Origin of the sequence: uncultured Massilia sp. (assembly GCF_913773735.1) — a bacterium.
Lineage (GTDB): Bacteria > Pseudomonadota > Gammaproteobacteria > Burkholderiales > Burkholderiaceae_D > Telluria.
Genome location: NZ_CAJYEB010000003.1, coordinates 167,040 through 216,357 on the forward strand (window position 1 = coordinate 167,040; position 49,318 = coordinate 216,357).

The following is a 49,318-nucleotide window of genomic DNA, read 5'->3' on the forward strand; positions in this document are numbered from 1 at the left end:
CGGTGCCGGCGGCGTACACGCGGCTGCAGGACGGCCAGCGGGTGCGCATTGGCGCCACCGCGTGGCGGGTGATCACCGGCTTCGGGCATTCGCCGGAGCACGTCTCCTTATATAGCGAGGAGTGGAAGGTGTTGCTTTCGGGCGACATGGTGTTGCCGCGCATCTCGACCAACGTCTCGGTCTTCGCCGTCGAGCCGGAAGGCGATCCGCTGCGCCTGTACCTGGATTCGCTCGGCAGGTTCGCCGACCTGCCCGAGGACACGCTGGTGCTGCCGGCCCACGGCAAGCCGTTCCGCGGCCTGCAAGTGCGCATCGCCCAGCTGCGCGCGCACCACGCCGCCCGCCTGGACGAGGTGCGCGCCGCCTGCGCCGTGCCGCGCTCGGCGGTTGACATTGTTCCCCTGATGTTCCGACGCCAGCTGGACGCCCACCAGCTCAGCTTCGCGATCGGCGAGGCGCTGGCCCACCTGCATTACCTCTGGCATGACGGTAGTTTGCAACGTGTAACTGGTGCCGACGGCATCGTGCGCTTTCAGTTGTAGGGAAGCAACATCATATAAAGTGCGTGGCAGTCATAGAATTAGCGACAAAAATTTCCTATAATCAATATATTGCACCGATAAATGGTATATTACGCCACCGCTTGTTGAATCGCGCCATGCAGACATGTCATTATTTCTGTAACGCAATGAAACAGCAGTGCGCGCTATCGTGCTTTTTCCTGTAGGATATTTTTCACACTTATGTTATCGAAGGCCGAAGAGGTAGGGAATTGCTGGACAGCATGTGAGAATCGATCAATACTCACATATTTGTTACTTAACGCGTTCCCAGCCGTCACATACGGTCTGATCAATGGAGCAACCGATGACGGCCATGCATGAACCCTTAGTGCCCCCAATGAATTCGACCAACGAACGGGAAAGCTTCAGCGAACGCCTGCAGCAAGCCCTGAGAAACGCCCACTATTCGCCGGACAGCCCGACCAGGCTGGCGCGCGAATTTAACATTCGTTTCGAGGGCCGTCCGATCACGGTCCACGCCGCGCGCAAATGGCTGGTCGGCGAAGCGATCCCGACGCAGGAAAAGCTGCGCATGATCGCCCAGTGGCTCGGCGTGCCGGCGGACTGGCTGCGTTTCGGCGGTTCGGAAAACGCCGGCGCTAACGGCGACCATGCCGACGGCACGGCGCGCTTCGAATCGGCCGACGTCAAGCTGATCGCCGACCTGCAGCGCCTGGACGAGCATCACAAGCAACTGGCACGCGAGTTTATCCGCATGCTGGTGCGCATGAATCACCAGCAAAAATAAGCGCGCCTGCCGGGCTGGATCGCACAGCCCGCCACGATGGCCAGCAACCCGGCGGCTTCGCCCGGGCGGCTGGCCATTTCATTTTCTGCCGCAGAGCAATTTTTTATCCAAACGAACGGCACAAACGGCCGAGTCTCGCGCATAATCGGGAACGGCAGCGGGAATGTTGCCGTGCAGCGCGCCGTACTTTTCCGCCAGCCCCCAGCCAGTGTTATCGGTCAATAAGGATGCAGTCGCCTCATGATTAATAACTACAGCAACACCGCGCAGTTGAAGGACCTCATGACCGTGCCACCGATGACGGCGGCGCAGCACGCAGAAATCATGCGCAAGCGAAACGAGCAGCGCAGGAAGATCGAAGACGCACGCGAACAACGCCAGGCTGAACGGGATCCCTACCGGGAACGCGGCTAGGCCGGCCGCAGCAGCAGCAGCGGCCATCGCGCCGCCTCCCCGGCACAGGTCGGGGATGCCTCGTCGGGCGGCGCGACGCTCACGCTTCCTTCATGCCGCCCCAGCGCGGGGCGAGCGCATTCTCCACACCCAGCAGGTCCATGACGCGCGCGACCGTGTGGTCGACCATCTCGTCGATGGTGGCGGGACGGTGGTAGAAGCTGGGCAGCGGGGGAAAGACGATGCCGCCCATCTCGGTGACGGCGGTCATGTTGCGCAGGTGCGCCAGGTTGAACGGCGTCTCGCGCACCATCAGCACGAGGCGGCGCCTCTCCTTCAGCACCACGTCGGCGGCGCGCGTGACGAGGTTGTCCGACAGGCCGTGCGCGACGGCGCCCAGGGTCTTCATCGAGCAGGGCGCGATGACCATGCCGGCGGTGGGGAACGAACCGCTGGCGATCGATGCGCCGATGTCGCGGTTGCGGTGCACCACGTGGGCGAGCGCCTCGACGTCGCGCCGTTGCAGGCCGGTTTCCTGGTGCAGGGTGAGGGTGGCGGCGTCGGACACCACGAGGTGGGTCTCGACGCCGGGACTGGCGCCCAGCCTCTGCAGCAGCCGCACGCCGTAGACCGCGCCGGTCGCGCCGGTGATGGCGACGACGATCCGGCGTGGCGCAGACTCAGTCATTCTTCTTGAACATCGCTTGCAGCTCGCCCGACTCGTACATCTCGGTCATGATGTCCGAGCCGCCGACGAACTCGCCGTTCACGTACAGCTGCGGGATGGTCGGCCAGTTCGAGTATTCCTTGATGCCCTGGCGTACTTCCGCATCGTCCAGCACGTTGACGGTGGCGATGTTGTCGACACCGCAGGCCTTCAGGATTTGGATCGCGCGACCCGAAAAGCCGCATTGCGGGAACTGGGCGGTGCCCTTCATGAACAGCACGACGGGCGTGTTGGTCACGGTTTCTTTGATCCAGGTTTGTACGTCGCTCATGGTGTGTCGCCTCAGGGGAAAAGTCGTCGATGGCGGCATTTTATAAGAAAACCGCACGGCGGGTGCGTGGCCATGCCGGCCGCCGTCGCCGGAAAAAGGCAATATGTCAAGGCTGGCAACGGTGCGCGATGCGGTATGATCGCGCGGACCGTCACTCACCTGGATATCGTCATGCAACAGCGCCCGCCCGGCACGCCTTCGCCCGGTTTCAACTTCGCCATTGCCGCCGTGCTCGGCCTGACCGGCACCGCCGACCTGGCCTACGGCATCATGCACATGGCGTTCGGCCACCTGCTGACCGGCCTGGGCGCCACCGCCTACGCGGTCCTGCTGGTGCGCGAAGGCCTGCACATCCGCCGCACCGGCCAGCGCGCGCTGGCGCCCAGGCGCATGGCGCAGGCGGGGTTCGCGTGCCTGGCCGTGTTCCTGCTGGGGATCCTCCTCAAGGGATGGGGTTGAACGCAAGTCCGGCGCCCGCCGGACATGCGACGGCGGCATGGCGCGGGCGTCACCCCACCCGCTTGCCCAGGCAGATCGATACCTCGCGCCCCGCATACCTGCCGTAGGCATCGATCGGCGCGTAGCCATGGCGCAGGTAGAAGCCGACCGCGCGCGCGTTGACCCTGCGCGTGGACAGCCGGATCTCGCGATAGCCCAGCGTCACCGCCTGCGCTTCCAGCGCCGCCAGCAGCGCGCGACCGGCGCCGCTGCCCGGGCGCGCGTACATGCGCTTGAGTTCCGCCACGCCCGGCGCCAGCGGCCGCAGCGCGCCGCAGCCGCATGGCTGGCCGTCCGCTGCGCGCGCCACCAGGAAGGCGGCGCCGGCGCCGCGCACGTCGGCCGCGTCGAACGACGAGGCCCCGCTGTCGCCCGTGATCGCCGCCAGCGCCGCGTCGAGTTCGGCGACCAGCGCGCGCGCTTCCAGGCCGCCCGGATCGGCGGCGGCGCAGGCGATCATGCGCTCACTTCTTCAGCTTGGCGAATGCCGCCGCCATCGCGCCGCCGGCCGGGGCCGCCGCGCGGTCCTGGCGCTGCTGGTGCTGGCCCAGGCGCTTGCGGTCGTCGCGATCGCCGCGCTGCTGCGGCTGCGCGCCGCCCTGGGCGCCGCCCGGCCGGGCCGCGCTGTCCGACAGGCGCATCGTCAGGGCGATGCGCTTGCGCTTGGCGTCCACTTCCAGCACCTTCACCTTCACGACCTGGCCGGCCTTGACCACGGTGTGCGGATCCTTGACGAAGGTGTTCGACAGCGCCGAGATGTGCACCAGGCCGTCCTGGTGCACGCCGATGTCCACGAAGGCGCCGAAGGCCGCCACATTGGTCACCACGCCTTCCAGGATCATGTCCGGGCGCAGGTCCGAGATGGCTTCCACGCCCTCCTTGAAGGTGGCCGTGGTGAATTCCGGACGCGGGTCGCGGCCCGGCTTTTCCAGTTCCTTCAGGATGTCCGACACGGTCGGCACGCCGAACTTCTCGTCCGCGTACCGGGCCGGGTCCAGGCGCTTGACCAGCGCGCCGTCGCCGATCACGCCCTTGATGTCGCGCCCGAGGTCGGCCAGGATCTTTTCCACGACCGGGTACGACTCCGGGTGCACGGCCGAGGCGTCCAGCGGATTGTCGCCGTTCATCACGCGCAGGAAGCCGGCCGCCTGCTCGAAGGTCTTCTCGCCCAGGCGCGGCACCTTCTTCAGGGCCGCGCGCGAGGCGAACGCGCCCTGCTGGTCGCGGTAGCTGACGATGCTCTGCGCCACGCCGGCGGACAGGCCCGAGACGCGCGCCAGCAGCGGCGCCGAGGCCGTGTTGACGTCGACGCCGACCGCGTTCACGCAATCCTCGACCACGGCGTCGAGCTGGCGCGCGAGCTGGGTCTGCGACACGTCGTGCTGGTACTGGCCGACGCCGATCGACTTCGGGTCGATCTTCACCAGCTCCGCCAGCGGGTCCTGCAGGCGCCGCGCGATCGACACCGCGCCGCGCAGCGACACGTCCAGCTCCGGCAGCTCGCGCGAGGCGAATTCCGATGCCGAATACACCGAGGCGCCGGCTTCCGACACGACGATCTTCTGGAGCTTGAGCTCGGGATGCTGCCTGATCAGGTCCTGCGCCAGCTTGTCGGTCTCGCGCGAGGCGGTGCCGTTGCCGATCGAGACCAGCGACACGCCGTGCTGCGCCGCCAGCCGGCCCAGCACGTGCAGGGAACCGTCCCAGTCGTTGCGCGGCGCATGCGGGTAGATGGTGGCGGTGTCGACCACCTTGCCGGTGGCGTCCACCACCGCCACCTTGACGCCGGTGCGCAGGCCCGGGTCCAGGCCCATGGTGGCGCGCGGGCCGGCCGGCGCGGCCAGCAGCAGGTCCTTCAGGTTGCGCGCGAACACCTGGATCGCGTCGCCCTCGGCCTTGTCGCGCAGGGCGCCCATCAGTTCCGTCTCGATGTACATCGCGCTCTTCACGCGCCAGGTCCAGCGCGCGGTGTCGAGCAGCCACTTGTCGGCCGGGCGGCCCGCGCCCTTGATGCCGAAGCGCGCGGCGATGCGGCTCTCGCACGGATTGTGCGGCGCGTCCCACTTCGGCTTTTCCGGTTCGGTGTCGAGGCGCAGCGTCACGTCCAGCACGCCTTCGCGACGGCCGCGCAGCAGCGCCAGCGCGCGGTGCGAGGGCACGTTGGCCAGCGGTTCCGCGTAATCGAAGTAGTCGGCGAACTTCTCTCCCTCGTCCTGCTTGCCGTCGACGACCTTCGACTCGACCACGCCGTGGTCCTGCACGTATTCGCGCAGCGACTGCAGCAGCTCGGCATCCTCGGCGAAGCGTTCCATCAGGATCTGGCGCGCGCCGTCCAGCGCCGCCTTGGTATCGGGCACGCCCGGGTTGTTGACGCCGTCCGCGTTGGCGAAGGCCTCGCGCAGGTACTGCGTCGCCTCCCGTTCCGGATCGCGGGTCGGATCGGCCAGCAGGCCGTCGGCCAGCGGCGCCAGGCCCGCCTCGATCGCGATCTGGGCCTTGGTGCGGCGCTTCTGCTTGTACGGCAGGTACAGGTCTTCCAGGCGCGTCTTGTCCTCGGCCAGGGCGAGCGCCTGGCGCAGTTCCGGCGTCATCTTGCCCTGTTCGGTGATCGAGGCGATCACCGCGGCGCGCCGGTCTTCCAGCTCGCGCAGGTAGCGCAGGCGTTCTTCCAGCAGGCGCAGCTGGGTGTCGTCCAGCCCGCCCGTCGCTTCCTTGCGGTAGCGGGCGATGAAGGGTACCGTCGCGCCTTCGTCGAGCAGGGCGATGGCGGCGGCCACCTGGGCCGGTCTGGCGGACAGTTCTTGGGCGAGGCGTTGTTCGATCGAAGGCAGCATTGCGTTTTCGTGGATCGTGAGTCGAGCGGCAATGATACGCAAACGCGCGCATTGCGCCAGTCTTGACAGCGATCCCGCGTCCTGCCCCGCGACGGCCTCACTCCACGGCGCGCCACCAGGCCGTGCCCGGCTGCGGCCGGCGCAGGTCGAGCGGCTCGCCCATCTCCGGCGTCGCCATCGCCACGCCGCGCGCCTGCGCCAGCGCCGCGATGCGCTCGAACGGTTCCTGCCAGCGGTGCATGCCCAGGTCGAAGGTGCCGTTATGGATCGGCACCAGGTGCTTGCCGCCCAGGTCGAGGAAGGCCTGCAGCGTCTGTTCCGGCTGCATGTGCACGTCCGGCCACAGCTTGTCGTAGGCGCCCGTCTCCAGCAGCGCCACGTCGAACGGGCCGTACTTGGCGCCGATCTCGCCAAAGCCCTTGAAATAACCGGTGTCGCCGCTGAAGAACAGGCGCAGGCCGTCGTGCAGCACGACCCAGGACGCCCACAGCGTCGCGTTGCCATCCAGCGGCGTGCGGCCCGAGAAGTGCTGGGCCGGCGTGGCCACGAAGCGCACGCCGTCGATCGTCGTGCCCTCCCACCAGTCGAATTCCTGCACCCTGGCCGCGTCGACGCCCCAGTCCACCAGGCGCCTGCCCACGCCCAGCGGCGCCAGGAAGTGCGCGGTCTTGCCGGCCAGCGCCAGGATCGCCGCATGGTCGAGGTGGTCGTAATGGTCGTGCGACAGGATCACCGCCTTGATCGGCGGCAGTTCCTCGATGCCGATCGGCGGCGCATGGAAACGCGCCGGCCCGGCCCACTGCACGGGCGAGGCGCGCCGCGAGAACACCGGATCGGTGAGGTAGAACTCGCCGCCCAGCTTGAGCAGCATGGTCGAGTGGCCGAGGCGGTACAGGGTCTGGTCCGGCGCCGCCAGCAGCGCCGCGCGGCTCAAGGGCCGCACCGGGATGGCGGCGGACGGTACCGTGCCGGCCGGCTTGTCGAACATGGCCTTCCACCACAGGCGCGCCATGTCGCCCAGGCCGAGCTTGCTCATGGGGACCGGATTGCGGAACTTCCCGTCGTGGAACTGGGAAGACGTGTCGAACGAGGAGGGCGGCGTCGACGCCAGCGTGCGGAAAGTCATGATGAGCAGGGTCCCGAAAAGGATGGCAATGAGCAAGATGCGCATAAAACATGGAAATACGATAAATGTACACTGCACAGTGTAGTTTTTCCCCATGAAGAAGTAAACCGGTGAGTGTAAAATTATCGGATGAACGCACCAGCCCGCCTTACGGACCGCAAGCGCGTGGCCATCCTCGCCGCCGCGGCCGACCAGTTCCGCGCGCACGGCTACGAAGCGAGCAGCGTGGACAGCATCGCCGCCGCCGCCGGGGTGTCCAAGCGCACCGTCTACAACCATTTCCCGAGCAAGGAAGACCTGTTCGCGGAAACCATCGTCCAGCTGTTCCAGAGCAGCACGGATACGCTCGACTACGCCTACCGCCGCGACGTCGGCCTGCGCGAGCAACTCGCCGAGCTGCTGGCGCTGAAGCTGCGCACGCTGGCCGACCCGGATTTCATCGGGCTGGCGCGGGTGGCGGTTTCCGAGGCCATCCACGCCCCCGAGCGCGCGCGGCCGGTGTTCGCGCGCCTGGGCGAGCGCGAGGAGGGCGTGACGGCCTGGGTGCGCGCGGCCCAGGCCGACGGCCGCCTCAAGCCCGGCGATCCGGCGTTCGCCGCCACGCTGCTGCAGGGGCAGTTGAAGACCTTCGCGTTCTGGCCCCAGGTGACGATGGGCGCGCCCGCGCCCACCGAGGCCGAGCGGGCGCGGATCGTCGATGCGGCGGTGGCCATGTTCCTGGCGTATTTCGCCGTTACGCCCTGACGCAGCTCGCCGCGCCGTCGTCCCGGGGCCGGACCGTCCGGCAGCGCCGCGGCGCCTGGACGGCGGACCCCGTCCTTGGTGCCGGCGCCGCGCGGCTCATCCGAGCTCCAGCAGCACGATCTCCGTATCCTCCAGCGCGGCGATGGCCAGCACGGCTTCGCCGGCGATGCCGGCCCCGTCGCGCGGCGCCAGTGCGACGCCGTTGACGGTGGCGCGTCCGGCCGTCGAGACCAGGTAGGCGCGCAGGCCCGGCGCCAGGCGGTGTGCGATGGTCTGGCCGGCGCGCAGGGTGGCGCCGAGCAGGCGCGCGTCGGCGTCGATCGCCAGCGCGCCCCGTTCGACGTCGCGGGCATCGCCGCTGGCCAGTACCGTCAGCCGGCCGGCGCGCTGGTGGCGCGGGAAGCGCCGGGTGCGCCAGGACGGGGCGCCGCCCGTCGCGCGCGGCCGTAGCCAGATCTGGTACAGCGCGGTGTCCACGTCTTCGGCATTGAATTCGGCGTGGCGGATGCCGCTGCCGGCGCTCATCGCCTGGACGTCGCCGGCGGCCACCGTGGCGCGGTTGCCGAGGCTGTCCTCGTGGGTGATGGCGCCGCGGCGCACGTAGGTCAGGATCTCGACGTCCTGGTGGCGGTGCATCGGAAAGCCGGAGCGCGGCGCGAATTCGTCGTCGTTCCAGGCGCGCAGCGGGCCGATGGCGCCGTGCGCGGGGTGGCCCAGGCCGTGGATGGCGACGTGCAGGCGCGCCTTCAGCCAGCCGAGGTCGTTGCCGCCGAGGGCGGCGTAGGGGCGGTGGTCGATCATGGTGGTCTCCCGGCCGCGTCCGCGCGATGGGACGCGGCGTGTCGTGGGTCAGATCTGGGCCTGGCCGCCGTCGACGAACAGTTCGATGCCGTTGACGAAGCTGGCGTCATCGGAAGCCAGGAACACCGCCGCCTTGGCGATCTCGTCCGGGTCGCCGACGCGGCCCAGCGGGATCTGCGCCGCCAGGTAGTCGACCAGGCCCTGCTGGGCGGCGGCGTCGTTGCCGGCCAGTTCCACCAGGCCCGGCGTGCGGGTGGCGCCCGGGGCGATGGTGTTGACGCGGATGCCGCGGTCCTTCAGGTCGAGGATCCAGTTGCGGGCGAAGGCGCGCACGGCGGCCTTGCTGGCGGCGTAGACGCTGAAGGCCGGGGTGCCGCTGCTGGCGGCGGTCGAGCCGGTCAGGATCACCGAGGCGCCGTTGGCCAGCAGCGGCAGCGCCTTCTGCACGGTGAACAGCGTGCCCTTCACGTTGCGCTCGAAGGTGTCGTCGAACTGTTCCTCGGTGATCTCGCCCAGCGGCAGCATCGAGCCGCCGCCGGCATTCACGTAGACGACGTCGAGGCGGCCGAAGCGCTCGCGGATCTGGGCGTACAGGCCGTCCAGGGCGGACAGGTCGGCGGAATCGACGCGCAGGCCGAGCGCGTCGTGGCCGATGGCCTGCACGGCGGCGTCCAGTTCGGCCTGGCGGCGGCCGGTGACGATCACCTGCGCGCCTTCGAGGGCGAAGCGCTTGGCGGCGGCCAGGCCGATGCCGCTGGTGGCGCCGGTGATGAGGGCGATCTTGTTGTCGAGTTTGCGGGTCATGATGGGCTCCTTGGTAAGTGGTCGGTGCGGTTGGCGGGGCGTTGTGCAGTCCCGATGTGAAGCATCGTACCGAGGAAGCCGTCGCATTAAAATAGCATTGATCGCAAACTATCTTTGCAAATTTGTAGGGTATGCGCCATCGCCCCGGCCATCGGCCCGGTATCGTGAAACGTGCGGATGGCTTACCATGTCGGGTCCTGCCGTTCATGCATGACAAGACAAAGGGAGACATGTCGACACTGCCCGACTTCGAAGGACTGGCGATGTTCGCCAAGGTGGCCGAGGAGCGTTCGTTCGCGGCGGCCGCGCGCGCGCTCGGCGTGTCGGTGGCGACGGTGTCGCGCGCCGTCGCCCGGCTCGAGGAGCGCCTCGGCGCGCGCATGCTCAACCGCACATCGCGCCAGCTGGCGCTGACGGAGTTCGGCCGCACCGTCGCCGACAGCGCGCTGCGCGTGCTGCACGAAGCCGAGCAGGTCGAGGGCGCCGCGCGCGAACTGTCGGCGCGCCCGCGCGGCCTGGTGCGCCTGGCCGTGCCGATGTCCTTCGGGATGCGCTGGGTGGCGCCGCTGCTGCCGGCGTTCTTCCGGGAGTACCCGGACGTGTCGGTCGACCTGTACCTGAGCGACGCCACGGTCGACCTGGTCGGCCAGGGCTTCGACGCCGCGCTGCGCATCGCCGTGCTGCCCGACTCCTCGCTGGTGGCGAAAAAGCTGTGCCCGGTCGCCCAGGTCCTCGTGGCGGCGCCCGCCTACCTGGAGCGCTTCGGCACGCCACGCCATCCTGCCGACCTGGACGACCATGCCTGCCTGGGCTATTGCCATCGCTCCCGCATCGATACCTGGCGCTTCACGCGCGCGGGCGAGACGATCGACGTCAAGCCGTCCGGGCCGCTGCGCGTGACGAATGCCGACGCGCTGCTGCCGACCGTGCTGGCGGGCATGGCGATCGCCGAGTTCCCGGAATTCATCGCCGCCGAGTACGTGCGCGACGGTCGCCTGGCGACGATCCTGGACGACTGGGCGATGGCGCGCGGCGGCCTGTACTTCGTCACGCCGTCGGCGCGCACGCGGCCGGCCAAGGTCGAGGCGCTGGCCGAATTCTTCGCGCGCCACCTGGCCGCGCCGGACTGGCGCCTGGTGACGCGGTGAGGCGGGCACCCGGCAAAGCGTCTTTCCCGAGGGGGGCGATGCGAAAAATGCCGCGCCGGGGGCTGGCAAAGACGCCCGCTAGCGTGTAACTTCTACTCCTTTCGGCCCGTAAAGTTTTCACTGCTACGTGCGATTCCGAACAAAACAGTAGGGGTCGCATGGCGGATAATAGGAATTGTTGTTTTTTCAAATTCGGACTCGTGAGACCCATGCACACAGTTGATTTTCACCGCGACGACACCAGCGACGCACCTCCGGCCCGGACGTCCGCCCCGGCCCGTGCCCCGGCCCTGCCCGCACCGGTGTTGAGCTGGCTGCAAAGGGTCGAAGCGGCAGCGCATCCGCAACCCAAGCTGACCGCCGAACTCGCCGACCCCAAGGCGGTCCAGTACAAATTCGTTTATGTCATGGCCCCCACCAGCGGCGGCCGCCACGTCGCGATCTGCCTGTGCAAGGCTCGCCTGCGTCCGAACGGCGACGTCGCCGCGGCCAGCCCGGTCGGCGAGGTGTTCTCGCTGCTGTCGGCGCCGCCCAGCTACCTCGAAGGCGACGACGAGGACCTGGTGCGCTTCTTCATCGCGATGCGCAGCGGCTCGAACCAGAGCACCAGCGCGACCGAGCCCAAGGGCAAGGTCGGCGCGATCCTGCTGCAGATGCTGCTCGCGCAGGGCAAGCTGCTGTGGGCGAACTCCTGGTCCGACATGGGCAACGGCCTGCTGTACCCGCTGCAGGCCGGTCCGGTGCGCGAAGCCAACCTCACGTGGCGCGACGAAGGCCGCAGCGCCAAGCTGGGCTGGTCGGTGGAGCCGGCCAAGGGCGCCACGCACCCGGGCGCCGACCTGGTCGACTACATGCTGCCGACCGATCCGCCGTGGTACATCGACAACCTGTCCTGCGGTCCGCTGTCCCTGAACCGCGGCGGCATCGACATCTCGCTGGCCGACCTGCAGGCGCTGGTGTCGCAGGCGCCGCTGCTCACCGGCACCGACAAGAAGCGCGTGTCGCAACTGCTGCTGGCGCACGGCCTGCAGCAACTGATGCCGCTGCCGCAGCCGCTCACGCAGCGCATCCGCACCGACGTGAAGCCGCAGCCACACCTGTTGCTGGATGCGCTGCAGGTGGCCGACGGCACGACCCAGCGCTGGCAGGATTTCGCCGTGCTGTCGTTCGACTACGACGGCCAGCGCATTTCGTTCGACCCGGCCCAGCGCGTGGTGCGCCAGATCGGCGAGGTCACCGAAGTCATCCAGCGCAACGAAGCCTTCGAAGCCGCCGCGCTCGACATGCTGCAAGAGATCGGTTTCCACAAACCCGTCACGGCACCGCTGTCGGCATTGGCTGGCGCGCAATTGCTGGATAGCCAGGCGCACTGGCTGCGCTTTGCCGAAAACGAGCTCGACGCGCTGTCCGACCTCGGCTGGCACGTGCAGAAGTCGCCCAAGTACCGCTACGACGTGGTGCCGGTCGAAGACTGGTATGCCGAGATCGACGAGCCGCCCGAGGCCGGCAATGCCTGGTTCGAGCTGGAGCTGGGCATCGTGGTGGCCAGGAAGCGCGTGCCGCTGCTGCCGGTGCTGGTGCAGCTGATCCGCAGCGCGCCGCTCGACTTCAATCCGGACGTGCTGGCGGTGCACCAGGAAGCCGACCAGATGCTGGCCACGCTGCCCGACGGCCTGCGCGTGGCGCTGCCCTGGGGGCGCGTCAAGCCGATCCTGTCGACGCTGGGCGAGCTGTACTTCAACGACAAGATCAAGGACCGGGTGCGCCTGTCGACGCTGGACGCGGCGCGCCTCGAGGAACTGGCGCGCGGCGCCGCGTTCACCTGGACCGGCGGCGAGCGCCTGCGCGAGACCGGCCGCAAGCTGAGCCAGTTCGGCAAGGTCAAGAAGGTGGAGGCGCCCAAGGGCCTGCAGGCCAGCTTGCGCGACTACCAGCTCGACGGCCTGGCCTGGATGCAGTTCCTGCGCGAATACGATCTGGGCGGCATCCTGGCCGACGACATGGGCCTGGGCAAGACGGTGCAGACCATCGCCCACATCCTGACCGAGAAGGAAGCGGGCCGCCTCACCAATCCCGCGCTGGTGATCGCCCCGACCAGCCTGATGGCCAACTGGATGGAAGAAGCCGCGCGCTTCGCCCCCAGCCTGAAGGTGCTGCTGTTGCAGGGCAAGGAGCGCATGGACCTGTTCGACGAGATCGACAAGGCCGACATCGTGCTGACCACCTACGCGCTGCTGCCGCGCGACGAGGAAAAGCTGCGCGAGCACGAGTACCACCTGGTCATCCTGGACGAATCGCACTACATCAAGAACACCCGCTCCAAGGCGGCCCAGACGGCCGGCTCGCTGAACGCGCGCCACCGCCTGTGCCTGTCCGGCACGCCGCTGGAAAACCACCTGGGCGAGCTGTGGTCGCAGTTCCACTTCCTGCTGCCGGGCCTGCTGGGCGACGAAAAGACCTTCAATACCCAGTTCCGCCACCCGATCGAGCGCCAGGACGACCCGGTGCGCCGCACGCTGCTGAACCGCCGCATCAAGCCCTTCCTGCTGCGCCGCACGAAGGACAACGTGGCGAAGGAACTGCCGCAAAAGACCGAGATGATCCGCCGCATCGAGATCAGCGGCCCGCAGCGCGACCTGTACGAGACCGTGCGCCTGGCGATGGACAAGAAGGTGCGCGAGGAAATCGACCGCAAGGGCGTGGCGCGCAGCCAGATCGTGATCCTGGAGGCGCTCCTGAAGCTGCGCCAGGTCTGCTGCGACCCGCGCCTGGTGAAGGCGATGCCGGCCAAGAAGAACACGGCAGCCGTCTCGGCCAAGCTGACCGACCTGATGCAGATGGTCGACGACCTGCTGGGCGAAGGCCGCAAGATCCTGGTGTTCTCGCAGTTCACCAGCATGCTCGGCCTGATCGAGGAAGAGCTGGAGGCGCGCAAGATCCCCTACGCGATCCTGACCGGCGAGACGCGCGACCGCTCGGCCCAGGTGGCCGCGTTCCAGCAGGGCGCCGTGCCGATCTTCCTGATCAGCCTGAAGGCCGGCGGCGTCGGCCTGAACCTGACGGCGGCCGACACCGTGATCCACTACGACCCGTGGTGGAACCCGGCGGCCGAGAACCAGGCCACCGACCGCGCCTGGCGCATCGGCCAGGACAAGCCGGTGTTCGTGTACAAGCTGATCGCCAAGGGCACGCTGGAAGAAAAGATCCAGCTGCTGCAGCAGAAGAAGTCGGAACTAGCGCAGTCGATCCTGGCCGAAGGCGAATCGCAGAAGATGGCGCTGACGCAGGAAGACCTGCAGGCGATCTTCGCGCCGCTGGACGACGCTTGACCCGTGCCGCTTCCGGTAGCGCCATCGCCTCCGCCCGCGCGGGGGCTTTTTTTTTGATGCTGCCGTGATCCGTATGCAGGGCGCGTGATCCACGCAACGTATAGAGGACGTCGTCTATACAAAATGGATGAGCGGGCACTATACTTGCGGCAGCACATTGTCCGTAATCAATCCACATCGGAAAGCCCATGAACCGCAGTGCATCCCTTCTGCCGTCCAGCCAGGAAGGACCCGCGAGCGCCGACGCTTTCCGCACCATCGCCGAGCTGGGCGGCGACCTCGCCTTCCTGGTCGACTGCGCCACCCGCCTGCCCGCCTACGTCAGCCCCGGCATCGACGCCATGCTCGGCTACAGCGCCGACGACGTGCGCGCGCAGTTCGCCGATGACCCCGAAGGACCGCTGCGCCCCTTGTGCGCCGGCCTGGATGAGCGGCTGCGCCGCTTCGCCGCCGGCGACGGCTCGCGCCTGCGCGTGGTGCGCGAGTTCGTGCTGCGCCGTCCGGACGGGCGCGAGGTGCCCATCGAGGTGATCTCGACGCTGCTGCTGGACGAGGCGGGCCAGGTGCGCGCGCTGGCCGGCATCGTGCGCGACCAGTCGGAGCGCCGCGCGCGCGCGCTGGAGCGCAAGCACTTCGCCAGCATGCTGAACCATGAATTCCGCACGCCGCTGTCGACCATCGACGGCGCCATCCAGCGCCTGGAAGCGACCGGCGCGAAGGCCGACGAGGCGACGCGCGCGCGCTACCGCAAGATCGCCGTGGCGACCGACCGCCTGATCGCGATGCTGGACGAGTACCTGTCGCCGGACCGCATGCTCGAGGCGGGCGGGCAGCGCCGCGCCGATCGCGTGGCGCCGCGCCTGCTGCTGGAAGAGCTGGTGGCGCAGGCGCGCGTGGCCGGCCGCCCGGTCGCGTTCGATGCCGGTGCGCTGCCGGCGCAGCTGCGCGCCGACCCGGCCGGGCTGCGCCTGGTCCTGAAGGTCCTGCTCGACAATGCCCTGCGCTACAGCCCGCCCGGCACGCCGCTGCGCATCGGGGGGGGCCTGGCCGAGCACGGCGTCGAGCTGGTCGTGGCCGATGCCGGCCCGGGCGTGCCGGAACAGGACGCCGCGCGCATCTTCGACAAGGGCTACCGTGGCGCGAACGCGGCCGGCCTCCCGGGCAGCGGACTGGGACTGTACATGGCGCGCGCCGTCGTCGAGGTGCATGGCGGCGCGCTCACGCATGCGGCCGCGCAGGACGGGCCGGGCGCCGTCTTTCGCCTGTGGCTTCCCATGCCGCGTGATACGGAAAGGTTTCCGGAGACGCTTGCTTCCGGACAGGGCTGACATGATAATCAAAGCGCGACGGGTAGCCGCCCGACAATATCGTGAGCCGTGCGCTCCAGCGGGAACAACGTAATAAGAGAAACATGGCCAACCCATGACGCAAATACTGATTGTTGAAGACAATGGCGAATACGCCGGCGACATGGCCGAGTTCCTCAAGGAGCTCGGCCACGACGTCACGATCGCGACCACCGCCAGCGAAATGTGGGCGGCGCTGACGCGCACCCCGGCCGCCGTCGTGGTGCTCGACCTCGGGCTGCCGGACGAGGACGGGTTCAACGTCATCCCGCGCATGCGCCAGCTGTATCCCGAGATCGGGCTGCTGGTGCTGACCGGCCGGGTCGCGTTCGACAGCCGCATCCTCGGCTTGCGCCTGGGTGCCGACCACTATCTCACCAAGCCGATCAAGTTCCCCGAACTGGCCGCCCACATCGAGGCGCTCGACCGCCGCGTGCGCCCGGCCGAGCCGGCCCCGGCGCCCATCAAGTGGACGCTGCGCGTCTCGGCGCGCCAGCTCGAGTTGATGGGCAAGGTGATCGACCTGACCGAAAAGGAGTGCAACTTCCTGCACCTCCTGACCATCAATACCCGCCCGGTGCCGCGCCAGGTGATCGTGGCCGGCATGGGCGGCGACGATCCGGATGCGAGCCGCCGCGTCGACATGCTGGTCTACCGGCTGCGCAAGAAGGCCAAGACGGGCCTGGGCCAGGACCTGCCGCTGCGCAGCGCCTACGGCGAAGGCTACAGCCTGTCGGCCGGATTCACGCTGTCCTGAAGCGGCGCCATAATCGGGGACAGGGTCGGCCGCCTGCGCTAGAATCCCGGGTTTCGACCCGGATTTCCCCGCCATGGCCCGCCAGTCCCGCCTGATCCTGCCGCAGCAGCCGCACTACGTCGTCCAGCGCGGCAACGACAACCAGCCCATCTTCCGCGACGACGAGGACCGCACCCGTTTCCTCGGCTGGCTGAAAGAGGCCGCCAAGGCGTACCGGGTCGCCGTCCATGCCTGGGTACTGATGCCGAACCACCTGCACCTGCTGGCCACGCCCTTCGACGAGGAGGGGCTGGCGGCGATGATGCAGAAGGTCGGGCGCCTGTACGTCCCCTGGTTCAACACCAAGTACGGCCGCTCGGGCACGCTGTTCGGCGGGCGCTTCCGCACCGCGCCGCTCGACCCCGAGCAGTACCTGCTGCCCTGCATGTGCTACCTCGAACTGCATCCGGTGCGCAGCCAGGCGGTGTCGGCGCCGCTGGAGCATCCGTGGTCCAGCCACGCCCACCATGCCGGCGTGCGGCCGGATTCCCTGGTCACCGACCATGCGCGCTACTGGGCCCTGGGGAATACCCCGTTCCAGCGCGAGGCCGCCTACCTGGCGCTGGTGCAGCAGGGCCTGTCCATGGACGAGCTGGCGGCCATCGACGCGGCGGTCGGCAAGGGCGGGGTGCTCGGCTCGCAGGCATTCATGCTCGACCTGGAACGCAAGACCAGGCGCCAGGTGCTGCCGGCCAAGCGCGGCCGGCCGTTCAAGGCCAAGCCGGAAGCCGCCTGACGCGGTACGTCGCCGCGGGCTGCGCCGGGGCGACGGTCCCGCCATTCGTCGCGCCTGCCGTCGATCCATCGCGCGCGGCTACTGCGCGGCCCGGCTTCCGCGACGCTGCGGGCGTCTTCAGGCAACCACAAGAACGCAGCATGCGCGCACTGTTGCGCAATCCAGCTACCAGATTCCATGACCAGTCCCGACATGGCGATCGAGGCGATCCCCATCGTGACGGTGGCGGCCGGATCCCTTCCGGCCGGCCGCCGAGGTGCTCTTTTACTCTGTCCCCGATTAATTTTTGCCGATCATAAATCGAATTTAATTCGACTCCGACCCTATTTATTGTTGTTGAAGTTTACCGAGGTCTGCTCTATTCTCGACTTTCAATATTCCTAAAATGCTGCGGAGCCCCCATGATTGCCCAAGGTTTGTACGATCCAGCCAATGAACACGACGCGTGCGGCGTCGGCTTCATCGCCCACATCAAGGGCAACAAGAGCCATTCCATCATCGAGCAGGGTCTCCTGATCCTGAAGAACCTCGACCACCGGGGCGCCGTCGGCGCCGATGCGCTGATGGGCGATGGGGCGGGCATCCTGATCCAGATCCCGGACCAGTACTTCCGCGACGAGATGGGCAAGCAGGGCGTCGAGCTGCCGCCGCCGGGGGAGTACGGCGTCGGCATGATCTTCCTGCCGAAGGAAAACGCCTCGCGCATCGCCTGCGAACAGGAAATCGAGCGCGCCGTGCGCGCCGAAGGCCAGGTCGTGCTGGGCTGGCGCAACGTACCGGTCGACGAGACCATGCCGATGTCCCCGACCGTGCGCGCCAAGGAGCCGGTGATCCGCCAGATCTTCATCGGCCGCGGCCCGGACGTGATGGTCACCGACGCGCTCGAGCGCAAGCTGTACGTGATCCGCAAGTCGTCGGGCCACGCGATCCAGGCCCTGCGCCTGAACCACGGCAAGGAATTCTTCGTGCCGTCGATGTCGGCGCGCACCATCGTCTATAAAGGCCTGCTGCTGGCCGACCAGGTCGGCGTCTACTACAAGGACCTGCAGGACCCGCGCTGCGTGTCGGCGCTGTCGCTGGTGCACCAGCGCTTCTCGACCAACACCTTCCCGGAATGGCCGCTGGCCCACCCGTACCGCCTGATCGCCCACAACGGCGAGATCAACACGGTCAAGGGCAATTTCAACTGGACCCGCGCGCGCGAAGGCGTCATGAAGTCGGCCGTCCTGGGCGACGACCTCAATAAACTGTTCCCGCTGATCTACGAAGGCCAGTCCGACACCGCCTGCTTCGACAACGCGCTCGAACTGCTGGTCATGGCCGGCTATCCGATCGCCCAGGCGATGATGATGATGATTCCGGAAGCGTGGGAAAACCACACGATGATGGACGACAATCGCCGCGCCTTCTACGAATACTATGCCGCGATGATGGAACCGTGGGACGGCCCGGCCGCCATGGCGTTCACCGACGGCCGCCACATCGGCGGCACGCTGGACCGCAACGGCCTGCGTCCGGCGCGCTACGTCGTCACCGACGACGACCTGGTCGTGATGGCCTCGGAATCGGGCGTGCTGCCGATCCCCGAATCGCGCATCGTCAAGAAATGGCGCCTGCAGCCGGGCAAGATGTTCCTGATCGACCTGGAAGCCGGCCGCATCATCGACGACAAGGAACTCAAGGACACCTACTCGAACGCCAAGCCGTATAAAGCCTGGATCAAGTCGGTGCGCATCAAGCTCAACGAAATCAAGCTGTCGGAATCCCAGCTCGCGGGCAACCGCGCCAAGGACGCGCCGGCGGCGGGCGAGAAGGCGGCGCTGTCGCTGCTCGACCGCCAGCAGGCGTTCGGCTATACCCAGGAAGACCTGAAGTTCCTGATGGCGCCGATGGCCGTACTGGGCGAGGAAGCCACGGGCTCGATGGGCAACGATTCGCCGCTGGCGGTGATGTCGAACAAGCTCAAACCTTTGTACAGCTATTTCAAACAATTGTTTGCGCAAGTGACCAACCCGCCGATCGACCCGATCCGCGAAGCGATGGTGATGTCGCTGGTGTCCTTCATCGGTCCGAAGCCGAACCTGCTGGACACCAACAACGTCAACCCGCCGATGCGCCTCGAGGTGTCGCAGCCGGTCATCGGCTTCGACGACATGGCGCGCCTGCGCAACATCAGCCTGCACACGGGCGGCAAGTTCAAGTCCTACGAGCTGAACATCTGCTACCCGGTCGCCTGGGGCAAGGAAGGCATCGAGGCGTCGCTGGCCTCGCTGTGCGCGGAAGCCGTCGACGCCGTGAAGTCCGGCCACAACATCCTGATCGTGTCGGACCGCGCGCTGTCGTCGGAGCAGGTCGCGATTCCCGCGCTGCTGGCCACGTCCGCCATCCACCAGCACCTGGTGATGCGCGGCCTGCGCGCGTCGACCGGCCTGGTCGTCGAGACCGGCTCGGCCCGCGAGACCCACCACTTCGCGCTGCTGGCGGGCTACGGCGCCGAGGCCGTGCACCCGTACCTGGCGCTGGAAACGCTGGCCGAGCTGGCGCATGCGCTGCCGCACAAGGAGTTCGAAGAGCGCGCGGTGGAGAAGGTCCACTACAACTACACCAAGGCGATCGGCAAGGGCCTGATGAAGGTGATGTCGAAGATGGGCATCTCGACCTACATGTCGTACTGCGGCGCCCAGATCTTCGAAGCCGTCGGCCTGAACAAGTCGCTGGTCGACAAGTACTTCAAGGGCACCTCGTCGGCCGTCGAAGGCATCGGCCTGTTCGAAGTGGCGGAAGAGGCGCTGCGCCTGCACGCGCTGGCCTTCGGCAAGGACCCGGTCCTGGCCAACAGCCTGGACGTCGGCGGCGAGTACGCCTACCGCGTGCGCGGCGAAGACCACCTGTGGACGCCGGACGCCATCGCCAAGCTGCAGCACGCGACCCGCGCCAACAACTTCAACACCTACAAGGAATACGCGCAGCTGATCAACGACCAGAACAAGCGCCACCTGACGCTGCGCGGCCTGTTCGAGTTCAAGATCGATCCGGCGAAGGCCATCCCGCTGGACGAGGTCGAGCCGGCCAAGGAGATCGTCAAGCGCTTCGCCACCGGCGCGATGTCGCTGGGCTCGATCTCGACCGAGGCGCACGCCACGCTGGCCATCGCGATGAACCGCATCGGCGGCAAGAGCAATACCGGCGAGGGCGGCGAAGACCCGCTGCGCTACGTGAACGAATTCAAGGGCATCAGGATCAGCAAGGGCGAGACCCTGGCCTCGATCCTGGGCAACGACCGCGTCGTCGCCGACATTCCGCTGCAGGACGGCGATTCGCTGCGCTCGAAGATCAAGCAGGTGGCGTCGGGCCGCTTCGGCGTCACCGCCGAGTACCTGAACTCGGCCGACCAGATCCAGATCAAGATGGCGCAGGGCGCCAAGCCGGGCGAGGGCGGCCAGCTGCCGGGCCACAAGGTGTCCGAGTACATCGCCTCGCTGCGCTTCTCGGTGCCGGGCGTCGGCCTGATCTCCCCGCCGCCGCACCACGACATCTATTCGATCGAGGACCTGGCCCAGCTGATCCACGACCTCAAGAACGCCAACCCGCGCGCCTCGATCTCCGTGAAGCTGGTGTCGGAAGTGGGCATCGGCACCGTCGCCGCCGGCGTCTCGAAGGCCAAGGCCGACCACGTGGTCGTGGCCGGCCACGACGGCGGCACCGGCGCCTCGCCGCTGTCCTCGGTCAAGCACGCCGGCACGCCGTGGGAACTGGGCCTGGCCGAAACGCAGCAGACGCTGGTGCTGAACGGCCTGCGCAGCCGCATCCGCGTGCAGGCCGACGGCCAGATGAAGACCGGCCGCGACGTCGTCATCGCCGCCATGCTGGGCGCCGACGAGATCGGTTTCGCCACCGCGCCGCTGGTCGTCGAAGGCTGCATCATGATGCGCAAGTGCCACCTGAATACCTGCCCGGTCGGCGTCGCCACCCAGGACCCGGTGCTGCGCGCCAAGTTCCAGGGCAAGCCGGAGCACGTGGTCAATTACTTCTTCTTCGTGGCCGAGGAAGCGCGCCAGCTCATGGCCCAGCTCGGCATCCGCACGTACGACGAACTGATCGGCCGCGCCGACCTGCTCGACAAGAGCCGTGCCATCGGCCACTGGAAGGCGCAGGGCCTGGACTTCAGCAATATCTTCTACCAGCCCAAGGTGAACGACCTGCGCGCGCTGCTGCACACGGAAGCCCAGGACCACGGCCTGGACCGCGCGCTGGACCACAAACTGATCGCGCAGGCGAAACCGGCGCTGGAAAAGGGCGAGCGCGTCTCGTTCATCTCGCCGGTGAAGAACCTGAACCGTACCGTCGGCGCCATGCTGTCGGGCGAGGTCGCCAAGCGCTACGGCCACGCCGGCCTGCCGGACGATTCCATCCACATCCAGCTGCAGGGTACGGCGGGCCAGTCGGCCGGGGCCTTCCTGGCCCACGGCATCACGCTGGACCTGGTGGGAGAGGGCAACGACTACGTCGGCAAGGGCCTGTCGGGCGGCCGCATCATCGTGCGGCCGAACACGGAATTCCGCGGCTGGGCGGTGGATAACATCATCGTCGGCAACACGGTGCTGTACGGCGCGATTTCCGGCGAAGCCTTCCTGAACGGCGTCGCGGGCGAACGCTTCGCGGTGCGCAACTCGGGCGCCACCGCCGTCGTCGAGGGCGTGGGCGACCACGGCTGCGAATACATGACCGGCGGCACCATCGTCGTGCTGGGTGACACCGGCCGCAACTTCGCGGCGGGCATGTCGGGCGGCGTGGCCTACGTCTACGATCCGAAGGGCGAGTTCGAGCAGAAGTGCAACACCGCCATGGTGGCGCTCGAGCGCGTGCTCTCGACCAAGGAACAGGGCGGCCACAAGGCGACCTGGCACGCGCAGACCCGCAACGGCGAGCGCGAGTCCGACGAGGCGATCCTGAAGCGCCTGATCGAGCGTCACTTCAAGCACACCGGCTCCACCCGCGCGCGCAACCTGCTGGACGACTGGGCGACCAGCCGCGGCAAGTTCGTCAAGGTCTTCCCGACCGAGTACAAGCGCGCGCTGGAAGAGATGCACAACAGCAGCATGGAAGAAGCCAACGACAAGATCGAGCTGGCTGCTTGATGAGCGAAATTGGACCCCGGCCTGCGCCGGGGCGACGTGCGTGCGTTAGCGCTTGATTCACCGTCGTCCCCGCGCAGGCGGGGATCCAATTTCCCCACCGAAGCTGCTCCGCATGCATCCCGCGGACCACACAGAATACGAATACGACAGGCCCAGCGCCCCCACAAAAGAAGGAACACTCATGGGTAAGATCACCGGCTTCATGGAATTCCAGCGCCAGGAAGAAGACCACCTGGAACCCGCCGCCCGCCTCAAGAACTACAAGGAATTCACCATCACCCTGACCGACGCGCAAGCCAAGGTCCAGGGCGCGCGCTGCATGGATTGCGGCATCCCGTTCTGCAATACCGGCTGCCCCGTCAACAACCAGATCCCGGACTGGAACGACCTCGTCTACCACGGCAATTTCCGCTACGCCGTCGAGAACCTGCATTCCACGAACAACTTCCCGGAATTCACGGGCCGCATCTGCCCGGCGCCGTGCGAAGCCGCCTGCACGCTGGGCATCAACGACGAGCCGGTCGGCATCAAGTCGATCGAGCGCAAGATCGCCGACGCAGGCTGGGAACACGGCTGGATCGTGCCGCAGCCGGCCGCCAGCAAGACCGGCAAGAAGGTCGCGATCGTGGGTTCCGGTCCCGCCGGCCTGGCCGCCGCCCAGCAGCTGGCGCGCGCCGGCCACGACGTGACGGTGTTCGAGAAGAACGACCGCATCGGCGGCCTGCTGCGCTACGGCATCCCCGACTTCAAGATGGAAAAGGGCCTGATCGACCGCCGCGTCGAGCAGATGCAGGCCGAGGGCGTGACCTTCCGCACCAGCACGCTGATCGGCAAGGATTTCCCGACCGCCGTCAGCAACATGGCGCGCGAGACCATTTTCCCGGAAGACCTGGCCAAGGACTTCGACGCCGTCGTCATGGCCGGCGGCGCCGAGCAGCCGCGCGACCTGCCGGTGCCGGGCCGCGAGCTGAAGGGGGTCTATTACGCGATGGAATTCCTGCCGCAGCAGAACCGCGTGAACGCCGGCGACAAGGTCAAGGACCAGATCAAGGCCACCGGCAAGCACGTCGTCGTGATCGGCGGCGGCGACACCGGCTCCGACTGCGTGGGCACGTCGAACCGCCACGGCGCCGCCGGCGTCACCCAGTTCGAACTGATGCCGATGCCGCCGGAACACGAGAACAAGCCGCTGGTGTGGCCGTACTGGCCGACCAAGCTGCGCACCTCGTCCTCGCACGAGGAAGGCTGCGAGCGCGATTTCGCCGTCGCCACCAAGCGCTTCGAAGGCAAGGGCGGCAAGGTCGAGAAGGTGATCGCCTGCCGCGTCGAATGGAAGGACGGCAAGATGACCGAAGTGCCGGATTCGGAATTCGAGATCAAGGCCGACCTGGTGCTGCTGGCCATGGGCTTCGTCTCGCCGGTGCAACAGGTGCTGGACGCCTTCGGCGTGCAGAAGGATGCGCGCGGCAACGTGCGCGCCACCGTCGACGGCGAGAGCAGCTACCATACCTCGGTGCCGAAGGTCTTCACCGCCGGCGACATGCGCCGCGGCCAGTCGCTGGTCGTGTGGGCGATCCGCGAGGGACGCCAGTGCGCCCGCGCCGTCGACGCGTTCCTGATGGGGACGTCGGACCTGCCGCGCTGATCCGCACCGCCCGCCTTCAGGACGGCCCGGTCTCCCCGGGCCGTTTTGCATTTGCGCATCCCAAACGTTTGCGCAAACGCAAACACTTCACGCATTTCGATTTGACGGATTTTACAAATAGGCCTATATTTTTCACATCTGTATTGGAAACGTTTCCAATTTTCGCTTCCGCAAGTCCCATTCGAGACCGGCAACCGAGCCGGCGCGCCGCAGTCCGTCCCAGCGCAGTGCAAGGGACCGCCTGCATTTTCTTTGGAGTGAACAGAGGAGTCGATGTGAATAACGAGAACGATCAGCATCAACCGAATCGGAAACCTTTCCAGATCCTGCTGGCCGGCGTCCTGCTGGCGGCGGGCGCGCAGGCCTGCGCCAGCGTCACCAATCCCGTCATCGGCCAGCTGCTGTGGTCGGAGGAATTCAACGGCGCCAGCGTCGACACGGCGACGTGGAATGTCATCGACGGCAACGGTTGCCCGAACCTGTGCGGCAACGGCAATGCCGAGCTGCAGTACTACAGCCCGAACAATGTCTCCATCGCGGACGTGCCGTTCGAGCCGGGCACGCGGGCGCTGGCGCTGCGCGCCCAGCGCCAGACCGTGGGCAGCAATGCCTTCACGTCCGGCAAGGTCGAGAGCCACAACAAGGTGCAGGTGCAGTACGGCATGATCGAGATCCGGATGGCGACGCCGAACCTGACCACCGGCCTCTGGCCGGCCGCCTGGCTGCTGGGCACCAGCGCGCAGACCTGGCCGCGCAACGGCGAGATCGACATCATGGAGATGGGCCACAAGGCGTCCAGCCGCGCGGCGGCCGGCGGCAACCCGTCGGCCAACAACTTCGTCGGTTCCAACGTGATCACCTGGCAGCAGGCCGCCTGCGTGCCCGGCAACGAGAGCTGCGCCGCCTCTACCGCCTGGCAGACCAAGAACTGGTACGTGCCGGCCACCTCGCTGGCCAACCGCTTCGTCACCTACCGCCTGTACTGGACCGAGAGCGAGATGCGCTTCACCACCGTCGACAACGGCGTCGAGCGGAACATGTACGATGCGCCGCTGCCGGTGAACTCGACCGCGCTGCAGGCGCCGTTCTACCTGCTGCTGAACATGGCCGTGGGCGGCAACTTCACCGACGCCGCCACGCCGGAACAGGTCACGGCGGCGCTGCCGGCCACGACCTACGTCGACTACGTGCGCGTCTACCAGCTCGACGGCAAGGGCGCGGTCAAGCTGGGCAACCAGACCGTGCCGGAAGTGGCCGGCAAGTTCGGCGTGTTCACCGACACCACGGCCGTCAACGCCAAGCTGGTGGCGGGCACCAGTTCCGACATCTTCCTGTGGAACGGCGCGTCCAGCGGCGCCGGCACGACCGCGCCGTACGAAGGCAGCAACGTGATCGCCTGGGCCTACACGGCGCCGAACCAGTGGTGGGGCGGCGGCATCCAGGCGCGCCAGGCCCGTGACCTGACCAACTACCGCAACGGCACGATGCGCTTCCGCATCAAGATCCCGGCGAACGTCGCGTTCAATATCGGCATCGGCGACACCTACACGAACCAGAACTGGGTCAGCTTCCCGGCGAACACGACGGCCTATGGCCTGGTGCGCAACGGCGACTGGGCCACGGCGACGATTCCCGTCTCGACGCTGATCGGGCCGAAGGTGGCGCTGCAGTCGATCCTCGACGTCTTCATGATCTCGAGCGACGCCAACCGCCTGCCGGCGTCCACGTTCCAGTTCGCGATCGACGACATCGTCTGGGATGCCGGCACGACGACGACCACCCCGCCGCCGCCGTCCGGCCCGACCTCGGTGACGCAACTGTCGGCGACGACGCTGCAATTCGCCACCACCACCGGCGGCTGGGCCGACGTGCACTACACCGTCAACAACGGCGCGCAGCTGAACGTGCGCATGCGCCTGGACGGCAGCACCAATACCTATGTCGCCGGCGGCCTGAAGAGCGGCGACGTGGTGCGCTACAGTTTTACCTACTGGGATACCGCGCGTAACTTCGCGGTGGACACGGCGCAGCAGAGCTACACGATGCAGTAGGGTGGACGGGTCCCCCGTCCACGCGGTGATACGCGACGGGGGACATATCGCACGACAAATCGAAAGATGGTTGAACGGGTGGACGGCGCAGCCGTCCACCCACGGTCCTTCTTTAGTGACTCACCCGCTGCAACGGCGACGACCCCGGCCTGGCCTGCTGGCGCCGTTCGCGCCGGTTGCTGAATTCCCCCGGCAGTTCCGAATCGAGCAGGCGGTTCACCAGGTACAGCGGGCGCCGCTTGACCTCGTTGTAGATGCGCCCGACGTATTCCCCCAGCAGGCCCACCGAGATCAGCTGCACGCCGCCCAGGAACAGGATCACCGTCATCAACGAGGGATAGCCGCGCACCGGGTCGGAATACATGAGCGCCTTCCAGATCACGAATACCGCGTACATCAGCGACAGCACCGCCACGACCAGGCCGAGGTAAGTGCTCGCTTTCAGCGGCGCCACCGTGAACGAGGTGATGCCCTCGATGGCGAAGTTCCACAGCTTCCAGTAATTCCACTTGGTGTTGCCGGCGGCGCGCGGGTCGCGCCGGTACAGCAGCGGCCGGGAAGGGAAGCCGACCCAGGCGAACAAGCCCTTCATGAAGCGGTGTTCCTCGCGCAGCTTGCCCAGCGCTTCCACCGCGCGGCGCGACATCAGGCGGAAGTCGCCCGTGTCGCGCGGGATCTCGACCCGGCTGACTTTCTTGATGACACTGTAGAAATGGTGGGCGGTGAATTTCTTGAACCATGTCTCGCCGTCGCGCTCGGCGCGCATGCCGTACACGACGTCATAGCCTTCGCGCCAGGCGTCCAGCAGTTGCGGGATCAGTTCCGGCGGATCCTGCAGGTCGGAATCGAGCACGATGACGACGTCGCCCTTGGTATGGTCCAGCCCCGCGCTGAGCGCGATTTCCTTGCCAAAGTTGCGCGACAGGTCGATCACGGTCAGGTGCGGATCGCGTTCGCGCAGCGCGTGCATCAGCGCCAGCGTGCGGTCGCGGCTGCCGTCGTTGACGAGCACGATCTCGTACTGGCAACCCAGGCCGGCGAGCACGTCGGTGACGCGGCGATGGAATATTTCCAGCACTTCCTCTTCGTTATAGGCGGGCGCGACCACCGAAATGCTGGGCATCGTGCCGGGCGGGCGCGGACTGAGCGCGGGATGCTCCGGCGCCGGCGTAGCTAACGGAATATCCATGTCTTGCTCACGATGAAATTGATGACGAGGACCACCGCCGTGGCGACGACCTGGGCCAGCAGGAAGTGCAGGCCGGCACCGCTCAGCAGTCCCACCAGGAGCCCGTTGAGCAGCGCGCCGGCCACGGCAAGCGCCACGAAACGGGGCAGGGTACGGCGATGGTCCGCGTCGCTGGCGAAGGTGTAGCGGCGGTTGAGCAGGTAGACGAGGCAGGCCCCGGCCGCGGCGCCGGCGAACGCCGCGCGGCCCGGGGCCACGTGCAGCAGCGTGACCAGCACGACCAGTACCAGGTAGTGCAATCCCGTGCCGAGGCCGCCGACGGCGGCGAACTTGGCGAATTGCGTGCCGACGAAGCGGCTGGTGGAAGGACTGTATGAACGGACCATAGTGTGTTCGTTTGAACTACCGCAAAATGTTACATTCATGCAAGGAAGCCTCGACATTATTTTAACCTCTTGCAAATAAGCTCACAGCTATCGTGCGCGGGGCGTCGCGCGGGCGGCGGCGACGTGCCGGCACGCTCGATGCGCGCCCTTCCGACGACGCAGCGTGGCGCGATACCGGCGCGTCGTGCCGCGATGGTAGTTTCCGTAAAGAACTGTTAATATGGATCAATAAAGTACACTGGTCGGTGTATGCATAATTTATTAAAAACAAGCACTTACGCCGCCGGATATCTGACTTTTCGTTCATTAGTGTTGTAATATCACGTCGATAACAGCGCCGGAAATCGGGCGTCTCCAGCAGGCCTTGCCCTTTCTGCACTACAATATGAGATTCTCAATATAGGCAAGTTCACCGTGTCCAACCTCGTCGAAATCCGCGATCTGCATTTTTCGTATGGAGATCGCCCCATCCTGTCGAACCTGCGCATGGATTTCCCGCGCGGTAAGCTGGTTGCCGTGATGGGCGGTTCCGGCTGTGGCAAGACCACGGTGCTGCGCCTGATCGGCGGCCAGATCCGGCCGCAGCAGGGCACCGTCTCCATCAATGGAGAGGTCATCAACCAGCTCGATACCGAAGGCGTCTACCGCCTGCGCCGCAAGATGGGCATGCTGTTCCAGTTCGGCGCCCTGTTCACCGATCTCACCGTGTTCGAGAACGTGGCCTTCCCGCTGCGCGAGCACACCGAGCTGCCGGAAGAGCTGATCCGCGACCTGGTGCTGATGCGCCTGAACGCCGTGGGCCTGCGCAATGCGCAGCAGCTCAAGCCGAACGAGATCTCGGGCGGCATGGCGCGCCGCGTGGCGCTGGCCCGCGCCGTCGCGCTCGACCCCGAACTGATCATGTACGACGAGCCGTTCGCCGGCCTCGACCCGATCTCGATGGGCGTGACCGCCAACCTGATCCGCAACCTGAACGATGCGCTGGGCTCGACCTCGATCCTGGTCTCGCACGACGTGAACGAAACCTTCGCCATCGCCGACTACGTGTACTTCATGGCGTCGGGCCGCATCGTGGCCGAGGGCACGCCGGAAGACCTGCGCCGCTCGACCGACCCGTACGTCGTCCAGTTCATCAACAACCAGCCGGACGGCCCGGTGCCGTTCCACTACCCCGGCAAGTCGCTGGCCGAAGACCTGGGCCTGGGAGGCCGGAAGTGATGACTAACTTGCTCGGCTTTATCGGCGGCCTGGTGCTCGACATGTTCGCGCGCATCGGCTTCGTCGCCCGTTCCTTCGTCAAGCTGCTGGCGCGGGCGCCCGGCGCCCTGCGCCGGCCGACCCTGATCTCGGAACAGATCCATTTCATCGGCAACTACTCGCTGCTGATCATCGTCGTGTCGGGCCTGTTCGTCGGCATGGTGCTGGCCCTGCAGGGCTATTACACGCTGAGCCAGTTCGGCGCCGAGGAAAAGCTCGGCCAGCTGGTGGCGCTGTCGCTGCTGCGCGAACTGGGTCCGGTGGTGACGGCGCTGCTGTTCGCCGGCCGCGCCGGCACCTCGCTGACGGCCGAGATCGGCCTGATGAAGGCGGGCGAGCAGCTCGCCGCGATGGAAATGATGGCCGTCAACCCGATCCAGCGCGTGCTGGCGCCGCGCTTCTGGGCCGGCCTGATCGCCATGCCCGTGCTGGCGACCGTGTTCTCGGCCATCGGCGTGATCGGCGGCTACCTGGTCGGCGTGCAGCTGATCGGCGTCGACGAGGGCGCGTTCTGGTCGCAGATGCAGGCCAACATCGACGTGCGGCGCGATGTCATGAATGGTGTCCTGAAGAGCCTGGTGTTCGGCATCGCCGTCACCTTCACCGCCCTGTTCCAGGGCTACGAGGCGAAACCGACGCCGGAGGGCGTGTCGCGCGCGACCACCCGCACCGTCGTCGTGGCATCGTTGATGGTGCTGGGCCTGGACTTCATCATGACGGCGTTGATGTTTAATAAGTGATTAAAATCAGCGTTATATATTAGGAAAACTTATGCATCGCAAATCTATTGACGTCTGGGTCGGACTGTTTGTCCTGTTGGGTGCGCTGGCGCTCCTATTCCTGGCACTGAAAGCCGGTAACATGAGCACGATTTCGTTCAGCAAGACGTATGCGGTCACGGGCCGGTTCGACAACATCGGCGGCCTCAAGCCGCAATCCCCGGTCAAGAGCGCGGGCGTGGTGGTGGGACGGGTCGGTGCGATTTCCTTCGACGACAAGACCTTCCAGGCGAACGTGCGCCTCGACCTGGAGCCGGCCTACAAGTTTCCGAAGGATAGCTCGCTGAAGATCCTGACTTCGGGCCTGCTGGGCGAACAGTACGTCGGCATCGAAGCCGGCGGCGATACCAACAACCTGGTCGAGGGCGACCGCATCACCCGCACGCAGTCGGCGGCCGTGCTCGAAGACTTGATTAACCAATTTATTTATAGCAAAGCAGCCGACGGAAAGGACGGTGATAAATGACGACCCGTAACGCATCTGGACAGTTCCGCGTGCGCGGCCTCGCAGTGGCCGCCGGCGTTGCCCTGTTGCTCAGCGGCTGCGCCACGACCAATCCGCGCGATCCGTTCGAGAAATTCAACCGCGCGATGTTCAGCTTCAACGACGCGGTCGACCGCACCGCGCTGAAACCGGCCGCCACCGTCTACAAGAAAGTCACCCCGAGCTTCGTGCAAACCGGCGTGAACAATTTCTTCGGGAACTTGTCGGACCTGTGGAGCTCGCTGAACAACTTCGCCCAGTTCAAGGGCCAGGACGGCTTTTCCGACCTGACCCGCTTCGCCGTCAACTCGACGCTGGGCCTGGGCGGCGTGCTCGACATCGCCACCCCGGCCGGCCTGCGCAAGCACAACGAAGACCTGGGCCAGACGCTGGGTTACTGGGGCGTGCCTGCCGGCCCCTACTTGATGTTGCCATTGTTGGGCCCATCTACGATCCGCGATACCGCGGCGCTGCCGGGCGACTGGTGGGGGGACCCGTGGACCCACGTGAACGACGTGCCGTGGCGTAACAGCGGTATCGTGCTGCGCGCCGTCGACCAGCGCGCCAGCGTCCTGGATGCCTCGACGCTGCTGGAAGAAGCCGCGCTCGACCGCTACGAGTTCCTGCGCGATGGCTACCTGCAGCGCCGCGAAAGCCAGGTGCTGGACACCGACAAGGCGCAGGAGCGGGCCGAGAAGATCCACGACCGCATCGAGAAAGTGCAGGAAAAGCTGGGTGTCAAGAAAGCGCAGGCCCCGGACGACGGCAGCGGCGACGCCGCCGCGCCGGCCGCGGCGCCGGAAGGTTCGCCGCCGAACAATCCGCCGGTGCCGGCGCCCGTGACGCCCGCCCCGGCCACGAAGTGAACAATGCAGGCGGGGCCGCCATGGCGGCCCGCCCCAACCGACGAAGGATATTATGAAACCCATCGCACAACTGATCATGACCGCCGCCGTGGCCGTCTCCGCCAGCGTCCTGGCACCGGCCGCCATCGCCCAGGAAGCGCCGGATGCGCTCGTCAAGCGCATCAGCAACGACGTCATCAACACCGTCAAGTCCGACAAGGACATCCAGGCCGGCAACCGCCAGAAGATCATGGACTTGGTCAATTCCAAGATCCTGCCCTATGTCGATTCGCAGAAGATGACCGCGCAGGCCGCCGGCCGCCACTGGCGCCAGGCCACCCCGCAGCAGCAGCAGCAGCTGACCGAGGAATTCCGCACGCTGCTGGTGTACACCTACTCGGGCGCGCTGTCGCAGATCAAGAACGAAACCGTCGAATTCAAGCCGTTCCGCGCCGACCCGGCCGACACCGACGTCGAAGTGCGTTCGCAGGTCAACGTGACCCGCGGCGAGCCGATCACCCTGAACTATCGCCTGTCCAAGGGCCCGCAGGGCTGGAAGATCTATGACCTGAACGTGCTGGGCGCCTGGCTGGTCCAGACCTATACCAGCACGTTCAATTCGGAAATCTCGAAGGGCGGCATCGACGGCCTGATCAAGAAGCTGCGCGACCGCAACCAGCAGCTGGCCGCCAAGCCGCTGGCCGCCCCGCAGAAATAAGCATGGCCGAAGCCAATCCCATGCTCTCGCTCGACGCCCTGACCTTCCAGAATGCCCAGGCGGCGCTGGAGCAGGGCTGCGCGGCGGTCGCCGCCGGCGAGACCGTGTTCGACCTCGGCGGCGTCAAGGCCGCCGACTCCTCCGCCCTGTCGCTGATGCTGGCGTGGCAGCGCCGCGCCCAGGCCCAGGGGCGCGCCCTGAAGTTCGTCAACGTGCCGGCCAATGTCGAGGCGCTGGCGAAGCTGTACGGCGTCGACGCATTGCTTGGCCGCGCCTGAGCGCCGGCCCCGGCGCCCGTGCGGCGCCTGCTGTTGTTGACGATGGGCAAGAGTTCATTGTAGGGTGTCGCTTCGACACCTTCCTGACGAGGACCCAATGAAGCCCATCGCATCCCTGGTCGCCACCGCCGCCCTGGCGTGTTCCGGCGGCGTCATCATCGCCGCGCCGGCCGCGGCCGCCGAAGAGGCGCCCGATGCGCTGGTCCAGCGCGTCTTCACGGGGATGCTCGATGCCGTCAAGGCGGATCCCGCGTTGCGCGCCGGCGATCGCCGCAAGCTCGCCGACCTGGTCGAGGAGCGTTTCCTGCCTTATGTCCATTTCCAGCACATGACGACCCTTGCCGTCGGCCGCTTCTGGCGCCAGGCGACGCCGGAGCAGCAGATGCGCCTCGTGTCGGCGGTCCGCAAGCTGGTGGTGCATGCGTATGCCGATGCACTGGCCCAGGCGGCGGACGGTACGCCGACGTTCTTCCCCGCGCGCGGCGGTCCCCAGGACGACGATATCGAGGTGCGCTCGCAGGTTCCGGTGGCAGGCGGCGCCCTGCATGTCTTCAATTACCGCCTGGAAAAGCTGGCGCATTATGGCTGGAAGGTCTACGACCTCGACCTGTCGGACGGGTGGCTGGTCGTCGGCATGAAATCCAGTTTCGCGGCCGAGATCGCCAAGGGCGGCATCGATGGCCTGGTGTCCAGGCTGGAAGCGCGTAACCACCAATGGGAACGCGGCCTGCCGGCCGCGTCGCGCCGATGAGCGCGAGCGGGACGGACACGCCCGAAGCGCTGGTCCGGCTGGCGATCGGCTCACTGGCACGGGCCATCGATGCCGATGCCGACGGCCGGGCGGGGCATGCCGCAGCGTTGCTGCGCAAGGTATGGGAGCATTTCCTGCCTTACACCATCTGGGATCGCGCGACGCAGTTGACCGCGGGCCGCTACTGGCGCCAGGCCGCGCCGGACCAGCGCATGCGGATCGCGCATGAATACCGCCAGCTGATGCTGCTGACCTACGTCGAGGCGCTGCTCCCGGTGCGCGCCGGCGCCGCGCTCGAGGTCGAGCCGGCCGGCAGCGGCGATGCCGACGCCGATGCCGATGCCGATGCCGACACCATCGTCCGCACGCGCATCGCCGGCGCCGCCGGCGCGGCGCTCGCACTCGACTACCGCCTTGCGCGCACGCCGTCGGGATGGCGCATCTACGACCTGAAGACCGGGGGCGGGTGGTTCATCATGCGCTACCAGCAAGCGTTTGCGGAAGAGGTGCAGCGCAACGGATACGTCGGCCTGCGCGACCGGCTGCGCAGGGAGAAGGAAGGCCTGGCCGCGAGGCTGGGCGTCGCGCCGGACTGACGCGCCGCGCCCCGGCCGCGACGGCGGCCGGGGCGGCCGCCGACCGAAATCCGGAATTCTTCTATAATGGCTCGTTTCCCTGCACGGCCCATCCCCGCCCGGGCCATCCCACCGCATGACAGCAGCCATCCAGATAGATAGCGTCGAGAAAAGCTACAAGGGCTTCAAGGCCCTCAAGGGCGTTTCCCTGAGCATCGAGCAAGGCGAGTTCTTCGGCCTGCTCGGGCCCAACGGCGCCGGCAAGACCACCCTGATCTCCACCATCGCGGGCCTGATCCGCCCGGACGTGGGCAGCATCCGCATCCACGGCCACGACGTCGTCACCGACCAGCGCCAGGCGCGCATGAAGCTCGGCGTGGTGCCGCAGGAACTGGTGTTCGACCCGTTCTTCACGGTGCGCGAGACGCTGCGCCTGCAGTCCGGCTACTTCGGCCTGAAGAACAACGACAAGTGGATCGACGAGGTGATGGAAAACCTCGACCTGACGCCGAAGGCCGACGTCAACATGCGCGCGCTGTCGGGCGGCATGAAGCGGCGCGTGCTGGTGGCCCAGGCCCTGGTGCACAAGCCGCCCGTGATCGTGCTGGACGAGCCGACCGCCGGCGTCGACGTCGAACTGCGCCAGACGCTGTGGAAGTTCATCGCGCGCCTGAACCGCGAAGGCCATACCGTCGTGCTGACCACTCACTACCTGGAAGAGGCGCAGGCCATGTGCCAGCGCGTGGCCATGCTCAAGACCGGCAACGTGGTGGCGCTGGACACCATGTCGCGGCTGCTGCGCCGCGTGTCCGGGTCCTCGCTGGTCGTGCACCTCAAGCAGGGCCGCCTGCCGGAAGGGCTGCGCCACCTGGTCGCGCACGACGAGCACGACGAAGGCAAGGGCAACGGCGGCAACACCTATACGCTGCGCGTGAACGAGTATGCCGAAGTCGAGGGCATCCTGGCGCGCCTGCGCGAAGCCGGCGCCGAGATCGACGAGATGCAGCTGCAGCAGGCCGACCTGGAAGACATCTTCATCCAGATCATGGAAGGGGAGGGCGCACGATGAACCTGTTTTCCGTGGGTTTCCGCACCCTGTTCTACAAGGAGATCCTGCGCTTCTGGAAGGTGGCCACGCAGACCGTGGCCGCGCCGGTCGTGACCTCCATGCTCTACCTGCTGATCTTCGGCCACGTGCTCGAAGGGAAGGTGCAGATGCTGGACGGCGTGACCTACACCTCCTTCCTGATCCCGGGCCTGGTCATGATGAGCGTGCTGCAGAACGCGTTCGCCAACTCCTCGTCCTCGCTGATCCAGTCGAAGATCACCGGCAACCTGGTGTTCATCCTGCTGCCGCCGCTGTCGCACTGGGAAATCCTGTCGGCCTACGTGGCCGCCTCGATCGTGCGCGGCCTGGCCGTCGGCGCCGGCGTGTTCATCATCACCGCGTGGTTCGCCCACCTGAGCTTCACGGCGCCGCTGTGGATCGTCGTGTTCGCGCTGCTGGGCGCGGCCATCCTCGGCACCATGGGCGTGATCGCCGGCATCTGGGCCGAGAAGTTCGACCAGCTCGCCGCGTTCCAGAACTTCCTGATCATGCCTGCAACGTTTCTGGCCGGCGTGTTCTATTCGATCCAGAAACTGCCGCCATTCTGGCTGGCAGTCTCGCATTTCAACCCGTTCTTTTATATGATTGACGGGTTCCGTTACGGTTTCTTCGGCAAGTCGGACGTCTCGCCCTGGACCAGCCTGGCCATCGTCGCCGTGTTCTTCGTGGTCCTGGCCGCCGTCGCCATCAACATGCTCCGTCGCGGCTACAAGCTGCGTCACTGATTTAACAGGATTGCCAACGTGTCTACCACACCCGAACTGATCCACGGCTACATCAAGAATGGCCTGGAGTGCACCCACCTGGAAGTGGAGGGCGACGGCCAGCATTTCAGCGCCGTCATCGTCTCGAACGCCTTCGCCGGCAAGAGCCGCATCCAGCGCCACCAGATCGTCTATGCCGCGCTGGGCGACCGCATGCGCGCCGAGATCCACGCGCTGTCGATGAAGACCCTGACCCCGGAAGAGTACCAAGGATAATTATGGACAAGCTCCAGATCGTCGGCGGCAAGCGCCTGCACGGCGACATCCCCATCTCGGGCGCCAAGAACGCGGCGCTGCCGATCCTGTGCGCCGGCCTGCTCACCAGCGGCGACCTCGCCCTGTCGAACGTGCCGCGCCTGCACGACGTGCGCACCATGCTGCGCCTGCTCGAGCAGACCGGCCTGAAGGTGACCCAGGACGACGAGCGCGTCACGCTGAACGGCGCGAATATCACCAGCCTGGAAGCGCCCTACGAGCTGGTCAAGACCATGCGCGCCTCGATCCTGGTGCTCGGCCCGATGCTGGCCCGCTTCGGCGAGGCCAGGGTCTCGCTGCCGGGCGGCTGCGCGATCGGCTCGCGTCCGGTCGACCAGCACATCAAGGGCCTGCGCGCGATGGGCGCCGACATCACGATCGAAGGCGGCTACATCCACGCCAGGTGCGCGAAGCTCAAGGGCGCGCGCATCCACACCGACATGATCACCGTCACCGGCACCGAAAACCTCCTGATGGCGGCCACGCTGGCCGACGGCGAGACGATCCTGGAAAACGCCGCGCGCGAGCCGGAAGTCGTCGACTTGGCCAACATGCTGGTGGCGATGGGCGCGAAGATCGACGGCATCGGCACCGACCGCCTCGTGATCCAGGGCGTGCCGTCCTTGCACGGCACGCAGCACGCCGTGATCTCGGACCGCATCGAAGCGGCCACCTTCCTGTGCGCGGTGGCGGCCACCGGCGGCGACATCCGCATCACCAACACCCGCACCGACATCTTCGACGTGGCGCTCGACAAGCTGCGCGAGATCGGCCTGCAGCTGGCCATCGAGGGCGACACCATCCGCGCGCGCATGGACGGCCGTCCGCAGCCGGTCTCGTTCCGCACCACGGAATACCCGGGCTTCCCGACCGACATGCAGGCCCAGTTCATGGCCGTGGACACGATCGCGGCCGGCCCGAGCCGCGTGACCGAGACCATCTTCGAGAACCGCTTCATGCACGTGCAGGAACTGAACCGCCTGGGCGCGCAGATCTCCACCGAGGGCAACACCGCCTTCATCGAAGGCGTCCCTCGCCTGGTCGGCGCGCCCGTGATGGCGACCGACCTGCGCGCCTCGGCCTCGCTGGTGATCGCCGGCCTGGCGGCCGAAGGCACCACCGTCGTCGACCGCATCTACCACCTGGACCGCGGCTACGATCGCATGGAAGCCAAGTTGTCGGCGGTGGGCGCGGATATCGTCCGCATCAAATAACAGAACCTATCGGAATAGCCCCGTTCTTTACCAACGTCGTCCCCGCGCAGGCGGGGACCCAGTTTCTGCATGCGTGTCGATTGCGCCAGCAGGATCGGGCCCTGGCCTGCGCCGGGGCGACGGTGTCGAGTGCAGCGTTCCCCATCAAAGCAGTGACATGACCACCACCGACAGCCCCCAGCTGATCCTCGCCCTGTCCAAGGGCCGCATCTTCGAAGACACCCTGCCCCTGCTGCGCGCGGCCGGCATCGAGGTCCTGGAAAACCCCGAGACCTCGCGCAAGCTGATCCTCGCCACCAACGACCCCGGCATCCGCGTGCTGATCGTGCGCGCCAGCGACGTGCCGACCTACGTCCAGCATGGCGCCGCCGACTTCGGCGTGGCCGGCAAGGACGTGCTGCTCGAGCACGGCGGCGAAGGCCTGTACCAGCCGGTCGACCTGCGCATCGCCTGCTGCCGCATGTCGGTGGCGGTGAACGCCGGCTTCGACTACCGGAACGCCGTGCACCAGGGCGCGCGCCTGCGCGTGGCCACCAAGTTCGTGCACACGGCGCGCGAGCACTTCGCCAAGAAGGGCGTGCACGTCGACCTGATCAAGCTGTACGGCTCGATGGAGCTGGCGCCGCTGGTCGGCCTGTCCGACGCGATCGTCGACGTGGTGTCCACCGGCGGCACGCTGCGCGCCAACAACCTGGTCGAGGTCGAGAAGATCATGGACATCTCCTCGCGCCTGGTCGTCAACCAGGCCGCGCTCAAGCTCAAGCGCGAGCGCCTGCAACCCATCATCGAGGCCTTCGACGCGGCCTCCAAGCTGCAAGGGCAAACCGCATGAACATCCAGGTCCGCAAGCTCGACTCCACCGCCGCCGACTTCCAGCAGACCCTGAGCGCGCTGCTCGCGTTCGAGGCCGAGACCGACGACGCCATCGAATCGGCCGTCGCGGCCATCCTCGCCGACGTCAGGAAGCGCGGCGACGCCGCCGTGCTGGACTACACGAACCGGTTCGACCGCCTGCCGGACGGCGGCGCCGCCACCATGGCCGCGCTCGAAGTCGGCCAGGAAGAACTGGACGCGGCGCTGGCCGCGCTGCCCGAGGCCCAGCGCGCCGCGCTGCAGGTGGCGGCCGAACGCATCCGCGTGTTCCACGCGCGCCAGAAGCAGGAACTGAACGGTTTCAGCTACACCGAGCCGGACGGCACGGTGCTGGGCCAGCGCGTCACGCCGCTGGACCGCGTCGGCATCTACGTCCCGGGCGGCAAGGCCGCGTATCCGTCGTCGGTGCTGATGAACGCGATTCCCGCCCAGGTGGCCGGCGTGAAGGACATCGTGATGGTCGTGCCGACCCCGGACGGCGTCAAGAACCGCATGGTGCTGGCCGCGGCAGCGATCGCCGGCGTCACGCGCGTGATCACCATCGGCGGTGCCCAGGCCGTGGCCGCGCTGGCCTACGGCACCGACAGCATTCCGCCGGTCGACAAGATCGTCGGCCCCGGCAATGCCTACGTGGCGGCGGCCAAGCGCCGCGTGTTCGGCACCGTGGGCATCGACATGATCGCCGGCCCGTCCGAGATCCTGATCGTCTGCGACGGCACCACCGACCCGGACTGGGTCGCCATGGACCTGTTCTCGCAGGCCGAGCACGACGAGCTGGCCCAGGCCATCCTGCTGTGCCCGGACGCCGGCTACATCGCGCAGGTCGAGGCCAGCATCCACAAGCTGCTGCCCACGATGCCGCGCAAGGACACCATCGCCACCTCGCTGACCGACCGCGGCGCCTTGGTAAAAGTGCGCGACATGGACGAGGCCTGCGCCATCGCCAACGCCATCGCCGCCGAGCACCTGGAGATCTCGGCCGCGGACCCGCAGCGGTGGGCGGACAAGATCCGCCACGCCGGCGCGATGTTCCTGGGCCGCTTCTCGTCCGAGTCGCTGGGCGACTACTGCTGCGGCCCGAACCACGTGCTGCCGACCTCGCGCACGGCGCGCTTCTCGTCGCCGCTGGGCGTGTACGACTTCCAGAAGCGCTCGTCGGTGCTGTTCGTGTCCGAAGCCGGCGCCCAGACGCTGGGCCGCGTGGCGGCCGAGCTGGCGTACGGCGAGGGGCTGCAGGCGCATGCGCGCAGCGCGGAGTTGAGGCTCAAGTCGGCATCATGACCCCCTGGCTCGACCAGGTGTTCTGCGAGGATGCGCTGGCCGGGCTGGCGCGCATCCCCGACGGATCCATCGACCTGGTGCTGACCGATCCGCCGTACAACCTCGGCAAGGACTACGGCAACGCCTCCGACCGCCAGAGCGTCGAGGACTACCTGGCGTGGACCGAGCGCTGGATCGACGCCGTGCTGCCCAAGCTGAAGGACAACGGCAGCCTGTACATCTTCCTCACATGGCGCTATGCTCCCGAGATCTTTGTGATGCTCAAGCGCCGCATGACGATGATGAACGAGATCATCTGGGACCGCCGCGTGCCCTCGATGGGCGGCAGTACCCGCAGCTTCAGCTCGGTGCACGACACCATCGGCTTCTTCGTGAAGCGCAAGGATTACTATTTCGACCTGGACGCCGTGCGTATCCCGTACGACGCCGCCACGAAGAAGGCGCGATCGCGCTCGATCTTCGTCGGCGCCAAGTGGCTGGAAGTGGGCTACAACCCCAAGGACCTGTGGAGCGTGTCGCGGCTGCATCGCGAACATGCGGAACGGGTCGACCATCCGACCCAGAAGCCGCTCGAGATCATCGAGCGCATGGTGAAGGCGTCCTGCCCGCCGGGCGGCGTCGTGCTCGACCCGTTCATGGGCAGCGGCACGACGGCGCTGGCGGCCAAGCGCCTCGGCAGGCACTATGCCGGCTTCGAACTGAACCCCGCCTATTGCGCGATCCTCGAAGCGCGGCTGGCGGCGCCCGAGGTGCCGCCGACGCTGGCGAAGAAGCGCGGCGCGGCCGCGCGCAGGAAAGCCGCTGCCGCCGCCGTGCCCGCGGCGGCCGCCATCCCGGGCGAAGCGACCTGACATCCAACATGGTTCCCGCCCGCGCGGGAACGACGGCGTATCGAACATGACTGAGAAAGACACCATGACCCGCATCGACCACCTCATCGCCAACACGATCCGCGAAGACGTGCGTGCCGGCCATGTCTACAACGTCCCGGACGCGAGCGGCTACGTCAAGCTCGACGCGATGGAAAACCCGTACGTGCTGCCCGAATCGCTGCGCATCGAGCTGGGACGGCGCCTGGCCGACGCCGCCCTGAACCGCTACCCGGTGCCGTCGTACGCCACGCTCAAGCAACGCATCCGCGCCAGGCTGGGCGTGCCGGCGGGGCACGACGTCATCCTCGGCAACGGCTCCGACGAGATCATCGCTATCCTGTGTATGGCCTGCGCCCGGCAAATGCCGAACGGGAAAGGCGGCCGCGCCGTGGTGCTGGCGCCGGTCCCGGCCTTCGTGATGTTCCAGCGCTCGGCCCAGTTCGCGGGCATGGACTTCGTCGGCGTGCCCCTGAAGCCGGACTTCTCGCTCGACATGCCGGCCATGCTGGCCGCCATCGCCGAACACCGGCCGGCGCTGGTGTTCCTGGCCTACCCGAACAACCCTACCGGCAACCTGTACGACGCCGCCGACATGGTCGCGATCATCGAGGCATTGGGCGAGACCGGCATCGCCGTGGTCGACGAGGCGTACCAGCCGTTCGCCGGCACCAGCTTCATGGCGCGCCTGCCGCAGTATCCGAACATGGTCGTGATGCGCACGCTCTCCAAGCTGGGCCTGGCCGGCATCCGCCTGGGCTACCTGGCCGCGGCGCCGGCCCTGCTGGAGCAGTTCGACAAGGTGCGTCCGCCCTACAACATCAACGTGCTGACCCAGGTGGCGGCCGAGTTCGCACTGGACCACCTGGACGTGCTGGACGGGCAGGCGGCCCTGCTGAACGCGGCGCGCGCCGACCTGGCGCAGGCGCTGGCGGCGCTGCCGGGCGTGACGGTATTCCCGTCGAGCGCGAATTTCATTACCCTGCGCGTACCCGATCCGCAGCAGACCTGCGCTAAACTGTTCGAAGCACGGGTGTTGATCAAGAATTTGAGTAGAATGCACGCATTGCTGGCCGGTTGCATCCGTGTGACCGTCAGCACCCCGGAAGAGAATTCCGTATTCCTGAATGCCCTGAAGGCTTCCCTGTAATGACCCGCACCGCAGAAATCACGCGCAACACCAGCGAGACGCAGATCCGCGTCGCCCTGAACCTGGACGGCACCGGCCGCCAGAAACTCGACACCGGGGTGCCGTTCCTCGACCACATGCTGGACCAGATCGCCCGCCACGGGCTGATCGACCTCGAGGTCGAGGCGGTCGGCGACCTGCACATCGACGACCACCATACCGTCGAGGACACCGGCATCACGCTGGGCATGGCGGTGGCCAGGGCCATCGGCGACAAGAAGGGCATCCGCCGCTACGGCCATGCCTACGTGCCGCTGGACGAGGCGCTGTCGCGCGTCGTGATCGATTTCTCGGGGCGCCCGGGCCTGGAATGGCACGTGCCGTTCACCCGCGCCACCATCGGCCGCTTCGACGTCGACCTGACCATCGAGTTCTTCCGCGGCTTCGTCAACCATGCGGGCGTCACGCTGCACGTCGACAATCTGCGCGGCGTGAACGCGCATCACCAGTGCGAGACCGTGTTCAAGGCCTTCGGCCGCGCGCTGCGCATGGCGTCCGAGCTGGACGAGCGCGCGCTGGGCACGATCCCGTCGACCAAGGGCAGCCTGTAAGGATCGATCGTCATGACGAACAGGATTGTGGTGATCGACGGCGTGGGCAACCTGCGCTCGGTGGTGCAGGCGCTGCGCGCCGTGGCGCCCGAGGCCGACGTGCGGGTGTCGAACGACCCGGCCGTCATCGACGCGGCCGACCGCGTGGTGCTGCCGGGCCAGGGCGCGATGCGCGACTGCATGCAGAGCCTGCGCGACTCCGGCGCCCAGGAGGCCCTGCTGCGCGCCGTGAAGACGCGCCCGGTGATGGGCGTGTGCGTGGGCGAGCAGATGCTGTTCGACCTGAGCGAGGAGGGCATGGAGCCCGGCCTGGGCCTGATGCCCGGCAAGGTAGTGCGCTTCCGCCTCGACGGCAGGCTGCAGGCCGACGGCTCGCGCTTCAAGGTGCCGCAGATGGGCTGGAACCGCGTGCGCCAGTCGCGCGCCCACCCGCTGTGGGACGGCGTGGCCGACAACAGTTATTTCTATTTCGTGCACAGCTACTACGCCGTGCCCGACGATCCGCGGCACACCATCGGCGAGGCCGATTATGGCGCGCCGTACTGCTGCGCGGTCGCGATGGACAACGTCGTCGCGACCCAGTTCCACCCCGAGAAAAGCGCCGACGCCGGCCTGCAGCTGTACCAGAATTTCGTCCACTGGAAACCCTGACCCGTTCCGTAACCCCTCGTCCCAGCCCTTAACCAAACGATACCGATCATGCTGCTGATCCCCGCCATCGACCTGAAAGACGGTCACTGCGTTCGCCTGAAACAGGGCGATATGGACCTCGCCACCGTGTTTTCCGAAGATCCCGCCGAGATGGCGCTGCACTGGCTCAAGAAGGGTGCGCGCCGTCTGCACCTGGTCGACCTGAACGGCGCGTTCGCGGGCAAGCCGAAGAACGAGGAAGCGATCAAGTCGATCCTGGCCGTGGTGCAGGACTTCGCCGTCGAGAACGGGCTGGACGAGATCCCGGTCCAGCTGGGCGGCGGCATCCGCGACCTCGACACCATCGAGCGCTACCTCGACGACGGCATCAGCTACATCATCGTCGGCACGGCCGCCGTCAAGAACCCGGGCTTCCTGCACGACGCCTGCGGCGCCTTCCCCGGTCACATCATCGTCGGCCTGGACGCCAAGGACGGCAAGGTCGCCACCGACGGCTGGAGCAAGATGTCGGGCCACGAAGTCATCGACCTGGCCAGGAAGTTCGAAGGCTACGGCGTCGAATCGATCGTCTACACCGACATCGGCCGCGACGGCATGATGGGCGGCGTGAACATCGAGGCGACCGTGCGCCTGGCGCAGGCCGTGCGCATCCCGATCATCGCCTCCGGCGGCCTGCACAACCTGGCCGACGTCGAGGCGCTGTGCGCGGTGCAGGACGAAGGCATCGAAGGCGTGATCTGCGGCCGCTCGATCTACGAGGGCACGCTCGACCTGGCCAGCGCGCAGGAACGCGCGGACGAGCTGACCGAAGGCGCGCAGGCCTAAGCCGCCGCCACGTATGAAACGTCGTCCCGGCGCAGGCCGGGACCCAGGTTCTGTACGCAGACGGTTCACGCAAAAATTGGGCCCCGGCCTTCGCCGGGGCGACGTTGTTCAAGCCATCTACATTTTATGCTCGCAAAACGCATCATCCCTTGCCTGGACGTCACCGGCGGCCGCGTGGTCAAGGGCGTCAACTTCACCGAACTGCGCGACGCCGGCGACCCGGTCGAGATCGCGCGCCGCTATAACGAGCAGGGCGCCGACGAGATCACCTTCCTCGACATCACGGCGTCCTCGGACGGGCGCGACCTGATCCTGCCGATCATCGAGGCCGTGGCCTCGACCGTGTTCATCCCGCTCACGGTGGGCGGCGGCGTGCGCAAGGTCGAGGACGTGCGCCGCCTGCTGAACGCCGGCGCCGACAAGGTCTCGATGAACACCTCGGCCGTGACCAATCCGCAGCTCGTGCACGACGCCGCGCAGAAGCACGGCTCGCAATGCATCGTCGTCGCCATCGACGCCAAGCAGGTCGCGCCCGGCAAGTGGGAAGTGTTCACGCACGGCGGACGCAATCCGACCGGGCTGGACGCCGTCGACTGGGCGCGCAAGATGGAAAGCCTGGGCGCCGGCGAGCTGCTGCTCACCAGCATGGACCGCGACGGCACCCGGTCCGGCTTCGACCTGGGCCTGACGCGCGCCGTGTCGGATGCGGTCGGCATTGCCGTGATCGCCTCGGGCGGCGTGGGCGGCCTGCAGGACCTGGCCGACGGCGTCATCGAAGGCCATGCCGACGCCGTGCTGGCGGCGAGCATCTTCCACTACGGCCAGCACACGGTCGGCGAAGCGAAACGCTTCATGGCCGCGCGCGGCATTCCGATGCGCCTGGAGTAAAACGACACATGATCAGTCCGACGACGACCCCATCGATCCCGGCCCAGCCCTGGCTCAAGAAAGTCAAATGGGACGAGCACGGCCTGGTGCCGGTGATCGCCCAGGAAGCCTCCAGCGGCGACATCCTGATGTTCGCCTGGATGAACCGCGAGGCACTGGCCAGGACCGTGGAACTGGGCGAGGCCGTGTACTGGAGCCGCTCGCGCAAGAAGCTGTGGCACAAGGGCGAAGAGTCCGGCCACGTGCAGAAGGTGCTGGAAATCCGCCTCGACTGCGACGAGGACGTGGTGCTGCTGAAGGTCGAGCAGGCCGGCGGCATCGCCTGCCACACCGGCCGCCATTCCTGCTTCTTCCAGAAGTTCGACAACGGCGACTGGCACAGCGTCGACCCCGTGCTGCAGGATCCCGATACCATCTACACGAACCCGAAGAAGAGCAAATGAGCGACATCCTCGACCGCGTCGCCGCGGTCATCGCCGCGCGCAAGCCGGAACACGGCGGCGACCCGGCCACCTCCTACGTGGCGAAGCTGTTCGCCAAGGGCGACGACGCCATCCTGAAAAAGATCGGCGAGGAAGCCGTCGAGACCGTGATGGCCGCCAAGGACGTGCGCGCCGGCGCCGACCCGTCCAAGCTGCTGTACGAGACGGCCGACCTGTGGTTCCATTCGCTGGTGCTGCTGGCGCAGTTCGGCCTCACGCCGCAACAGGTGCTGGACGAGCTGGCGCGCCGCGAAGGCGTGTCCGGCATTGCCGAAAAAGCGTCGCGTCCGCGCGACTGAGCCGTATAAATCGTTGCCTGCGGTCATCCCGCTGTCATTCGAATTGGATACAATTTCGGGCTTGCCCTCGCACGTGGCAGGCGCCATCTGATGGAGAGAACCATGGATAACTGTATCTTCTGCAAGATCGCCGCCAGGCAGATCCCGGCCAGCGTGGTGTACGAGGACGACGACGTGCTCGCGTTCAAGGATATCAACCCGGCCGCGCCGGTGCACCTGCTGGTGATCCCGAAGCGGCACGTCGACACGCTGTCGGATTGCACGGACGAGCATGCGCCGCTGCTCGGCAAGATGCTGGCGCTGGCCCCGAAGCTGGCGGCCGAACACGGCATCGCCGTCGGGACGGATGCCGACGGCCAGCGCAGCGGCGGCTTCAAGACCCTCGTCAACAGCGGTCCGGACGGCGGCCAGGAGGTCTACCACCTGCACCTGCACGTGTATGGCGGGGCGCGGCCGTGGCGCGGGCTGGGTACCTGACAAGGTAAGGGGACCTCGTCAAACCGTAGCGAGCGGCAGCAATTTTGGCCGAGAAGCGCAGCTGTACGCGAGTACAGCGAGCATCGCAGGCCAAAAGTGCAACGCGCAGTAGGTTTGGCGGGGTTCCCCAAAGGAAAGGGAGCGTTCCGTTCCCGCATCGCTTATACTGCGCGTGGCTTCACGCGAAATCGGGCAAGCGCCCGCAAGGAGAAAACAATGGGTTCGTTAAGCATTTGGCACTGGGTGATCGTGCTGGTCATCGTGATGCTCGTGTTCGGTACCAAGAAGCTGGGCAATATCGGCTCCGACCTGGGCAAGGCCGTCAAGGGTTTCAAGGATGGCGTGAAGAACGACGACGACAAGCATGGCGACGCCTCGGACATGCCGCCGGTGCAGCAGAAGGTGGCCGACAAGTCGACCATCGACGTCGAGACGCGCGAAAAGAACCGGTCCTGATCGCAGCGTAGAGCATGATCGATCTCGGTCTTACCAAACTCGCCATCATCGGCGCGGTGGCGCTCGTGGTGATCGGCCCCGAAAAGCTGCCGAAGGTGGCGCGCATGGCCGGCACCCTGTACGGGCGCGCCCAGCGCTACCTGAACGAGGTCAAGACCGAGGTGTCGCGCGAGATCGAGATGGAAGAGCTGCGCAACCTGCACAAGGAAGTCCAGGACACCGCGCACAACTTCAGGAACGAGGTCGAGACCGCGAAGTCCGGCTTCGAGCAGGGCGTCTCTTCCCACCTCGACGAGGTCGAATCGGCCTGGCGCGGCGAAGAGGCGGCCGACAAGGCGCATGCCGCGGCGATCGCTTCCGGCGCCAGCTTCACCGCCACGCCGGATGACCTCGACCGCAAGGCGCGCGACTTCCGCCGCAAGAGGCTGGCCAAGACTTCCAGCATCCCGGCCTGGTACAAGAACCGCAACAATGCCCGCCAGCACGTGCTGTCCGGCGCGGCCCGCGTGCGCAAGTTCCGTCCCGGCGCCAAATCCAACACCTCCTTTTTCTGATGACCCAAGAAGCCGCGGGCGAAGAAACCTTCATCTCCCATCTCGTCGAGTTGCGCGACCGCCTGGTCAAGGCCTCGATCGGGATCGCGATCATGTGCGCCGCCCTGATGCTGTGGCCCGGCCCGGCGCATATCTACGACCTGCTGGCCGCGCCGATGCTGGCCTCGCTGCCGGTCGGTTCCAAGATGATCGCCACCGGCGTCGTCGCGCCGTTCCTGGTGCCGATGAAGGTCACGCTGCTGCTGGCCTTCATCATCTCGCTGCCCTGGGTGTTCTACCAGGCCTGGGCCTTCGTCGCCCCCGGCCTGTACGCGCACGAGAAGCGCCTGGTGCTGCCGCTGGTGATCTCGTCCTCGGTGCTGTTCATCGCCGGCGTGGCGTTCTGCTACTTCTTCGTGTTCGGGCGGGTGTTCCACTTCATCAGCGAGTTCTCCCCGAGCTCGATCGCCGTCACGCCCGACATCGAGAACTACCTCGACTTCGTGATGTCGATGTGCCTGGCCTTCGGCTGCGCCTTTGAGGTGCCGGTGGTCGTGGTGATCCTGGTGCGCATGGGCATCGTCAGCATCGAGAAGCTGCGTTCGATCCGCCCCTACGCCATCGTCGGCGCCTTCGTGATCGCCGCCATCGTCACGCCGCCGGACGTGGTCAGCCAGCTGGCGCTGGCCATTCCGATGTGCCTGCTGTTCGAGCTGGGCCTGATCATGGCGCCGGTGTTCGTGCGCGTGTCGCGGGCGCCCGAAGAGCGGGCCTGAGGCCGATTCCCCCGCGTGGCTTGCGTGGCTTGCGTGCCCGGCGGATCGGCGATGCTGCCGGTGCCGTAGGGTGCGCTCCCCGCGCGCACCCCCCTTCACCCACCAGGAACGGTTGCCGCTAACGGGAACGCGTCAGCGGCCGGCCAGTTGCTGCAGGATCTCGCGGTCGATCGCCTTGAGCGGCACGGTCTTCTCGACGGCGCCGCGCTTGACCGCTTCCTTCGGCATGCCGTAGACGACGCAGCTTTCCTCGTCCTGCGCCACGGTGCGGGCGCCGGCCTTGCGCATCTCGAGCAGGCCGGCGGCGCCGTCGTCGCCCATGCCGGTCATGATGATGCCGAGCGCATTGGCGCCGGCATGCCTGGCCACCGAACGGAACAGCACGTCGACGGAAGGGCGGTGGCGGTTCACCAGCGGGCCGTCGATGACGTCCACGCCGTACTGCGCGCCGTCGCGCCGCAGCAGCATGTGCTTGCCGCCCGGGGCGATCAGCACGCGCCCCTGCAGCACGCGGTCGCCGTGGCGCGCCTCGCGCACCTCGACTTGGCACAGCTTGTCGAGCCGCTCGGCGAAGGCGGCGGTGAATTTTTCCGGCATGTGCTGCACGACGACGATGCCCGGCGTCACGCGCGGCAGCGCCGTCAGCACGTCTTCGAGCGCCAGGGTGCCGCCGGTGGAGGTGCCGATCGCCACCACGCGCTCGGTCGTGCGCAGCAGGGCGCGCGGCTCGTGCGGGGCGGCCGGCGCCGGCGCCATGACGGCGTCGGCCGTCAGTTTCGCCGGCGGTACCGAGGGCGTGCGCGCCATCAGCCGGCGCACGTTGACCTGGGCCGCGGCGCGCACCGCCGCCACCAGTTCGCCGGCGCTCTCGTCGAGGAAGTCCTTCAGGCCCACCCTGGGCTTGGCGATGACGGCCACCGCGCCCGCCGCCATCGCGGCGACGGTGGTCTCGGCGCCGCGCTCGGTCAGCGTGGAGCAGATCACCACCGGGGTCGGGCGCTCCGCCATGATCTTTTTCAGGAAGGTGATGCCGTCCATGCGCGGCATTTCGACGTCCAGCACCAGCACGTCCGGCCACTGCTGCTTCATGCGCTCGATGGCCAGCAACGGGTCCGACACGGCGTGCAGCAGCCGGATGCCGGGCGCCGCCTCCAGCATGGCGCCGACGACCTTGCGCACGACGGCCGAATCGTCCACCACCATCACGTTGATTGTATTCATGGGGGTATTATTCCACCGTCATGCGTGCGCCGGGCGCAGGCTTGCGGTAGACGGACGGCACGACCGGGCGCACGGCGTCGCTGATCTCGTGCAGGCTCTCGGAATGGCCGATGACGAAATGCCCGCCGGGCTTCAGGCGTCCGGCGACGCGCGCCACCACCTGGCGCTTGGTGTCGGCGCTGAAGTAGATCATCACGTTGCGCAGGAAGACCATGTCGTAGCTGCCCAGGTCCGGCGGCAGGTCGGTGTTCAGGTTCACCTGGCGGAACTGCACGCGCTGGCGCAGCGCGCGGTCGACCAGCAGGGTGCCCTGCTGCTCGCGGATGCCCTTCAGGCAGAAGCGCCGCAGGTAGTCCGGCGGCACGTGGGCGGTCCGCTCCAGCGGGTAGTGGCCGGTGCGCGCGCGCTGCAGCACGCGGGTGCTGATGTCGGACGCCACCACTTCCCAGGGCAGGTTGCCCAGCACGTCCGCCAGCACCATCGCGATGCTGTACGGTTCCTCGCCGGACGAGCAGGCCGCGCTCCAGACCCGGAACGGCGCGCCGCCGCGCAGGGCGGGGCGCGCGGCCTCCGCTTCCTGGCGCAGCAGGTCGAAGTGGCGCGCCTCGCGGAAGAAATAGGTCTCGTTGGTGGTCAGGAGGTCGATCGCCAGCTGCACCTCGTCCGCGTGGCGGCCGTCCTGCAGCAGGCGGAAATAGGCGTCGTAGCTGGCCAGGCCGTGGTGCTGCAGGCGCTTGGCCAGGCGCCCGCTGACCAGCGCCTTCTTCGAGTCCGACATCGTGATGCCGGCCGCGTCGAAGATGAAGCGGCGGAAGCTGGCGAACTCGCCTTCGCTGATCGCGCTGTGCTGCATGAGCGCCTCAGGCGACGGCGTCGGCGGCCGCGGCCAGTTCCGGCAGGCCGTCCAGCGCCAGCACCTGGCGCACGTCCAGCAGGATGACGAACTTGCCGTTCAACTTGCCCATGCCGGAAATGAAGTCGCCGCGGATGCGCGTGCCGAACGAGGGCGCCGGTTCGATCTCGGCAGCCGGGATGTCCAGCACCGCGCTGACCGCGTCGACCACCACGCCGGTCACCTGGCGCTCGCCGTCGGCTTCCAGTTCGACGATGACGATGCAGGTGCGCTTGCCCGGTACCGCCGGCGGCCGGCCGAAGCGCGCCGCCAGGTCCATCACCGGCACCACCGCGCCGCGCAGGTTGATCACGCCGCGGATCGACGGCGGCATCATCGGCACTTCGGTGATGCTGCCGAACTCGATGATCTCCTTCACGGCCATGATGCCGATGCCGAACGCTTCGCCGCCCAGCATGAAGGTCAGGTATTGCGCCGGAGCGCCCGTATCCATGTGTTCTTGCTTCATGTGACCGCCATTCAGAAGTGGGTGAAGTTCGCCTCGTCCGGCGTGCCCTGGGTGGCGAAGCCGTCGGCCAGGCGCAGCGCGTTGCCGCGCCGCGCCGGTCGCGTGGCCGCCGGACGCGCCACCACGGCCAGCCTGCCGCGCACCGTGTCGGCGGCGGCCAGGCGGAAGAAGCTCATCGCCTGCTGCAGTTGCTCGGCCTGGCTGCTCATCTCCTCGGCCGTCGCCGCCAGTTCTTCCGAGCTGGAGGCGTTCTGCTGGGTGGTCTGGCTCATCTGGCCGACCGCG

General features: G+C 67.2%; 51 protein-coding genes and 1 pseudogene (1 of these 52 running past the window's edge). 38 read left to right on the forward strand and 14 right to left on the reverse strand.

Going from position 1 to position 49,318, the window contains the following annotated elements; all coding sequences use genetic code 11:
• A protein-coding gene (locus QZ749_RS02005) for an MBL fold metallo-hydrolase (protein ID WP_296942690.1) crosses the window boundary here: on the forward strand, nt 1-542 show its 3' portion. The gene continues 508 nt to the left of window position 1, outside the view; 542 of the gene's 1,050 nt are visible here — the last part of the coding sequence; its start codon lies off the left edge, out of view; its stop codon occupies nt 540-542.
• Between the two features lie 358 nt (nt 543-900).
• A complete protein-coding gene (locus QZ749_RS02010) occupies nt 901-1,311 on the forward strand; it encodes a hypothetical protein (RefSeq protein ID WP_296942692.1) in 411 nt (136 codons plus the stop codon).
• Nucleotides 1,312-1,389: 78 nt separating this feature from the next.
• Here the strand turns inward: QZ749_RS02010 and QZ749_RS02015 are convergent, their stop codons facing one another.
• From QZ749_RS02015 to grxD, 3 genes are read right to left on the reverse strand one after another with little or no spacing between them, the layout of a single operon-like run.
• Nucleotides 1,390-1,752, reverse strand: a complete 363-nt coding sequence (locus QZ749_RS02015; protein WP_296942809.1) for a hypothetical protein — start codon at nt 1,750-1,752, stop codon at nt 1,390-1,392.
• Nucleotides 1,753-1,804: 52 nt separating this feature from the next.
• Entirely contained in the window at nt 1,805-2,392 is a 588-nt protein-coding gene (locus QZ749_RS02020) for a UbiX family flavin prenyltransferase (RefSeq protein ID WP_296942694.1), read from the reverse strand.
• The gene (gene grxD / locus QZ749_RS02025; protein ID WP_296942696.1) at nt 2,385-2,702 is read right to left on the reverse strand and encodes a Grx4 family monothiol glutaredoxin; all 318 of its coding nucleotides are present in this window, start codon (nt 2,700-2,702) and stop codon (nt 2,385-2,387) included. The genes QZ749_RS02020 and grxD overlap by 8 nt, the downstream gene beginning before the upstream one ends.
• A 171-nt stretch (nt 2,703-2,873) precedes the next feature.
• Between grxD and QZ749_RS02030 the strand changes: the two genes are divergently transcribed.
• Entirely contained in the window at nt 2,874-3,161 is a 288-nt protein-coding gene (locus tag QZ749_RS02030) for a hypothetical protein (RefSeq protein WP_296942698.1), read from the forward strand.
• Between the two features lie 49 nt (nt 3,162-3,210).
• Here QZ749_RS02030 and QZ749_RS02035 read toward each other — a convergent pair whose 3' ends face one another.
• The 3 genes from QZ749_RS02035 to QZ749_RS02045 all read right to left on the reverse strand — a co-directional run bounded on the left by QZ749_RS02035 (nt 3,211) and on the right by QZ749_RS02045 (nt 7,160).
• Nucleotides 3,211-3,660 (reverse strand): GNAT family N-acetyltransferase, encoded by a 450-nt coding sequence (locus QZ749_RS02035; protein ID WP_296942699.1) that lies wholly within the window; start codon nt 3,658-3,660, stop codon nt 3,211-3,213.
• Nucleotides 3,661-3,664: 4 nt separating this feature from the next.
• Nucleotides 3,665-6,034, reverse strand: coding sequence for a Tex family protein (locus tag QZ749_RS02040; protein WP_296942701.1), 2,370 nt, complete (start codon nt 6,032-6,034; stop codon nt 3,665-3,667).
• Nucleotides 6,035-6,131: 97 nt separating this feature from the next.
• Nucleotides 6,132-7,160, reverse strand: a complete 1,029-nt coding sequence (locus QZ749_RS02045; protein ID WP_296942703.1) for an MBL fold metallo-hydrolase — start codon at nt 7,158-7,160, stop codon at nt 6,132-6,134.
• 129 nt (nt 7,161-7,289) lie between these two features.
• Here QZ749_RS02045 and QZ749_RS02050 point away from each other — a divergent pair, with 129 nt between their 5' ends.
• Nucleotides 7,290-7,904: a TetR/AcrR family transcriptional regulator gene (locus tag QZ749_RS02050; RefSeq protein ID WP_296942705.1), complete on the forward strand. Its 615-nt coding sequence runs from the start codon at nt 7,290-7,292 to the stop codon at nt 7,902-7,904.
• Between the two features lie 96 nt (nt 7,905-8,000).
• On the opposite strand, the gene QZ749_RS02055 is transcribed toward QZ749_RS02050, so the two are convergent.
• Together QZ749_RS02055 and QZ749_RS02060 are read right to left on the reverse strand one after the other, a co-directional pair.
• On the reverse strand, nt 8,001-8,705 hold the full coding sequence (locus QZ749_RS02055; RefSeq protein ID WP_296942707.1) for a pirin family protein: 705 nt from the start codon (nt 8,703-8,705) through the stop codon (nt 8,001-8,003).
• A gap of 48 nt (nt 8,706-8,753) precedes the next feature.
• Nucleotides 8,754-9,509 carry an SDR family oxidoreductase gene (locus QZ749_RS02060; protein ID WP_296942709.1) on the reverse strand — a complete coding sequence of 252 codons (756 nt, stop codon included), beginning with the start codon at nt 9,507-9,509 and terminating at the stop codon, nt 8,754-8,756.
• 230 nt (nt 9,510-9,739) lie between these two features.
• Here QZ749_RS02060 and QZ749_RS02065 point away from each other — a divergent pair, with 230 nt between their 5' ends.
• The 8 genes from QZ749_RS02065 to QZ749_RS02100 all read left to right on the forward strand — a co-directional run bounded on the left by QZ749_RS02065 (nt 9,740) and on the right by QZ749_RS02100 (nt 25,698).
• Nucleotides 9,740-10,657 carry a LysR family transcriptional regulator gene (locus QZ749_RS02065; RefSeq protein WP_296942710.1) on the forward strand — a complete coding sequence of 306 codons (918 nt, stop codon included), beginning with the start codon at nt 9,740-9,742 and terminating at the stop codon, nt 10,655-10,657.
• A gap of 209 nt (nt 10,658-10,866) precedes the next feature.
• Complete coding sequence (locus QZ749_RS02070) at nt 10,867-13,986, forward strand: DEAD/DEAH box helicase (RefSeq protein ID WP_296942711.1); 3,120 nt, start codon at nt 10,867-10,869, stop codon at nt 13,984-13,986.
• Between the two features lie 188 nt (nt 13,987-14,174).
• On the forward strand, nt 14,175-15,314 hold the full coding sequence (locus tag QZ749_RS02075; protein ID WP_296942713.1) for a PAS domain-containing sensor histidine kinase: 1,140 nt from the start codon (nt 14,175-14,177) through the stop codon (nt 15,312-15,314).
• Nucleotides 15,315-15,408: 94 nt separating this feature from the next.
• Nucleotides 15,409-16,089: a response regulator transcription factor gene (locus tag QZ749_RS02080; protein ID WP_296942715.1), complete on the forward strand. Its 681-nt coding sequence runs from the start codon at nt 15,409-15,411 to the stop codon at nt 16,087-16,089.
• 73 nt (nt 16,090-16,162) lie between these two features.
• A complete protein-coding gene (locus QZ749_RS02085; RefSeq protein WP_296942717.1) occupies nt 16,163-16,864 on the forward strand; it encodes a transposase in 702 nt (233 codons plus the stop codon).
• A 401-nt stretch (nt 16,865-17,265) separates the two neighbouring features.
• On the forward strand, nt 17,266-22,002 hold the full coding sequence (locus QZ749_RS02090) for a glutamate synthase-related protein (RefSeq protein WP_296942719.1): 4,737 nt from the start codon (nt 17,266-17,268) through the stop codon (nt 22,000-22,002).
• A gap of 181 nt (nt 22,003-22,183) precedes the next feature.
• Complete coding sequence (locus QZ749_RS02095) at nt 22,184-23,647, forward strand: glutamate synthase subunit beta (RefSeq protein WP_296942721.1); 1,464 nt, start codon at nt 22,184-22,186, stop codon at nt 23,645-23,647.
• 275 nt (nt 23,648-23,922) lie between these two features.
• Nucleotides 23,923-25,698 (forward strand): glycoside hydrolase family 16 protein, encoded by a 1,776-nt coding sequence (locus tag QZ749_RS02100; RefSeq protein WP_296942723.1) that lies wholly within the window; start codon nt 23,923-23,925, stop codon nt 25,696-25,698.
• Nucleotides 25,699-25,810: 112 nt separating this feature from the next.
• Here QZ749_RS02100 and QZ749_RS02105 read toward each other — a convergent pair whose 3' ends face one another.
• Both QZ749_RS02105 and QZ749_RS02110 read right to left on the reverse strand, forming a co-directional pair.
• Nucleotides 25,811-26,887, reverse strand: coding sequence for a glycosyltransferase family 2 protein (locus QZ749_RS02105; protein WP_296942725.1), 1,077 nt, complete (start codon nt 26,885-26,887; stop codon nt 25,811-25,813).
• The gene (locus QZ749_RS02110; RefSeq protein WP_296942727.1) at nt 26,872-27,273 is read right to left on the reverse strand and encodes a GtrA family protein; all 402 of its coding nucleotides are present in this window, start codon (nt 27,271-27,273) and stop codon (nt 26,872-26,874) included. Before QZ749_RS02110 ends, QZ749_RS02105 begins: the two co-directional genes overlap by 16 nt.
• 414 nt (nt 27,274-27,687) lie before the next feature.
• On the opposite strand from QZ749_RS02110, the gene QZ749_RS02115 reads away from it, so the two are divergent.
• The 26 genes from QZ749_RS02115 (at nt 27,688) to tatC (ending at nt 46,451) form a co-directional block, all read left to right on the forward strand.
• Nucleotides 27,688-28,491, forward strand: coding sequence for an ABC transporter ATP-binding protein (locus QZ749_RS02115; protein WP_296942729.1), 804 nt, complete (start codon nt 27,688-27,690; stop codon nt 28,489-28,491).
• The gene (gene mlaE / locus QZ749_RS02120; RefSeq protein ID WP_296942731.1) at nt 28,491-29,270 is read left to right on the forward strand and encodes a lipid asymmetry maintenance ABC transporter permease subunit MlaE; all 780 of its coding nucleotides are present in this window, start codon (nt 28,491-28,493) and stop codon (nt 29,268-29,270) included. The genes QZ749_RS02115 and mlaE overlap by 1 nt, the downstream gene beginning before the upstream one ends.
• A gap of 31 nt (nt 29,271-29,301) precedes the next feature.
• Nucleotides 29,302-29,775 (forward strand): outer membrane lipid asymmetry maintenance protein MlaD, encoded by a 474-nt coding sequence (mlaD, locus tag QZ749_RS02125; RefSeq protein ID WP_296942737.1) that lies wholly within the window; start codon nt 29,302-29,304, stop codon nt 29,773-29,775.
• Entirely contained in the window at nt 29,772-30,659 is an 888-nt protein-coding gene (locus QZ749_RS02130; protein ID WP_296942745.1) for a VacJ family lipoprotein, read from the forward strand. The genes mlaD and QZ749_RS02130 overlap by 4 nt, the downstream gene beginning before the upstream one ends.
• A gap of 52 nt (nt 30,660-30,711) precedes the next feature.
• Nucleotides 30,712-31,356 carry a phospholipid-binding protein MlaC gene (locus QZ749_RS02135; protein ID WP_296942747.1) on the forward strand — a complete coding sequence of 215 codons (645 nt, stop codon included), beginning with the start codon at nt 30,712-30,714 and terminating at the stop codon, nt 31,354-31,356.
• 2 nt (nt 31,357-31,358) lie between these two features.
• Nucleotides 31,359-31,634, forward strand: a complete 276-nt coding sequence (locus tag QZ749_RS02140; protein WP_296942749.1) for a lipid asymmetry maintenance protein MlaB — start codon at nt 31,359-31,361, stop codon at nt 31,632-31,634.
• A gap of 97 nt (nt 31,635-31,731) precedes the next feature.
• Nucleotides 31,732-32,385 carry a phospholipid-binding protein MlaC gene (locus QZ749_RS02145; RefSeq protein WP_296942751.1) on the forward strand — a complete coding sequence of 218 codons (654 nt, stop codon included), beginning with the start codon at nt 31,732-31,734 and terminating at the stop codon, nt 32,383-32,385.
• Nucleotides 32,382-32,981 (forward strand): phospholipid-binding protein MlaC, encoded by a 600-nt coding sequence (locus QZ749_RS02150; RefSeq protein WP_296942753.1) that lies wholly within the window; start codon nt 32,382-32,384, stop codon nt 32,979-32,981. Before QZ749_RS02145 ends, QZ749_RS02150 begins: the two co-directional genes overlap by 4 nt.
• Before the next feature lie 115 nt (nt 32,982-33,096).
• Nucleotides 33,097-34,029: an ATP-binding cassette domain-containing protein gene (locus QZ749_RS02155; RefSeq protein WP_296942754.1), complete on the forward strand. Its 933-nt coding sequence runs from the start codon at nt 33,097-33,099 to the stop codon at nt 34,027-34,029.
• A complete protein-coding gene (locus tag QZ749_RS02160; protein WP_296942756.1) occupies nt 34,026-34,793 on the forward strand; it encodes an ABC transporter permease in 768 nt (255 codons plus the stop codon). The genes QZ749_RS02155 and QZ749_RS02160 overlap by 4 nt, the downstream gene beginning before the upstream one ends.
• 18 nt (nt 34,794-34,811) lie before the next feature.
• Nucleotides 34,812-35,048 carry a BolA family protein gene (locus tag QZ749_RS02165; protein WP_296942758.1) on the forward strand — a complete coding sequence of 79 codons (237 nt, stop codon included), beginning with the start codon at nt 34,812-34,814 and terminating at the stop codon, nt 35,046-35,048.
• A gap of 2 nt (nt 35,049-35,050) precedes the next feature.
• Nucleotides 35,051-36,301 carry a UDP-N-acetylglucosamine 1-carboxyvinyltransferase gene (gene murA, locus QZ749_RS02170; RefSeq protein WP_296942760.1) on the forward strand — a complete coding sequence of 417 codons (1,251 nt, stop codon included), beginning with the start codon at nt 35,051-35,053 and terminating at the stop codon, nt 36,299-36,301.
• Nucleotides 36,302-36,458: 157 nt separating this feature from the next.
• Nucleotides 36,459-37,133 carry an ATP phosphoribosyltransferase gene (gene hisG / locus QZ749_RS02175; protein ID WP_296942762.1) on the forward strand — a complete coding sequence of 225 codons (675 nt, stop codon included), beginning with the start codon at nt 36,459-36,461 and terminating at the stop codon, nt 37,131-37,133.
• Nucleotides 37,130-38,455, forward strand: a complete 1,326-nt coding sequence (hisD, locus tag QZ749_RS02180) for a histidinol dehydrogenase (RefSeq protein WP_296942764.1) — start codon at nt 37,130-37,132, stop codon at nt 38,453-38,455. Before hisG ends, hisD begins: the two co-directional genes overlap by 4 nt.
• A complete protein-coding gene (locus tag QZ749_RS02185) occupies nt 38,452-39,306 on the forward strand; it encodes a site-specific DNA-methyltransferase (RefSeq protein ID WP_296942767.1) in 855 nt (284 codons plus the stop codon). The genes hisD and QZ749_RS02185 overlap by 4 nt, the downstream gene beginning before the upstream one ends.
• A 64-nt stretch (nt 39,307-39,370) precedes the next feature.
• Entirely contained in the window at nt 39,371-40,474 is a 1,104-nt protein-coding gene (gene hisC, locus QZ749_RS02190; protein WP_296942807.1) for a histidinol-phosphate transaminase, read from the forward strand.
• Complete coding sequence (gene hisB / locus QZ749_RS02195; RefSeq protein ID WP_296942768.1) at nt 40,474-41,064, forward strand: imidazoleglycerol-phosphate dehydratase HisB; 591 nt, start codon at nt 40,474-40,476, stop codon at nt 41,062-41,064. The genes hisC and hisB overlap by 1 nt, the downstream gene beginning before the upstream one ends.
• Nucleotides 41,065-41,076: 12 nt before the next feature.
• Entirely contained in the window at nt 41,077-41,715 is a 639-nt protein-coding gene (gene hisH, locus QZ749_RS02200; protein WP_296942770.1) for an imidazole glycerol phosphate synthase subunit HisH, read from the forward strand.
• 48 nt (nt 41,716-41,763) lie between these two features.
• Nucleotides 41,764-42,540, forward strand: coding sequence for a 1-(5-phosphoribosyl)-5-[(5-phosphoribosylamino)methylideneamino]imidazole-4-carboxamide isomerase (gene hisA / locus QZ749_RS02205; protein ID WP_296942772.1), 777 nt, complete (start codon nt 41,764-41,766; stop codon nt 42,538-42,540).
• 126 nt (nt 42,541-42,666) lie between these two features.
• Entirely contained in the window at nt 42,667-43,428 is a 762-nt protein-coding gene (gene hisF, locus QZ749_RS02210) for an imidazole glycerol phosphate synthase subunit HisF (RefSeq protein ID WP_296942774.1), read from the forward strand.
• A gap of 8 nt (nt 43,429-43,436) precedes the next feature.
• On the forward strand, nt 43,437-43,871 hold the full coding sequence (hisI, locus tag QZ749_RS02215) for a phosphoribosyl-AMP cyclohydrolase (protein ID WP_296942776.1): 435 nt from the start codon (nt 43,437-43,439) through the stop codon (nt 43,869-43,871).
• Nucleotides 43,868-44,209 (forward strand): phosphoribosyl-ATP diphosphatase, encoded by a 342-nt coding sequence (locus tag QZ749_RS02220; protein WP_296942778.1) that lies wholly within the window; start codon nt 43,868-43,870, stop codon nt 44,207-44,209. Before hisI ends, QZ749_RS02220 begins: the two co-directional genes overlap by 4 nt.
• A gap of 102 nt (nt 44,210-44,311) precedes the next feature.
• The gene (locus QZ749_RS02225) at nt 44,312-44,686 is read left to right on the forward strand and encodes a histidine triad nucleotide-binding protein (protein ID WP_296942779.1); all 375 of its coding nucleotides are present in this window, start codon (nt 44,312-44,314) and stop codon (nt 44,684-44,686) included.
• Between the two features lie 216 nt (nt 44,687-44,902).
• On the forward strand, nt 44,903-45,142 hold the full coding sequence (tatA, locus tag QZ749_RS02230) for a Sec-independent protein translocase subunit TatA (protein WP_296942781.1): 240 nt from the start codon (nt 44,903-44,905) through the stop codon (nt 45,140-45,142).
• A 14-nt stretch (nt 45,143-45,156) separates the two neighbouring features.
• A complete protein-coding gene (gene tatB / locus QZ749_RS02235; RefSeq protein WP_296942783.1) occupies nt 45,157-45,696 on the forward strand; it encodes a Sec-independent protein translocase protein TatB in 540 nt (179 codons plus the stop codon).
• Entirely contained in the window at nt 45,696-46,451 is a 756-nt protein-coding gene (tatC, locus tag QZ749_RS02240; RefSeq protein ID WP_296942785.1) for a twin-arginine translocase subunit TatC, read from the forward strand. The genes tatB and tatC overlap by 1 nt, the downstream gene beginning before the upstream one ends.
• A 132-nt stretch (nt 46,452-46,583) precedes the next feature.
• On the opposite strand, the gene QZ749_RS02245 is transcribed toward tatC, so the two are convergent.
• From QZ749_RS02245 to QZ749_RS02260, 4 genes and pseudogenes are all read right to left on the reverse strand, one after another.
• On the reverse strand, nt 46,584-47,672 hold the full coding sequence (locus QZ749_RS02245; RefSeq protein ID WP_296942787.1) for a chemotaxis response regulator protein-glutamate methylesterase: 1,089 nt from the start codon (nt 47,670-47,672) through the stop codon (nt 46,584-46,586).
• A 7-nt stretch (nt 47,673-47,679) separates the two neighbouring features.
• The gene (locus QZ749_RS02250) at nt 47,680-48,525 is read right to left on the reverse strand and encodes a protein-glutamate O-methyltransferase CheR (RefSeq protein WP_296942789.1); all 846 of its coding nucleotides are present in this window, start codon (nt 48,523-48,525) and stop codon (nt 47,680-47,682) included.
• 7 nt (nt 48,526-48,532) lie between these two features.
• Nucleotides 48,533-49,033, reverse strand: a complete 501-nt coding sequence (locus QZ749_RS02255) for a chemotaxis protein CheW (RefSeq protein WP_296942792.1) — start codon at nt 49,031-49,033, stop codon at nt 48,533-48,535.
• A gap of 11 nt (nt 49,034-49,044) precedes the next feature.
• Nucleotides 49,045-49,318: pseudogene (locus QZ749_RS02260) on the reverse strand (methyl-accepting chemotaxis protein); the annotation flags it as partial.

Bases quoted from the DNA above. Each gene is read 5' to 3' on its own strand.
- QZ749_RS02010 (WP_296942692.1), top strand. From the start codon at position 901: ATGAATTCGACCAACGAACGGGAAAGCTTCAGCGAACGCCTGCAGCAA.
- QZ749_RS02015 (WP_296942809.1), bottom strand. From the start codon at position 1,752: ATGGCCGCTGCTGCTGCTGCGGCCGGCCTAGCCGCGTTCCCGGTAGGG.
- QZ749_RS02020 (WP_296942694.1), bottom strand. From the start codon at position 2,392: ATGACTGAGTCTGCGCCACGCCGGATCGTCGTCGCCATCACCGGCGCG.
- grxD (WP_296942696.1), bottom strand. From the start codon at position 2,702: ATGAGCGACGTACAAACCTGGATCAAAGAAACCGTGACCAACACGCCC.
- QZ749_RS02030 (WP_296942698.1), top strand. From the start codon at position 2,874: ATGCAACAGCGCCCGCCCGGCACGCCTTCGCCCGGTTTCAACTTCGCC.
- QZ749_RS02035 (WP_296942699.1), bottom strand. From the start codon at position 3,660: ATGATCGCCTGCGCCGCCGCCGATCCGGGCGGCCTGGAAGCGCGCGCG.
- QZ749_RS02040 (WP_296942701.1), bottom strand. From the start codon at position 6,034: ATGCTGCCTTCGATCGAACAACGCCTCGCCCAAGAACTGTCCGCCAGA.
- QZ749_RS02045 (WP_296942703.1), bottom strand. From the start codon at position 7,160: ATGACTTTCCGCACGCTGGCGTCGACGCCGCCCTCCTCGTTCGACACG.
- QZ749_RS02050 (WP_296942705.1), top strand. From the start codon at position 7,290: ATGAACGCACCAGCCCGCCTTACGGACCGCAAGCGCGTGGCCATCCTC.
- QZ749_RS02055 (WP_296942707.1), bottom strand. From the start codon at position 8,705: ATGATCGACCACCGCCCCTACGCCGCCCTCGGCGGCAACGACCTCGGC.
- QZ749_RS02060 (WP_296942709.1), bottom strand. From the start codon at position 9,509: ATGACCCGCAAACTCGACAACAAGATCGCCCTCATCACCGGCGCCACC.
- QZ749_RS02065 (WP_296942710.1), top strand. From the start codon at position 9,740: ATGTCGACACTGCCCGACTTCGAAGGACTGGCGATGTTCGCCAAGGTG.
- QZ749_RS02070 (WP_296942711.1), top strand. From the start codon at position 10,867: ATGCACACAGTTGATTTTCACCGCGACGACACCAGCGACGCACCTCCG.
- QZ749_RS02075 (WP_296942713.1), top strand. From the start codon at position 14,175: ATGAACCGCAGTGCATCCCTTCTGCCGTCCAGCCAGGAAGGACCCGCG.
- QZ749_RS02080 (WP_296942715.1), top strand. From the start codon at position 15,409: ATGACGCAAATACTGATTGTTGAAGACAATGGCGAATACGCCGGCGAC.
- QZ749_RS02085 (WP_296942717.1), top strand. From the start codon at position 16,163: ATGGCCCGCCAGTCCCGCCTGATCCTGCCGCAGCAGCCGCACTACGTC.
- QZ749_RS02090 (WP_296942719.1), top strand. From the start codon at position 17,266: ATGATTGCCCAAGGTTTGTACGATCCAGCCAATGAACACGACGCGTGC.
- QZ749_RS02095 (WP_296942721.1), top strand. From the start codon at position 22,184: ATGGGTAAGATCACCGGCTTCATGGAATTCCAGCGCCAGGAAGAAGAC.
- QZ749_RS02105 (WP_296942725.1), bottom strand. From the start codon at position 26,887: ATGGATATTCCGTTAGCTACGCCGGCGCCGGAGCATCCCGCGCTCAGT.
- QZ749_RS02110 (WP_296942727.1), bottom strand. From the start codon at position 27,273: ATGGTCCGTTCATACAGTCCTTCCACCAGCCGCTTCGTCGGCACGCAA.
- mlaE (WP_296942731.1), top strand. From the start codon at position 28,491: ATGACTAACTTGCTCGGCTTTATCGGCGGCCTGGTGCTCGACATGTTC.
- mlaD (WP_296942737.1), top strand. From the start codon at position 29,302: ATGCATCGCAAATCTATTGACGTCTGGGTCGGACTGTTTGTCCTGTTG.
- QZ749_RS02130 (WP_296942745.1), top strand. From the start codon at position 29,772: ATGACGACCCGTAACGCATCTGGACAGTTCCGCGTGCGCGGCCTCGCA.
- QZ749_RS02135 (WP_296942747.1), top strand. From the start codon at position 30,712: ATGAAACCCATCGCACAACTGATCATGACCGCCGCCGTGGCCGTCTCC.
- QZ749_RS02140 (WP_296942749.1), top strand. From the start codon at position 31,359: ATGGCCGAAGCCAATCCCATGCTCTCGCTCGACGCCCTGACCTTCCAG.
- QZ749_RS02145 (WP_296942751.1), top strand. From the start codon at position 31,732: ATGAAGCCCATCGCATCCCTGGTCGCCACCGCCGCCCTGGCGTGTTCC.
- QZ749_RS02150 (WP_296942753.1), top strand. From the start codon at position 32,382: ATGAGCGCGAGCGGGACGGACACGCCCGAAGCGCTGGTCCGGCTGGCG.
- QZ749_RS02155 (WP_296942754.1), top strand. From the start codon at position 33,097: ATGACAGCAGCCATCCAGATAGATAGCGTCGAGAAAAGCTACAAGGGC.
- QZ749_RS02160 (WP_296942756.1), top strand. From the start codon at position 34,026: ATGAACCTGTTTTCCGTGGGTTTCCGCACCCTGTTCTACAAGGAGATC.
- murA (WP_296942760.1), top strand. From the start codon at position 35,051: ATGGACAAGCTCCAGATCGTCGGCGGCAAGCGCCTGCACGGCGACATC.
- hisG (WP_296942762.1), top strand. From the start codon at position 36,459: ATGACCACCACCGACAGCCCCCAGCTGATCCTCGCCCTGTCCAAGGGC.
- hisD (WP_296942764.1), top strand. From the start codon at position 37,130: ATGAACATCCAGGTCCGCAAGCTCGACTCCACCGCCGCCGACTTCCAG.
- QZ749_RS02185 (WP_296942767.1), top strand. From the start codon at position 38,452: ATGACCCCCTGGCTCGACCAGGTGTTCTGCGAGGATGCGCTGGCCGGG.
- hisC (WP_296942807.1), top strand. From the start codon at position 39,371: ATGACCCGCATCGACCACCTCATCGCCAACACGATCCGCGAAGACGTG.
- hisB (WP_296942768.1), top strand. From the start codon at position 40,474: ATGACCCGCACCGCAGAAATCACGCGCAACACCAGCGAGACGCAGATC.
- hisH (WP_296942770.1), top strand. From the start codon at position 41,077: ATGACGAACAGGATTGTGGTGATCGACGGCGTGGGCAACCTGCGCTCG.
- hisA (WP_296942772.1), top strand. From the start codon at position 41,764: ATGCTGCTGATCCCCGCCATCGACCTGAAAGACGGTCACTGCGTTCGC.
- hisF (WP_296942774.1), top strand. From the start codon at position 42,667: ATGCTCGCAAAACGCATCATCCCTTGCCTGGACGTCACCGGCGGCCGC.
- hisI (WP_296942776.1), top strand. From the start codon at position 43,437: ATGATCAGTCCGACGACGACCCCATCGATCCCGGCCCAGCCCTGGCTC.
- QZ749_RS02220 (WP_296942778.1), top strand. From the start codon at position 43,868: ATGAGCGACATCCTCGACCGCGTCGCCGCGGTCATCGCCGCGCGCAAG.
- QZ749_RS02225 (WP_296942779.1), top strand. From the start codon at position 44,312: ATGGATAACTGTATCTTCTGCAAGATCGCCGCCAGGCAGATCCCGGCC.
- tatA (WP_296942781.1), top strand. From the start codon at position 44,903: ATGGGTTCGTTAAGCATTTGGCACTGGGTGATCGTGCTGGTCATCGTG.
- tatB (WP_296942783.1), top strand. From the start codon at position 45,157: ATGATCGATCTCGGTCTTACCAAACTCGCCATCATCGGCGCGGTGGCG.
- tatC (WP_296942785.1), top strand. From the start codon at position 45,696: ATGACCCAAGAAGCCGCGGGCGAAGAAACCTTCATCTCCCATCTCGTC.
- QZ749_RS02245 (WP_296942787.1), bottom strand. From the start codon at position 47,672: ATGAATACAATCAACGTGATGGTGGTGGACGATTCGGCCGTCGTGCGC.
- QZ749_RS02250 (WP_296942789.1), bottom strand. From the start codon at position 48,525: ATGCAGCACAGCGCGATCAGCGAAGGCGAGTTCGCCAGCTTCCGCCGC.
- QZ749_RS02255 (WP_296942792.1), bottom strand. From the start codon at position 49,033: ATGAAGCAAGAACACATGGATACGGGCGCTCCGGCGCAATACCTGACC.